Below are 55,973 nucleotides of genomic sequence, written 5' to 3' on the forward strand. Positions count from 1 at the left end.
TGGCGGTCATCAGAAACAGGATCGTGCGCCCTACAGGCGCGGTGAAGGACAGCCCCTCGACCCCGACCTCGCCGAAACTTTCCTGCCAGACCCAGCTGGTGCCCCAATAGGCAAAGACCACCGCCAGCCCGGCGACGAGGCCCCAGGCCATCTCGCTCGGGGCGCGGCGCAACGGGCCATAGGCCAGCGCCCAGATCAGCAAACCGGCGGCGATCACCAGCGCGCTGACCAGTTGCGGCACCCCGGCGATGGCCTCGATCGTGGCGGCGATGCCCTGCGGGCCCTGCGCGGTGCGTTGCTCGAACAGCGCCACCCGCAGCGGCGCCAGCGGCCCCGACAGGGTGATGAAGCCGACCACGCCCATGACCACCACCACCACCAGCGACCGCAAGTCACCGCCGCCAAAACGCACCAGCGCGCCAAAGCCGCAATTGCCCGCCAGCGCCATGCCATAGCCAAACAGCAGGCCGCCAACGACCGAGGCCCAGGGATTCCAGGCGATCTGGTGGTAAAAGGTCTGCGCGATCTCGACATGTCCCGTCGCGGCGCCCAGATACACCCCGCTGATCGACACCGCCAGAACGATGCCCCACAGCCTGAGTCGGCGCTGATCGCCGCCGTAGACCGCGGTTTCCAGCGCGCCCAGCGTGCAGAAATTGCCCAGCCTCGCCGACAACCCCAGAACAACGCCCGCGACCAGCCCGATCAGGGCGGCCATGACGCCAAAGGAAATGCTGTCCATGCGGGGCCCCCTGCCGTGGCGCGCCGGTTCCGGCGGATACAGGGCCGCAGATTCCCGGTTCACCGGGGAAAAAGCAAGCCCCGGTCTTTGGATATCCCGCCATAGCCGGCACGGTCCTTGCCGTGCGATGACATGCAAAATCTTGCATGAAGTCTTGCCTTCGCCCCGGGGGACGTTATGTTGGGGATGGTTCGCGGGCGTGTTCTCCCACCGCTTGGCGGACCGGGTTTGCAACGCCCCGGCCCCGATGGGGCGCGGGCCTGTTCTGGGGGATTCCATGCAGATTTCACGCCGCACCTTGATGATGGGCGGGGCCGCCCTGCTGGCCGCGCCGGCCCTGCCGCGCCGCGTGCTGGCGCAGGCCACCGCGCAACTGGGCACGATGACGATCGAGATGCTGTCGGACGGCAATCTGGTGCTGCCGCGCGACTTCATCCTGGGCCCGATGCCCGAGCCCGAGGCCGAGGCCATTCTCAGCGCCCGTCACGTGCCCGCCGGCCCGCTGATGCCGCCGTGCAACCTGACGTTGCTGCGTCACCAGGACCGGGTGGTGCTGTTCGACATCGGCTCAGGGCCCGATTTCCAGCCGACCGCGGGCTTGTTGCCGCAGACGCTGGACGCGATCGGCCTGGCGCCCGAGGACATCACCCATCTGGTGGTGACCCACGGCCACCCCGATCACATCTGGGGGATGCTCGACGATTTCGGCGACCCGTTCCTGCCGAACGCCGAGATCCTCATGGGCCGGGCCGAGTTCGACTACTGGATGGACCCCAACACCGTGTCGAGCATCGGTCAGGCGCGCACGGCCTTTGCGGTCGGCGCGCAGCGCCGGCTCGAGGCCATCGCGGACATCGTGACCTTTTTCGAGGATGGCGCCGAGATCCTGCCCGGCGTCGCCGCGCGCCTGACACCGGGCCACACGCCCGGCCACATGGCCTTCGAACTGCGTGACGGGTCCGAAAGCCTGATGGTCACGGGGGATTCGCTGGGCAACGACCACGTAGCCTTTGCGCGACCGGACTGGCACAGCGGCTCGGATCAGGATCAGCCGCTCGCCGCAACGACCCGTATCTCGCTGCTGGACCAACTGGTCGCCGACCAGATGCGCATCGCCGGATTCCACCTGCCCGGCGGGTTGGGCCGGGTCGAACGCGACGGCGCGGGCTATCGCTTCGTGACCGAGGGCTGACCCCGTCCCCGGGGGGCCAGAGCGCATCCAGAACGCATTCGGGGGACCCGAAGGTCCCCCGAACCACCGCACCGCGGACAGCCGGATCAGGTTGGGATGGGACGATCCGTCCGCTCCTGGCGGCGCGGAATCCGCTCAGCGCGCCATCATGTTGCGCACGAGGCCGACGATCGCCAGCACGACACCGCCGCCGACGCCGCCCGAGGCGATCTGCGCGACGATCGCGCCGATATCCATCCCGCCCGAGGCCGCCGCACCGGCCACGCCGCCCGCGCCGACCATCGACAGGATCTGCCCGCCCAGGCCGCCGCCGACGATGCCGGCAATCGAGTTGATGAGCGTGCCCTGGTTCAGGTTGCGCAAGAGCCCGCCGGCGGCGTTCCCGCCCACGGCCCCGGCAATCAGGCTGATGATCCATTCCATGTGAATTCCCCCAATTAGGTCTGCATCGGTGTGTTGACGTGCACCCGTCTCCGGGATGGGGGTAGCTTAGGCCGATGGGGGCAGACCGCCAGGGGAAAACGCCGGATATTTTCCCCGGCGCCCCTCTCGGCTGCGCGGAACCCCGGTTTGGGCCCGTCAGGCCGCTTGCAGTCGGGCGCCCCGCTGGTCGATCACCAGATCCGTCAGCATCGCGCCGATCCACATGCAGAACAGCGCCAGCCAGGCCGTGGCGGCAAAGATCGACCCGCCGGTCACGCCCGCGCCGATGGCGCAGCCGCCGGCCAGCATCCCGCCAAAACCCATCAGCACCGCGCCGAACATCGACCGCCGCATGGTCTTTTCGCCGTCGAACCCCTGGAACCGGAACTCGCCCGCGAACCACGCCGCCAGGAACGCCCCCAGGAACACGCCCGGCACCAGCCCCACGTCGAAATCCAGCACCGGCGTCGGCTCGAGGAAGAACATGAGCGTGTTGGCCGAGGGCCCGGTGAAGGTGGCCGAGGTCACGTTCACGGGCTCCCAGGCGTATTCGGCCAGGGTCCAGGTCAGCACCCAGCCCACCGCGACCGCAAAGCCCACGCCCGAGGCAAAGACCAGCACCCGGGCGCCGATCTTGGCCCTGAGCGCCACGGTGATCGCCACCACCGCCAGCGCCGCGCCCAGGAACAGGCCCGTCACATCCGGCAGATGCAGCATGGTCAGCAGGTTCAGGTTGCGACCGTCCGGCGTGACCCACAGGCTCGCCAGCCAGTTGCGCAGGGGGGCCAGCCAGCCGTGCAGGCTCATTTGCGCAACGACGGCAAAGATCAGCCCCGAAACGACCGAGCGCAGGTTGCCCGTCGCCGCCAGCACCAGCAGCCGACCCGAGCAGCCCCGCGCCAGCACCATGCCGACGCCAAAGATCAGCCCGCCGATGATCGCCCCCGACCACGATCCTGCGACCGACATCATGCGCGAATCGACCGCGTTGAACAGGCCCAGCCATTGCGCCGCCTGCACCCAGAACAGCGCCGTCGAGAAGGTCAGCAACCAGACCGCGACCCGGCCGCCCAGGATGCCGCGCGCGAATTCCACCGTCGCCGCGCGCAGACAGAACGAGGACCGCTGCGCGGCCACCCCGAAGATCGCCCCGGTAATCAGGCCGAACAACGCGCCCGCCCGGGCCTCGCCCGCCCATTCGACAAAGGCTATGAACTGCTCCATACCGGCCCCTCGTGCTGCATGATCCCGCCGGGAATATGCCGGAATGCGAATATGGTCCTTGATCTGGATCAGCCGCCGGGGCCGTTCATGCCCCGCGGAACAGGCGCTGGATCACGGCAATCATCTCGCGCACCTTGGGGTCGGCCAGGGAATAGATGATCTGGTTGCCATCGCGGCGGGTGGTCACCAGTTTCTCGTGGCGCAGGCGGGCCAGTTGCTGGCTGACGGCGGCCTGGCGCGACATGATGAGTTGCTCCAACTCGGTCACCGTGTGGTCGCGCTCGCACAGGTGATAGAGCATCAGAAGCCGCCCCTCGTGCCCCAGCGCCTTCAGGAAATCCGACGCCTCGCGCGCTTCGGCGGCCAGGGTTTCGGGCGCGACGGCGTAGGGCGCGCAACTGCGATCCACACTCGGTGAACCCTGCGTGCCCTCAGCGTTGTGGCCGTCTGGCGCCATCGCCCTTTACCCTGCCCTGCCGCCCGGCGCTCCGGGACCTTTCGTCGGCGAACCTAGCATGGCGCGCGCCGGGAATCGAGGACCGGCGCCCGCAACACCGCCGTTTTCGGGTCGTCCGGGCGCGGCTTCACGCGGGGCGCACCCGGAGGGGCCTGCGGGGCGGCGCGCTCAACCGGCCAGCGTGGCGCGGGCCTGGACGAACATCTCGTTCAGATAGGGCCAGAAGAAATCTTCGCCCGGAAAACCGGTCAGGCGCGCGAGTTCGTGGCCGTCGGGGCCGATCAGCACGAAGGTCGGCGTGACATAGGGCCGCGAGGCCAGCGTGACCCCCTCGGGCAGCGGGCCGCGCAGATCGACATGTTCGAGCGGCGCCACCTGCCCCTCGGCCGAGGCCTCGTAGGCGGGCGCCACATCGCGGTTGAACGCGGCGCAGACGTAGCAGCCGACCTGCTCGATCATCAGCAGGCGGAACTCTTGCGCCCGGGCGGTGCCGGTCGCTGCAACCAAGACCAACGCCGCCAGCACGGCCCATCCCAGGACCCGAACCTTCTGGATCATCGCACCCCTGCCCCCGCCGCCGGATCACATTCCGATTGACGGCGGAAATTATACATATGAACATTGTAATGTTTTTGAGAAGCCCGGGCAAGCGTCACGCAGAGAGACCGCCCGACCAGGCCACCAGGAGGGGCGCATTCATGTTCGATATTACGTTCGGCGGGGCGGCATTGGCCGGAATCCTGTCGTTCCTGTCACCCTGCATCCTGCCGATGGTGCCGTTCTATCTGTGCTACATGGCCGGATTGTCGATGTCGGAACTGCGGTCGGATCAAGGGCTTGCGCCGGGCGCGCAGCGTCGTCTGGTGCTGTCGGCGGTTGCCTTTGCGCTGGGCGTCACCACCATTTTCATGCTGTTGGGCCTGGGTGCGACGGCCCTGGGGCAGGCCTTCATCCAGTGGAAGGAAACCCTGCGCTGGATCGCCGCCGCGGTGCTGCTGGTCTTTGGCCTGCACTTCCTGGGCATCGTGAAGATCGCGCTTCTCTATCGTCAGGCGCGAATCGAGGACGCCGGCTCGCCCAAGTCGATCGTCGGCAGCTATGTCATGGGGCTGGCCTTCGGCTTTGGATGGACGCCCTGCGTCGGCCCGGCACTGGCGGCGATCCTGATGATCGCCTCGGGCATGGGCGACCTGGTGCGCGGCACGGCGCTGCTGGCGGTCTACGGGCTGGCGATGACCCTGCCGTTCGTGATCGCGGCGCTGTTCGCACGGCCGTTCCTGGCCTGGGTCGGCCGGCACCGCGACAAGCTGCAATACGTCGAAAAGGTCATGGGCGTGATGCTGATCGTCTTTGCCCTGCTGATCGCGACCAATACGCTGAACTATATTGCCCAGTGGCTGATCGAGGTCATGCCCTGGATGGCCACCATCGGTTGAGGAGAGGACCCATGCTTTCGAACCGCCGCACGTTCCTGACGGGTGCCGCGCTGGCGCTGGCCGCGCCGGCGCTGATTCGCCCCGCACGCGCCGACCAACCCGTGCCGCCGCTGGGCGAGGACGGGTTGCACAAACCCGACTGGATCGTCGAAACCTTCAAGGACATGCGCGACGACCTGACCGAGGCCAACGCCGAGGGCAAGCGCCTGTTGATCCTGGTCGAACAGCGCGGATGCATCTATTGCACCCGGATGCACGAGCACGTCTACACCGACGACCGCATCGCCCAGATGCTGCGCGACGATTTCATGGTCGTGCAGATGAACCTGTTCGGCAACGTGCCGGTGACCGATTTCGACGGCGTCGAGATGGACGAGCGCGACATGATGAACCGCTGGGGGGTCGTGTTCACGCCCACCATGATGTTCATGCCCGAGGCGATTCCCGAATCGGGCACCGCCGCGCAGAATGCCGCCATGGTCATGCCCGGCGCGTTCGAGCGGGGCACGACGCGACTGATGCTGCAATGGGTGCTCGAGCGCGGCTACGAGGGCGACGAGCACTTCCAGCACTATGTGGCGCGCAACCTGAATGCCGGGAACTGACCTCCCCCTTTTCGGGCCAAGGTCTTGAATTCCGGTCTTTCCTTTGCCCCTGCACCAGGCTTGCAGGGGCGGGAAGGCCTGTGTATACGACAATATGCAAATAATTGAATTTCCTGTTGCTCACCCGGTATGCCATGGGCTACGATGCCCCCGACGCGTTTGGGAGAGCGCAAGAAACAACGCTGAATGTCAGGGAGGACATCCATGAAGCTGAAAGCCCTGAGCGGCCTCGTCGCCGCCGGACTCGCCCTCGCCGGCGCCGCCACTGCCGAAGTCGCCCCCGGTGACGTCGTCTGGGTGGACGACGTGCAGATTCCCGCCTCGCTGACCGGCGCGCCTGGCGTGGCCGAGAACGGGGTCGCCGTGATCTCGAGCCGCGCCCAGGGCAATTGCGTGGCCTGCCACCAGTTCTCGTCGCTGCCCAACGTCCAGTTCCAGGGCGATGTCGGCCCGTCGCTGGACGGCGTCGCCAGCCGCTGGACCGAGGCCGAGCTGCGCGGCATCCTGGTCGATGCCAAGCACATGTTCCCGGATACCCGGATGCCGGCCTTCTATCGCACCACGGGCTTCATCCGCCCGGGCGATGCCTATACCGGCCGGGCCGCCAATCCCGAAACCTTCGGTCCGCTGCTGAACGCGCAGCAGATCGAGGACACCCTCGCCTATCTGATGACGCTGACCGACTGATCCGGATCGGCGCCCCGAACCCGTTTTGACAAGGAGTCCCTCAATGCTGACAAGACGCGATACCCTCGCGATCGGCCTGGGCGCTTCGGCTGTGGCCATGCTGCCGATGGCCGCGCTGGCCGATGCCGTCGAAGACGCCGTTGCCGCCTACACCGGCGGTGCCGCCATGGAAGACGGTGGCGTGACCATCACCGCCCCCGAGATCGCCGAGAACGGCAACACCGTTCCGATCTCGATCGAGGCGGCGGGCGCCACCGAGATCGTGCTGATCGCGACCGGCAACCCCACGCCCAACGTGGGCCGCTTCACCTTTGGCCCCGGTTCGGGCGCGCCGATGATCGCCACCCGCATCCGCCTGGGCCGCACCCAGGACGTGATGGCGATCGCCAAGATGGCCGACGGCACCTTCAAGACCACCCGGGTCGAGGTGAAGGTCACCATCGGCGGCTGCGGCGGCTGAAGCAGATTTCCCAGGAGAACCAGTCATGACCGATGTCAGACCCCGCATCCGCCTGCCCCGCAACGCCGCGGCCGGCGATTCGATCACCGTCAAGACGCTGATCAACCACGACATGGAATCCGGCCAGCGGCGCAACTCCGCCGGCGAGACCATTCCGCGCCAGATCATCAACCGCTTCACCTGCGAATTCAACGGCGCGATGGTGATCGACGCGGCGCTGGAACCCGCCATCTCGGCGAACCCCTACATGGAATTCGAGGCCCTGGTGCCCGCTTCCGGCGAGTTCGTCTTCACCTGGTATGACGACAACGGCGAGGTTTACACCGCGACCGAAGCGTTCGAAGTCAGCTGAGAATCCGGCGCAACAGAAGTCTGGGAGGAGACACTATGCAGCACCTGAAGACTGCGAAAGCGCTTGCGCTGGCCTCGGCCTGCGCTGCCGCGCTCTGGACCGGGGCGGCCGTGGCCGACCCCGATCTGACCGCGGAACTGGTGATCGACGGCGAACTGCACCTGGTTACCCGCGCGCCGAGCGACGATGTCGTCACGCCGAACCTGCCCGAACGCTATTCGGGTTGGCTGTTCCGCACCGCCGACACGCGGGCTCTGCAAATGGATGACTTTGCGAACCCGGCGATGCTGGCGGTCGAGCAAGGTGCCGACCTGTGGAGCACCGCGGACGGCACGGCGGGCCAATCCTGTCAGGATTGCCACGGCGATGCCGAGGAAAGCATGGCCGGCGTGCGCGCCCACATGCCCCACGTCAACGCCAATGGCGTGCTGTGGTCGATGGAAGACTACGTCAACAACTGCCGCACCGAACGCATGGGCGCCGAAGCCTGGCGCTGGAGCGGCGAGCAGATGGTGGCCATGACGTCCTATATCGCGATGCAGTCGCGCGGGATGCCGGTGGACGTGCAGATCGACGGCGCCGCCGCCCCCTACTGGGAGCAGGGCCGCGAGATGTATTACACCCGTTATGGCGAGCTCGAGCTGTCGTGCGCGAACTGCCACGAGGAAAGCTATGGCCGGATGATCCGCGCGGACCACCTGAGCCAGGGCCAGATCAACGGCTTCCCCACCTATCGCCTGAAGAACGCGGGCATGGTGTCGATCCACAACCGCTTCCGTGGTTGTATCCGCGACACCCGCGCCGAAACCTTTGCCGAGGGTTCGGACGAATTCCGCGCGCTGGAACTGTATGTCGCCTCGCGCGGGAACGGTCTCAGCGTCGAAGGCGTGACGGTGCGTCCCTGATGACCCGGACGGGGGCGTGCGGTCTTCGCGCGCCCCTGCCCCTTCTCTCCCACCGGGCTGGGCTGCCGCGTATCGCGGGATCTTCCCGTCCAGCTATATTCATTTCTTTGAAGATTGGCATGTCTCCCTCCCAAGGCGTGCCAACTTCGACCGGCCGCCTCCCTGGCCGATAGGAGACACCCCATGATTTCCCGGCGCGAGTTCCTGCAAGCTTCGGTTGCCGCTTCGGCGCTTTACGGCGTTTCCGGCTTTGGCAACTGGTCCCGGCTGGCGGCGCAACAGGCCCTGACGCAGGACGACCTGCTGCGCTTCGACACGTTCGGCAACGTCTCGCTGATCCACGTGACCGACATCCACGCGCAGTTGAAGCCGATCTGGTTCCGCGAGCCCGAATTCAATTTCGGCGTGGGCGAGGTCCGCGGCCAGCCGCCGCATGTCGTCGGCGACGACTTCATCCGCATGTTCAACCTGACGCCGGGATCGCGCGACGCCTATGCGCTGACCTACAAGGATTTCGTGGCGCTGGGGCAAAGCTATGGCCGCATGGGCGGTCTGGACCGGGTGGCCACCGTGGTCAAGGCGATCCGCGCCGACCGCCCCGAGGCGATCATCCTGGACGGGGGCGACACCTGGCACGGCTCGATGTCGTCGTATCTGTCGCGCGGCCAGGACATGGTCAATGTGATGAACGCCCTCGGAACCGAGGCGATGACCTCGCACTGGGAATGGACCTTTGGCACCGACCGGGTGATGGAGTTGGTCGATCAGCTGAATTTCCCGTTCCTGGGGCAGAACATTTTCGACGTCGAATGGGACGAACACTTCGAGGACTTCCCGTCCTACACCTGGTTCGAGCGTGGCGGCGCCAAGGTCGCGGTGATCGGCCAGGCCTTCCCCTACACGCCCATCGCCAACCCGCGCTGGATGTTCCCCGAGTTCAGCTTCGGCATCCGCGACGAGCGGATGCAGGAGATGGTGGACGAGGTGAAGGCCGCCGGCGCCGACCTGGTGGTGGTTCTGTCGCACAACGGTTTCGACGTGGACCGCAAGATGGCCGGCCGCGTGCAAGGCATCGACGTGATCCTGACCGGGCACACCCATGACGCGCTGCCCGAACCGGTGCTGGTCGGCAACACGCTGCTGATCGCCTCGGGCTCGCACGGGAAGTTCGTCACCCGGCTGGACCTGGATGTGCGCGACGGCCGGATGATGGGCTTCCGTCACAAGCTGATTCCGATCTTTGCCGACGTGATCGAACCCGACGCCGACATGGCCGCCGTGATCGAGACCGAGCGCGCGCCCTACAAGGACCAGTTGGAAGAGGTCGTCGGCCACACCGACAGCCTGCTCTATCGCCGGGGCAACTTTGCCGGCACCTGGGACAACCTGATCTGCGATGCGGTCATGGCCGAGCGCGACACCGAGATCGCCATGTCCCCGGGCGTGCGCTGGGGTGCCAGCCTGATGCCCGGCGACGCGATCACCCGCGAGGACATCCACAGCGTCACCTCGATGACCTATGGCCAGGTCTATCGCACCGCGATGACCGGCGAGACGATCCACGCCATCCTGGAAGACGTGGCCGACAACCTGTTCAACACCGACCCCTACTACCAGCAGGGCGGCGACATGGTGCGCCTGGGCGGCCTTGCCTATGCGATCGACATCGCGAAACCGATCGGCGAACGGATTACCGGCCTGACCCTGACCCGCACCGGCGAGGCGCTGGATCCCGCGCGCAGCTACACCGTGGGGGGCTGGGCCTCGGTCAACGAGGGCACCGAGGGGCCGATGATCTGGGACCTGGTCGAAGCGTATATCCGCCGCCAGGGCCGCGTCACCGCGGAACCCAACGACACCGTCACCGTCACCGGAATCTAAACGACAAACGAAGGAGCAAGCGTCATGACCGACATGTCCGATGACGACATGCGCGAGCCGGTCGGCACCAGCCGCCGTGCCTTTCTGCGCACCGCGGGCCTTGCCGCCGGGGGGGCCGTGATCGGCGCCGCTGCCGGCGCGCAGGAAGCCGACCCGCTGATCACCGAGGTCCAGGACTGGGCCACCATGACCGGCGAGGGCGTCGATGCCACCCCCTACGGGATGCCGATCCGGTTCGAAGGCGACGTCGTGCGGCGCACCGTGTCCTGGCTGACGGCGGACCCGATTTCCTCGATCAACTTCACGCCGATCCACGCGCTCGACGGCACCATCACCCCGGCCGGTTGCGCGTTCGAGCGCCACCACTCGGGCGCGATCGAGCTTTCGAAAGACGATTATCGGCTGATGATCACCGGCCTGGTGGACCGGCCGCTGGTCTTCACCTGGGAGGACCTGCAACGCTTCCCGCGCGAAAACCACGTCTATTTCTGTGAATGCGCGGCGAACTCGGGCATGGAATGGGGCGGCGCGCAGCTGAACGGCGCCCAGTTCACCCATGGCATGATCCACAACATGGAATATTCGGGCATTCCGCTGCGCCTGTTGTTGCAGGAAGCGGGCGTCAAACCCGAGGGCACCTGGGTCTATGTCGAAGGGGCCGATGCCTCGTCCAACGGACGCTCGATCCCGATGGAAAAGGCGCTCGATGATGTTCTGGTCGCCTTTACCGCCAATGGCGAGGCGCTGCGCAAGGAACACGGCTATCCCGTGCGTCTGGTCGTGCCAGGCTGGGAAGGCAACATGTGGGTCAAGTGGCTGCGCCGCATCGGTGTCACCGACACCGCCGTGGAAAGCCGCGAAGAGACCTCGAAATACACCGACCTGATGCCCGACGGACGCGCGCGCAAATGGACCTGGACGATGGACCCCAAGTCGGTCATCACCGCGCCCTCGCCGCAAAAACCGATCCTGCATGGTGCGGGTCCGCTGGTCATCACCGGGCTGGCCTGGTCGGGCCGCGGCGCGGTCGCACGGGTGGACGTGTCGCTGGACGGCGGTGTCAACTGGCAAGAGGCGCGCATCGGCACCCAGGGCGGGCGTTACGCGCTGTCGCGCTTCTATCTGGAAATCGATTGGGACGGCGCGCCCATGCTGCTGCAATCGCGCGTGACCGACGAGACCGGCTATGTCCAGCCGACCAAGGACCAGCTGCGCGAGATCCGCGGGTTGAACTCGGTCTATCACAACAACGGTATCCAGACCTGGGCGGTCTATGAGAACGGAGCGGTGGAAAATGTCGAAGTCGGTTCTTAAGCTCCTCGCTGCGACCGCGCTGGTCGGGGCCGGCCTGCCGGCCTCGGCGCAGACGCTGGGACTGGGCCGTGCCGCCCTGCCCGCGGAAATCGCCGCCTGGGACGTGTCGGTCCAGCCGAACGGGCATGGCCTGCCCGTGGGGTCGGGCGACGTGCTCACGGGCGAGGACCTGTGGGTGGAAAACTGCGCCATGTGCCACGGCGATTTCGGCGAGGGCGCGGGGGCCTATCCGGTCATCGCCGGCGGTGACGGCACCCTGACCAATCGCCGCCCGGTGAAGACGGTGGGCAGCTACTGGCCCTATCTGTCGACGGTGTTCGACTATGTCCACCGCTCGATGCCCTTCGGGAACGCGCAGATCCTGACGCCGGACGACACCTATGCGATCGTCGCCTACATTCTCTATTCGAACGGGTTGGTCGAGGACGACTTCACCCTGTCGAACGAGAATTTCACCGACGTGGTGATGCCGAACGCCGAGGGGTTCTACCCGGACGACCGCGACGAAAGCGAAGTGCCGCTCTTCACGCATGAGGTCTGCATGACCGGGTGCGGCCCGGCGGTGCACATCACCCACCGCGCCACCGATCTGCAATCGACCCCCGAAGGCGCTGTGACGGTCTTCGCGCCCGATCGCCCGACGGGCGTGGCCGACAACGCCGGCGCCCCCGAGGGTGGCGAAGGCGCCGCGCCGGCGGCCCCTGCCCCGGCCCCGGCGGAACCGGTCGAACAGGCCGTGGCCGAGCCGGAAAGCCCGGGCCTGGACCCCGCGCTGGTGGCAGCCGGTGAAGGTCTGTGGCGTCAGTGCCGCTCGTGCCACCAGGTGGGTGACGGCGCGCGCAATGGCACCGGTCCGTTGCTGACCGGCGTCGTGGGTCGCCATGCCGCGTCGGTCGAGGGCTTCCGCTATTCGGCCCCGATGCAGGAGGCCGGCGCGAACGGCCTGATCTGGACGCCCGAGGAACTGGATTCCTTCCTGGCCGATCCGCGCGCCTACATGCGTGGCACGCGGATGTCGTTCCGTGGGCTGCGGGACGCGGGCGACCGGCAGGCGATCATCGCCTATCTGCAAAGCCAGTCGCAGTAACCCGCAAGGCCGGGGGGCTGCCGCCCCCCGGTCCCCCCGCTTCAAGGGGGGCACGCCCCCCTTGAAAATCCCCGTGCGGCCCTTGCCCCGCCGCGCGATTAGACGGACCCCGCATCCGCGTGTTTCCGCGGCAGGATCAGACGGGCGACCAGCCCGCCGTAACCGGGCGTATCCCCGCGATCCAGCGTCAGGCTGCCGCCATGCGAGCGCATCGCATCCGCCACGATCGACAGGCCCAGCCCGACGCCGGCGCCCCGGCTGGCCCCGCGCGCGGGGTCGAGCCGCACGAAGGGGCGCGTGGCGCGGTCGTATTCCGCGGGATCGATACCCGGTCCGTCATCCTCGACACTGACGACGACGCGGTCGGGTTCCTGGACCACCGACACCCGCGCCCGGGTTCCATAGCGCAGCGCATTGCCGATCAGATTGTCGAGCGCGCGCGCCAGCAGTTGCGGTCGAACCGCCAGAATCGGCGGCGGCGGCCCCGCGATCAGGGTCACCGCCCGCCCGCCCCGCGCCGCGTCGGCCACGCGCTGCGCAACCAGCGCGCCCAGGTCGGTCGGCACCGAGGGTTCGGCGACTTCGGTCCGGGCGAATTCCAGGAAGCGGTCGATCAGCGCCTCCATTTCCGCGACATCGGCCAGCAGCGCCCGGGCTTCCGGCTCGTCGTCCATCATCGACAGGGCCAGGCGCATCCGCGTCAGCGGCGTGCGCAGGTCGTGGCTGACGCCCGACAGCAGCAGCGTGCGCTGTTCGATGTGCCGTTCGATCCGCTCGCGCATTTGCAGGAACGCGGCGGAGGCGGCCCGCACCTCGGTCGCGCCGGACAGCCTGAGGGGCACGCTCTGCCCCCGGCCAAAGGCCTCGGCCGCGCGCGCCAGCCGGCGAATCGGGCGCATCTGGTTCTTCAGGTAGATGAAGGCGATCACCCCCATCCCCAGCCCGATTACCAGCGTCAGCACCAGCATCTGATGCGGATTGCGCGCCGAGATCTGGCTGAGCCGGAATTTCAGCCGCAGATACCCGTGCGTGCCGTCCAGCCACAGCGTCACATCCCCGTCGCGCAACCGCACCGAGGCCATCTCGGGCAGACCCGCCTGCAGTTCGCGAATCGCCAGGCGGCCCGACAGATCGTAGATCGGCAGCGTCGCCGGGCTGTCGCTGGCGGGCGCGCGTGTGTCGATCCCGGCCTCGAGCAGGTCAAAGGCCCGGGCCAGGCGCGCCGCCTCGGCCGCGGCCGCGGCGCGATCGGGGCGCGTGTCGGTCTCGGCCAGGATATGATGCGCGACCAGCACGAAATTGCCGGTCATCTGCCGCGTCACCCCCTCGTAATGGCGCTGGATGAAGGCCAGCGACACCACCAGCAGGATCGTCAGCACCGGCACGAATACGATCAACGCGGCCCGCCAATAGAGGCCGCGCGGCAGAAACGGTTTGAGCAAGCGGCCGAGCATGGCGATACTCTAGGCCCGAGGACGCAACTTGACGAGACCCGCCGTGACCGACCGCGAACCGCCCACCGAATTCTCCCCCCGGCCCGGACAGCCCCTGACACTGGCCGAGGGGCTGCGCCTGGTGCTGGCGCCCAACCCCTCGCCCATGACCGAACGCGGCACCAACACCTACCTGTTGGGCGACGGCGCGGTGACGGTCATCGACCCGGGCCCTGCCGATCCCGCGCATCTGGCGGCGATCCTGGCGGCGCTGAAGCCTGGCGAGCGGGTGGCCCAGATCCTGGTCACCCACGCGCATCTGGATCACTCGCCCCTGGCCGCACCGCTTGCCCGCCAGACCAAAGCGCCGGTTCTGTCGTTTGGCGACGCGCGCTCCGGACGCTCGGACCGCATGGCGGCGCTGGGGGATCATGTCGGCGGCGGCGAGGGGCTGGACCTGGCCTTTGCGCCCGATCTCCAACTGGCCGACGGCGACACGGTCGATGTCGGCGGCCAGCCGCTGCGCGCCGTGCACACCCCGGGCCACCTGGGCGGGCATCTGTGCTTTCACTGGGGCGGCGCGCTGTTTTCGGGCGATCACGTCATGGGATGGGCGCCCAGTCTGGTGTCCCCGCCCGACGGGGACCTGACGGACTTCATGCGCAGCCTCGACCGGATCGAATCCCTGGGCCCATTGCGCTACTTTCCCGGCCACGGCGCGCCGGTGCCCGACGGCCTGGCGCGCACCCGCGCGCTGCGCAGCCACCGCCTGATGCGCGAGGCCGCGATTCGCGAGGCCGTCCTGGACGGGGCCCGGACCCTGGGCGCGGTGACCGAACGGGTCTATACCGACGTGCCCCCGGCCCTGCTGCCCGCCGCCGCGCGCAACGTGCTCGCGCATCTGATCGACCTCGACGCGCGCAACATCTTGAAATTCGAGGGAATTCCAGGGCCAAACACGCGTATCGCCGCGCCCTGAGAACAGATTGAAAAAAACCACCGCCCCCCTCTGGACGCCGCAATACCCCCTTGCTATACGGCCCACGTGTTCCGGCGTAGCTCAGCGGTAGAGCAGTTGACTGTTAATCAATTGGTCGTAGGTTCGATCCCTACCGCCGGAGCCAAGATAAGCCCTCTAGGTCAATGACTTAGAGGGTTTTTCTTTTCCCGGACTTTCTCGCGTAAGGCTGAAAAGTAAGGCTCGCGTAGGCCCGCGCCGCTTCAGCGCATCGTTACAGGATTTCCAAATCGTCGTGCGATAGCGGGCAGGTTCGGGCTAGCTCGTGGCAGGCTCCTAACCCATAGGAGTCACACCGTGAATCCCGGAAGCTCATGAATTCCGCAACAACGCCCAGGGGCACCGCCAAGACCGCCACAGCGTCAAGGTCAAGGTCGCCTAGCCCATTCCCTGGGGTCAGACGTCCACGTCCTCGACGAAGCGGGCGTTCTCGGAGATATACTGGAACCGCAGTTCCGGCTTCTTGCCCATGAGGCGTTCGACCAGATCGCCGGTCTCGCCCGGTATGTCCTCGTCGATGCTGACGCGGATCAGCTTGCGCGAGGCCGGGTCCATGGTGGTTTCCTTCAGGTCCTTGGCGTCCATCTCGCCCAGACCCTTGAAGCGGGACACGTCGATCTTGCCCTTGCCGCCCAGCCCCTTGTCCAGCCAGACCGCCTTTTCGGCCTCGTCGAGCGCATAGATGCGGCGCGCGCCCTGCGTCAGGCGAAAGAGCGGCGGACAGGCGAGATAGAGGTGACCGTGGTCGATCATCGGCCGCATCTGCGTGAAGAAGAAGGTCATCAGCAGCGAGGCGATATGCGCGCCGTCCACATCGGCGTCGGTCATGATGATGACCTTGTCATAGCGCAGGTCATCGACGCGGAACTTGGACCCCAGCCCCACCCCCAGCGCCTGGCAGAGATCGTTGATCTCGGCGTTCTGGCCCATCTTTCCCGAGGCCGCCCCCAGCACGTTCAGGATCTTGCCGCGCAGGGGCAGCAGCGCCTGGGTCTTGCGGTCGCGCGCCATCTTGGCCGAGCCGCCGGCCGAGTCGCCCTCGACGATGAACAATTCCGTGCCCGCGCGCGACACGGCCGAGCAATCGACCAGCTTGCCCGGAAGCCGAAGTTTCTTGGTCGCGGTCTTGCGCTGCGTTTCCTTTTCCTGTCGCCGGCGCAGGCGTTCCTCGGCCCTGAGGACCAGGAAATCCAGGATCGCCCCCGCCGCCTTGGGATCGGCCGCCAGCCAGTTGTCGAAATGGTCGCGCACGGCGCCCTCGACCAGGCGCGCGGCCTCGGTGGTGGCCAGCCGGTCCTTGGTCTGGCCGACAAACTCGGGCTCGCGGATGAAGCACGAGACCAGGGCGCAGCCGCCCGTCGTCATGTCCTCGCGGGTGATGTCCTTGGCCTTGCGGTTGTTGGCCAGTTCGCCATAGGCGCGGATCCCCTTGAGGATCGCCGCCCAGAAACCCGCCTCGTGCGTGCCGCCTTCGGGCGTGGGAACGGTGTTGCAGTAGCTCTGCACGAAGCCGTCGCGCATCGGTGTCCAGTTGATTGCCCATTCGACCGAACCCGGCACGCCGAACTTTTCCTGAAAGCCGACCTTGCCGGCAAAGGGTTTGTCGGCATAGGTCGTGTCCTTGTCGAGCTGCTCGGACAGGTAATCGGCCAGGCCGCCCGGGAAATGGAAGCTGGCCTCCATCGGGGTGTCGCCGTCCTCGATCGCGGATTTCCAGCGGATTTCCACGCCCGAGAAAAGATAGGCCTTCGAGCGCACCATGTTGAACAGCCGCGAGGGCCTGAACCGGTGATGGCCAAAGATCACCTCGTCGGCATGGAAGGTCGTGGTGGTGCCGCGTCGGTTGGGGGCGGCGCCCAGTTCCACCACGGGGCCCAGCGGCACCCCGCGCGCGAACCGTTGTTCGACCAGCTTTCGGTCGCGCGCGACCTGCACCACCATGCTGTCCGACAGGGCGTTCACCACCGATGCGCCAACCCCGTGCAACCCGCCCGAGGTCTCGTATGCCTTGCCCGAGAATTTGCCACCCGCGTGCAGCGTGCACAGGATCACCTCGAGCGCGGATTTGCCGGGAAACTTGGGATGCGGGTCGAATGGCATCCCGCGCCCGTTGTCGCGGATGGTGACGGCGTAGTCGGCGTGCAGTTCGACCTCGATCCGATTGGCGTGGCCGGCGACGGCCTCGTCCATCGAATTGTCGAGGATCTCGGCCACCAGATGGTGCAGCGCGCGTTCGTCCGTGCCGCCCACATACATGCCAGGGCGCTTGCGGACCGGTTCCAGCCCCTCGAGCACCTCGATGGACGAGGCGTCATAGGTTTCGGTCTGGCCGGAGAGGAGGTCGTCGGACATCGGGCTGCTCGTGTTTGGCTTGTATGATTTTGGCAGCACTAGACCATCCGCGGCCGCCGGACGCAAGGTTTTGCGATCCCCGGCGGCGCGCGGCGTGCGCCCGATCGGCGGGACCACAGGGGCCCGCCGATGCGGTGCGCGCCTCACTCGGCGTTGCGTGCCGTCCACATGCGCTGGAATCCCGGCCGCGCCTGGCAACGGTCGAACCAGGCCTTGAGCGCGGGAGAGGCGTCAAAGGCCCCCGGCGCGGCGGCGACATAGCGCAGCGTTTCCTCCATCATGATGTCGGCGATGGTGAAACGCCCGCCCACCAGCCATTCATGGCTTTGCAGATGGGTCTCGATCCGGCGCATCGGGCGGACCAGCTTGTCCAGCGCGGCGGCGATGCGGGCCTTGCCCTCGGCGGTGTCGGCGGTGCCGCCCATGACGGTGTAAAGCACCTCGATCGCCTGCGGCTCGATGGTCGAGGCCGCGAGGAACGCCCATTGCAGCGCCTCGGCTTCCTCGGCCGCGCCGTCGGGTGCGACCGGGCCGCCCGCCTTGCGCGCCATGTAGAAGCAGATCGCGTGGGATTCGCCAAGGCACAGGTCGCCGTCGCGCATGGCGGGCAACTGGCCCATCGGGTTCACGGCCAGAAACGCCGCCGAGGCGGTGTTCAGGGGCGCACCCGCGGCCTGCGGATCGGGCAGCGCGCTGGCGAAAACGACGGTTTCACGGCGATAGGGAAGTCCGAGTTCCTCGGCCGCCCAGACAACGCGCGTCGTGCGGGAGCGGAGGGTTCCGTAGATGGTGAGCAAGAAAGCCTCGGGGCTGGATTGAACGGCTACACTAACGCAGCCAACGCGCCGCGCAACGGGCGTTTCACGGCCCATCACCGCGTCTTGCAACGCGGTCCAGCGCAGGGCGGAAAGGGGAATGGTGGGCGATAACGGATTTGAACCGCTGACATCTTCGATGTGAACGAAGCGCTCTACCGCTGAGCTAATCGCCCGCCGTGGCGCGGTCTATAGCGAGTCACGCCGCGAGGCTCAAGGGGTCAGATGCAGCTTTCTACGTTTTCCTGCGCGCCCCCGGACCGCGGGTTGGAACCGACCGGCATTGCCCCGGCCCCCCGGCGAACGGGGGGGGGACGCGGCGGTCATGAAAACGCCCCCGCACCGGGCACGACGGCCGGGCGGGGGCGCTGGCGCCGAGGGACGGCGCGGTTCAGTGGGCGGTCGCGGTCGGGGCCGTGCTGGCCTGCGCCAGCCGGGCCGCCTGCGCGGCCTCTTCGGCGGCCTCGTCCCAGTCGATCGGCTCGGGCGCGCGCACCAGCGCGTGGCGCAGCACCTCGCTGACGTGGCTGACGGGCACGATCTCAAGCCCCTCTTTCACGTTGTCGGGGATCTCGGGCAGATCCTTGGCGTTTTCGACCGGGATCAGCACCTTGGTGATGCCGCCCCTGAGCGCCGCCAGCAGTTTCTCCTTCAATCCGCCGATGGCGGTGGCGTTGCCGCGCAGCGTGACCTCGCCTGTCATGGCGATGTCCTTGCGCACCGGGATCCCGGTCAGCACCGAAACGATCGCCGTCACCATCGCCAGACCGGCCGAAGGGCCGTCCTTGGGCGTGGCGCCATCGGGAACGTGGACGTGGATATCCATCGTCTCGAACTTGGTCGGCTTGACGCCGATCTGCGGGCTGATCGAGCGCACATAGCTCGACGCCGCATCGATCGATTCCTTCATCACCTCGCCCAGCTTGCCGGTGGTCTTCATCCGGCCCTTGCCCGGCAATTTCAACGCCTCGATCTGCAACAGATCACCACCGACGCTGGTCCAGGCCAGCCCCGTCACCACGCCGACCTGGTCCTCCTTTTCGGCCAGGCCATAGCGGTGCCGCGGCACGCCCAGATAGTCAGACAGGTTTTCGGCCGTGACATCGACGTGTTTGGCCTGCTTGCGCACGATCTGGGTGACCGCCTTGCGGGCGATCTTGCTGAGCTCGCGCTCAAAATTCCGCACCCCGGCCTCGCGGGTGTAATACCGCAACACCGCCGTCAGCGCGTCATCCGACACGCTGAGTTCGGACCTCTTCAGACCGTGGTTCTTCAGCGCCTTGGGCATCAGGTGCCGGCGGGCGATCTCGGTCTTTTCGTCCTCGGTGTAGCCGGCCAGCGGGATGATCTCCATCCGGTCCAGCAGCGGGCCCGGCATGTTGTAGCTGTTCGCCGTGGTGATGAACATCACGTCCGACAGATCGTATTCCACCTCAAGATAGTGATCCACGAAGGTCGCGTTCTGTTCGGGGTCCAGCACCTCGAGCATGGCCGAGGCCGGATCGCCCCGGAAATCCTGACCCATCTTGTCGATTTCATCGAGCAGGATCAGCGGGTTCGTCGTCTTGGCCTTTTTCAGCGCCTGGATGATCTTGCCCGGCATCGAACCGATATAGGTGCGCCGGTGGCCGCGGATCTCGCTTTCATCGCGCACGCCGCCCAGCGAGATGCGGATGAATTCGCGCCCCGTGGCCTTGGCGACCGACCGGCCCAGGCTGGTCTTGCCCACGCCCGGAGGTCCGACGAGGCACAGGATCGGCCCCTTCAGCTTGGCCGAACGCGACTGTACCGCCAGATATTCGACGATGCGTTCCTTGACCTTGTCCAGGCTGTAATGGTCCTGATCCAGGATCGACTGCGCGCGGTTCAGATCCTTCTTGACACGCGATTTCACACCCCAGGGCAGCGCCAGCAGCCAGTCCAGATAGTTGCGCACCACCGTGGCCTCGGCCGACATGGGCGACATGGACTTCAGCTTCTTCAGCTCGGCCTCGGCCTTTTCGCGCGCTTCCTTCGAGAATTTGGTGGACTTGATGCGGTCCTCAAGCTCGGTCAGCTCGTTCTGGCCGTCCTCGCCCTCGCCCAGTTCCTTCTGAATGGCCTTCATCTGCTCATTCAGATAGTATTCCCGCTGGGTGCGCTCCATCTGCGACTTGACGCGCGACTTGATCTTGCGCTCGACCTGAAGAACGCTGATCTCGCCCTCCATCAGGCCATAGACCTTTTCCAGCCGTTCGGCCACGTCCAGCGTTTCCAGAAGCTCCTGCTTGCGGGCAACATCGACCCCCAGGTGACCGGCGGCAAGATCCGCCAGGCGCGCCGGTTCGGCCGCATCGGCGATCGCGGTCAGGGCCTCTTCGGGGACGTTGCGCTTGATCTTGGCGTAGCGTTCGAAATCGTCGCCGACCGCGCGGGTCAGCGCTTCGACCGCGGCGGGCTCGCCGGGCGTTTCCTCGAGTACGACGGCCTCGGCCTCGAAATGCTGGTCGTTTTCGACAAAGCCGGTGATCCGCACGCGGGCCTTGCCCTCGACCAGGACCTTGACGGTGCCGTCCGGCAGTTTCAGCAGTTGCAGCACATTGGCCAGCACGCCGACACGATACATGCCGTCGGTGCCGGGGTCCTCGGCCGCGTGATCGATCTGGGTGACCAGGAGGATCTGCTTGTCCTCGCGCATCACCGCCTCGAGCGCACGCACGGATTTGTCGCGCCCGACAAAGAGCGGCACGATCATGTGCGGGAAGACGACCATGTCGCGCAGGGGAAGCACGGCGTAGGCGGTGGATTGGTTCGTCATACCTAACCTCAACACTTGTTCGGCGCCCGGCGGGCATGCAGCCCCGGGTCGCCCCGTTCAGCGACATATCTGGGGCCGCCCGGACGGAAATTCAACATCTGGTCTATCAGGCTTGCCTGTGCACTGTGGCACAAGTTTGCACCGATTGAGACCGTTTTGCGGACTGGTAAAAAACGCGTCACCGGGTTAACGCAACCGGCGCCAGCGGTGCAGAAGGTCCTCGCCGACGGGTTCCGCGCCCTGAAACGCCCAGGCGCGCGGTCCGATCGCGGTCATGCCCAGCCCCGCAAGCCCGGGCGTGCCGTCGGCGCCGAAGAGCCGGCCTGCACTGAACACCACAAGGTCATCCACAAGGCCCGCCGCGATCAGGCTGGCCGCCAGACCGCCGCCCCCCTCGCAGAAGACACGCGTCAGACCGCGCGCGCCCAGTTCCGCCAGCGCCTGCCGCACATCCAGCCGCCCCATCGCATCGCCGTCGCAAGGGATCAGCGACGCCCCGCGGGCGATCCAGCCCTCGCGCTGGCTGGCAGAGGCGTTGGGGCCGTGCAGCATCCAGACGGGCGACTGGCGCGCGCTGCGGCCCAGCCGGCTGTCGGGCGACACGCCCAGCCGGCTGTCCGCCACGATCCGCACCGGCTGGCGGTCGATCCCCAGGTCGCGCACCGTCAGGTCGGGGTCGTCGGCCCGCGCCGTGCCCGAGCCGACCAGAACCGCGTCATGGCGCGCGCGCATCAGATGCACGCGGCGGCGGGCCTCGGGGCCGGTGATCCACCGGCTCTCGCCCGAGGCCGTCGCGATGCGCGCATCGAGCGTCAGCGCCAGTTTCAGCGTCACCAGCGGGCGCCCCTCGGTCACGCGCAGCAGGAAGCCCAGATTGGCCCGCGTGGCGGCCTCGGCCTCGACCCCTTCGGTCACGGCGATGCCGGCGGCGCGCAGCATCGCGTGGCCCCGTCCGGCGACGCGCGGGTCGGGGTCGGTCAACGCGGTGACCACCCGCGCCACGCCGGCGGCAATCAGCGCCGCGGCGCAGGGCGGGGTCTGGCCGTGATGGGCGCAGGGTTCGAGCGTCACATAGGCCGTCGCGCCCTGCGCCGCCGCACCGGCCTGCGCCAGCGCGCGCACCTCGGCGTGGGGGCGTCCGCCCGGCTGGGTCCAGCCCCGTCCGACCACCGCGCCGTCGCGCACCAGCACGCAGCCAACCGCCGGATTGGGCCAGACATTGCCCAGCCCGCGCGCCGCAAGCCCCAGCGCCATCCGCATGTAGCCGGCATCATCCCGCGACACGGCCGCGCCCTTTCGTCCCGTCCGCCGAACGCCAAAAGGTCAGCCCAAGGGGTGCAAGGGGCAAGCGCCCCCGTCCCCGATCAGTCCTCATTCAACACCGGCGGGCGCAGTTCGCTGACAAATTTGTCGAAATCGTCCGCCGCCTGGAAATTCTTGTAGACGCTGGCAAAGCGCACATAGGCCACGGTGTCGATCCGCGCGAGGGTTTCCATCACGATCTCGCCGATCACGCGGCTGGGGATGTCGGTTTCGCCCATCGACTCCAGCCGCCGCACGATGCCCGAGATCATCTGCTCGATGCGCTCGGGTTCCACGGGGCGCTTCTGCATGGCGATGCGGATCGAGCGCTCCAACTTGTCGCGGTCGAACGGCTCGCGCTTGCCCGAGGATTTCACCACAACCAGATCGCGCAACTGCACGCGCTCGTAAGTCGTGAACCGGCCGCCGCAGGCCGGGCAAAAGCGCCGGCGCCGGATCGACACATGGTCTTCGGCCGGCCTGGAATCCTTGACCTGGGTATCGACATTTCCGCAGAACGGGCAGCGCATGACCTCTCCCTCGGGGTGGGCTATCTTTTATCCACAGGGACTATAGGGACACCGCGAAACCTTGGGTAGAGGAAATTTCCCGACCCCAGATCGAGGGGCCGGGCTGTGGCCGCCCCGGCGCGGCCCGTCAATCGGTGACGATCACGCGCATGTTCTCCATCCCCTCCTGCTCGACCATGGAAAAGAGCAGCGCGGCGTTGTCGGGATGCAAGCGCACGCAACCGTGGCTGGCCGGGCGCCCCAGCGCCCAGGTGGCCTCGGTCGCGTGGATGGCGTAGCCTTCGTAATAGAAGATCGCGAAGGGCATCGGCGCATTGTTGTATTGCCGCGAACGGTGCCAGCGCGACAGCCAGGTCGGCTCCCACTCGCCGCGCGGCGTGATATAGCCATTGCCCGCGGTCGAGACCGGCCATTCATAGCGCAACTGACCGTCCAGATAGACATGCATCGTCTGCGTTCCGACGCTGACGCGTGCAACAATGGCATGGGCATGGGCGGCGACGGGCGCCAACAGCAGAGCGGCCGCGATCGCGGCCCGAAACAGGACATTCATTCCAACCCCCCGGTGGAAATCAACAACAACAAGGCGTGGCAGCGCCCTTGGTTCCAGTTCCCGAATCCGGCGGGGCAGAGTCAAGATTTTCGGCGGAAAGATGCCGATTCCGTCTCACGATGTTGCGATTCTGCCGCCTTCGAGCCGCAGGATACGGTCCATGCGCCCCGCAAGCTCCAGATTGTGGGTGGCGATCAGCGCCGACAGGCCGGTGTTGCGCACCAGATCCATCAGCACGCCAAACACCTGGTCCGAGGTGCCCGGGTCCAGGTTCCCGGTCGGCTCGTCCGCCAGCAGCACATGCGGCGCGTTGGCCATGGCCCGGCAGAAGGCGACGCGCTGCTGTTCGCCGCCGGACAGTTGCGCCGGGCGGTGCGTGGCGCGGTCGGACAGGCCCACCCGCGCCAGAAGATCGGCCGCGCGCGCCTGGGCCGCGGCGCGGGGCGCGCCGTTGGCCAACTGCGGCAGCACGATGTTCTCGGCCGCGGTAAATTCCGGCAACAGGTGGTGGAACTGATAGACGAACCCCACGGCGCCGCGCCGCGCCGCCGTGCGCGCGCCATCGCCGAGCCGCGTCATGTCGATGCCGTCGATCTCGACCCGGCCCCGGTCGGCCGAGTCGAGCAACCCGGCGACATGCAACAGCGTCGATTTGCCCGCCCCCGAAGGCGCGACCAGCGCCACGACCTCGCCGCGTGCCAGCGACACGGACACCCCGCGCAGCACCTCGACCGGGCCGGGGTAGGTCTTGACGATCCCGTCCAGAACCAGCGCGGGACTATTCATAGCGCAGGGCCTCCACCGGGTTCATGCGTGCCGCGCGCCGGGCGGGAAACAGCGTGACCACAAAGGACAGGCCCAGCGACAGCGACACCGCCTTGACCACATCGACCAGCCGCAGTTCGGCCGGCAGCGCATAGATGCCCCGGATCGACGGATCCCAGACCCCGCCCCCCGCGACGTAGTTCACAAAGGCAAAGATCGGGTCGATGTAAAGCGCGAACAGGCAGCCCGCGATCACGCCGATCGCGGTGCCCGCGACCCCCACCAACGAACCGCACAGGAAGAACACGCGCAGGATCGACCCCTCGCTCAATCCCATGGTGCGCAGGATGCCGATGTCGCGGCCCTTGTTCTTGACCAGCATGATGAGGCCCGAAATGATGTTCATCGCCGCGATCAGCACCAGGATCGACAGGATGATGAACATCACGTTGTCCTCGATATCCAGCGCCCGCAGAAAGCTGCCCGCACTGTCGCGCCAGGTCCAGATCATCGCCCGCTCGCCACCCGCGCGCAGCAAGGGGTAGACCATCGAATCCACGTCTTCCGGCCGGTCGAGCATCACCTCGATCTCGTCGGCGACACCGTCGCGATTGAAAAAGGTCTGCGCCTCGGCAAAGGGCAGATAGACGCGCGTGCGGTCGATGTCGTAGCGCCCGGCCGAAAAGATGTAGACCACCTCGTAGCTGTTGACGCGCGGCGACGTGCCGAAGGCCGTGCGCGCGCCCTCGGGCGAGATCACGCGAATCCGGTCGCCGACCTGCGCGTTCAACTCGCGCGCGACCCCCTCGCCGATGGCAATGCCCTGATCGAAGCGCGCGATGTCGCCGCGCGACCGGTCGGAATGGGCAATGCGCGGAATGGCCATCAGGTCTTCGGCGCGGATGCCGAACACCTCGACCCCGGCACTGCGGCCCTGATTGGTCGCCATCACCTGCCCCTTGATGAGGGGGGCCGCGCGGCTCACGCCGGGCACCGCGGCCAGCCGGCGCGTCAGGTCGGCGTAATCCTCGATCGCCCGGCTCATCTGCCCGCTGGGGGTCGTGGTGCCGGTGTAATAGATCGTCGCGTGGGCGTTCGCGCCCAACACCGTGTCCACGAACTCGGCCCGAAAACCCGAGCGCACGGCCAGCGTGGCAATCAGCGCAAACACCGCCAGCGCCACCCCGACCAGCGAGATCCAGGTCATCGTGCTGACCCCGCCCTCGGCCCGGCGCGCGCGCAGATAGCGCCAGGCGATCATCCACTCGAACGCGGCGAAAGGCGGTGTCCGTGGAGTCATGGAGGGATCGCGATCCGGGCCTGTTGTCGGTGCCGCGCAAGGTCGGGCGAAAGCGGCACGCGGTCAAGGGGCAAGTTATCACATGGGTGTTGTGGCCCTTGGACCCCGCCCATGCGCGCCCAGGACCGAACACCCCCGCGCGCGCGCATCATCTTGTCCGAAATACGCACGGGGATTTTCAAGGGGGGCGTGCCCCCCTTGAAGCGGGGGTGCGGGGGCGGCAGCCCCCGCCCCTCACAGGATGCCGGGCAGGTCCAGCTGGTGCGCGCGCGCGCAGTCCAGCGCGATGTCGTAGCCCGCATCCGCGTGCCGCATCACGCCGGTCGCCGGGTCGTTCCACAACACCCGCGCCAACCGCTTGTCCGCAGCCTCGGTCCCGTCGCAGACGATGACCATTCCGGCGTGCTGGCTGAACCCCATACCGACCCCGCCGCCGTGATGCAGGCTGACCCAGGTCGCACCCGAGGCCGTGTTCAGCAGCGCGTTCAGCAAGGGCCAGTCCGACACCGCGTCCGATCCATCGCGCATCGCCTCCGTCTCGCGATTGGGCGAGGCGACCGAGCCGCTGTCCAGATGGTCGCGCCCGATCACCACCGGTGCCTTCAACTCGCCGCTGCGCACCATCGCGTTGAACGCAAGCCCCGCCTTGTGCCGCTCGCCCAGGCCGATCCAGCAGATGCGCGCCGGCAGCCCCTGAAAGGCGATCCGCTCGGCGGCCATGTCCAGCCAGCGGTGCAGATGGGCGTTGTCGGGGAACAACTCCTTCATCTTGGCGTCGGTCTTCGCGATATCCTCGGGGTCGCCCGACAGCGCGCACCAGCGAAACGGCCCGATCCCCTTGCAGAACAGCGGCCGGATATAGGCCGGAACGAAGCCGGGAAAGGCAAAGGCGTCGGTCAGCCCCTCGTCCAGCGCAACCTGGCGGATGTTGTTGCCATAGTCCAGCGTCGGCACCCCCGCCTTCCAGAACCCGACCATCGCGGCGACATGGGTTTTCATGCTGGCCCGCGCCGCGCGCTCGACGGCCTTGGGGTCGCTCTCCTGCTTCGCGCGCCATTCCGCCACACTCCAGCCCAGCGGCAGATAGCCGTGCACCGGATCGTGCGCGCTGGTCTGGTCGGTGACGATGTCGGGGCGCGGGCCGCCCGCTTGCATCCGGCGCAGGAGTTCCGGGAACACCTCGGCCGCATTGCCGATCAGCGCGACAGATTTCACCTCGCCCCGGGCGGTCCAGTCGGCGATCAGTGCCAAGGCCGCGTCCAGGCTGTGGGCCTTGGCGTCGCAATAGCGGGTGCGGATGCGGAAATCGGCGCGCGTCTCGTCGCATTCGACGGCCAGGCAGCAAGCCCCCGCCATGACCGCCGCCAGGGGTTGCGCGCCCCCCATGCCGCCCAGACCCGCCGTCAGGATCCATTTGCCGCGCAGATCGCCGCCGTAATGCTGGCGCCCGGCCTCGGCAAAGGTCTCGAACGTGCCCTGCACAATGCCCTGCGTGCCGATGTAGATCCAGGACCCGGCGGTCATCTGGCCATACATCATCAGCCCGGCCTTATCGAGCGCGTTGAAATGATCCCAGTTCGCCCAATGCGGCACCAGGTTGGAATTGGCGATCAACACGCGCGGCGCGTCGGCATGGGTGCGGAACACGCCCACCGGCTTGCCGGACTGCACCAGCAGGGTCTGGTCCTCGTCCAACCGCTTCAGGCTGTCCACGATCAGATCGAAGTCCTTCCAGGTTCGCGCCGCGCGGCCGATCCCGCCATAGACCACCAGCTCATGCGGGTTCTCGGCCACATCGGGGTGCAGATTGTTCATCAGCATCCGCATCGCAGCCTCGGTCTGCCAGCTTTTCGCGGTGATCGCGAGGCCGGTCGGGGGAAAGACATCGCGGGTGTTGTGTCGGGGGTCGGTCATGGCAAGGTCTCCTTCGTCAGGCGCGCAGCGTGGGTGCAAGGGCGCAAAGCCCGTTCAGAATGGTGCCGAGATGGCCGCGCAGCGGCGCGGCGCGGTCGGCATCATAGGCAAAGGGGGGCGCCTCGTGGCTGAGATGGGTGGCCTGCGCCAGTTCCATCTGCACCGCGTGAACGCCCTCGTCGGGCCGGCCATAATGGCGGGTGGTCCACCCGCCCTTGAACCGGCCGTCAAGGACCCAGCGGAACCCTTCGGCACGGGCACAGCACCCGGCGACCAGATCCGCGACCTGCGGGGCGCAGGCCGTGCCGCCCGCCGTGCCGATGTTGAAATCGGGCAGCCGGCCCTCGAACAGAAAGGGGATGTGCGAGCGGATCGAATGGCAGTCATAAAGGATCGCCACCCCGTGACGGGCGCGCACCCGCGCGATCTGCGCCGCAAGCGCCGCGTGATAGGGCGCGTGAAAGGTCTGGCGGCGCTCCTCGATCTCGGCCGGGGTCGGTGGCGCGGTCCAGATCGGCTGGCCGTCGAAATCGGTCTCGGGCACCAGGCCCGTGGTGTTCTGCCCGGGATAAAGGCTGGCCCCGTCGGGCGGACGATTCGCATCGATGACGTAGCGGTGAAAGGTGGCGCGCACGACGGTCGCGTCGGGCACCAACCCCGCATAGAGCCGGTCGATGTGCCAGTCGGTATCGGCCAGCACCTGGCCGCGCAGGTTGAGCCGCGCCAGGATCGCGGGCGGCAGCGCGGTGCCGGTGTGCGGCATGGCCAGGATCAGCGGGCTTGCGCCCTCCTGCACGACGACCGGCGTCATAGCGCGAACGCCAGTTCGGCGGCGTCGGCCAGCGCGTCCTGACGGACCATCTGCGCCGCGCGTTCGATCTCGGGCGCCAGATAGCGGTCCTCGGCCAGTGGCGGCACCTGCGACCGGATCGCGCCGACCACCGAGTCGAGGCGCGGCGCCGTGGTCAGCGGCGCGCGATACTCGATGCCCTGCGCGGCGCAAAGCGCCTCGACCCCCAGGATGCCGGCCAGGTTGGCCACCATCCGCTGCAACCGCCGCGCGCCGTGAGCCGCCATGCTGACGTGATCCTCCTGGTTGGCCGACGTGGGCGTGGAATCGGTGGAACAAGGCGTGGCCAGATGCTTGTTTTCGCTCATCAAGGCCGCGGTCGTCACCTCGGCGATCATGTAACCCGAATTGAGCCCGGGGGCCGGCGTCAGGAAAGGCGGCAGGTCATGGCTGAGGGTCGGATCGACCATCAGCGCGACGCGACGCTGCGCGATGGCGCCGATCTCGGCCAGGGCCAGAGCGATGATATCTGCTGCGAAAGCAACGGGTTCGGCGTGAAAGTTCCCACCGGAATAGATACCCTCGGCGGTTACCAGAGGATTGTCCGTGACCGCATTGGCCTCGGTTTCGAGGGTGGTTGCGGCGAAGCGCAGCAGATCGACGGCGGCGCCCAGAACCTGCGGCTGGCAGCGGATGCAATACGGATCCTGAACCCGCGTGTCGCCCTCGCGGTGGCTGTCACGAATGACTGACCCGTCCATCAGCGCGCGCATCGTCGCGGCGACCTCGATCTGGCCACGATGCCCGCGCAGGCTGTGTATCGCCGGTTGCAGGGGCGCCGTGGACCCCATGATCGCATCCGTGGACAGGCACCCCGTGACCAGCGCCGCGCGGGCAAGCCGCCAGGCATCGAACAGCCCGACCAGCGCCAGAGCGGTCGAGAACTGCGTGCCGTTGATCAGTGCCAGGCCTTCCTTGGGTCCCAGAACGATCGGCGCAATCCCCGCGCGTTCAAGGGCTTGCGCGCCAGAGATCCGCTGCCCCTCAAGCCAGGCCTCGCCTTCGCCGATCAACACGGCCGTCATGTGTGCCAGCGGCGCCAGATCGCCCGAGGCCCCGACCGATCCCTGCGACGGCACGACCGGCGTGACCCCCCGTGCCAACAGCGCCTCGATCGCCGCGATCACGGTCCAGCGCACGCCGGAAGCCCCGCGCCCAAGGCTGAGCAGTTTCAGCACCATCATCAACCGGGTGGTGGCCACGTCCAGCGCCTCGCCCACGCCGCAGCAATGGCTGAGGATCAGGTTGCGTTGCAGCCGCGCGGTATCGCCCGGAGCGATCTTGACCGAAGCCAGCTTGCCAAAGCCCGTGTTCACACCGTAAACCGCCACCCCGCCCGCGGCCGCGCGCGCGACGATCGCTTGCGCGGCCTCCACGGGGGCCCGGCAATCGTCTGAAAGACGAACGCCAACGCCCTGTCTGTAAACGGTTTCCAGTTGTTCCAGCGTCGTCGCGCCAGGGCTCAGTATCAGCATTCGCGCCCCTCGAAATAGCGGGTGAACAGCGGGTTGAAGCCGATCCGATAGGCCAGTTCGGCAGGGTCTTCGACACTCCAGACCGCCAGATCGGCGCGCATCCCGGCAGCAAGCCGCCCGGTATCGGCCAGACCCAGCGCCCGCGCGGCGTGATCGGTCACGCCGTGCAGGGCCTCGTCCGGGGTCAGGCGGAACAGGGTGCAGGCCATGTTCATCGCCAGCAACAGCGAGGTCAGCGGCGAACTGCCCGGGTTCGCGTCGGTGGCGATCGCCATCGGCACGCCCTGGGCCCGAAAGGCGGCGACGGGCGGTGCCTGGGTCTCGCGCAGGGCATAGAACGCGCCCGGCAGCAGCACCGCGACGGTGCCGGCGCGGGCCATGGCGCGGGCGTCCTCGTCGGTCGCGTATTCGAGATGATCGGCGCTGAGCGCCCCATGCCGCGCGGCCAGCGCGGCCCCGCCGCGATGCGACAGTTGTTCGGCGTGCAGTTTCACCGGCAATCCCAGCGCGCGGGCCTCGTCATAGACACGGGCGATCTGCGCGGTGTCAAAGGCGATCCCCTCGCAGAACCCGTCCACGGCATCGACCAGGCCCTGGGCATGGGCCGCGCGCAATGCAGGCAAACAAATGTCAGTCAAATATTTGTCTGGCATTCCTGCATACGCGGTGGGAATGGCGTGAGCCCCCAGAAAACTGGTCACCACGCGCACCGGGAACGCCTGCCCCAACCGTCTGGCCACGCGCAACATTTTCAATTCGGTGTCGCGGTCGAGCCCGTAACCCGACTTGATCTCGACGGTGCCGACGCCCTCGGCCAGAAGGGCCTCAAGACGGGGCACGGCCTGTGCATAAAGCGCGTCCTCGCTGGCGGCGCGGGTGGCCTTGACCGTCGAAACGATGCCGCCCCCCGCCCTGGCGATCTGTTCGTAGCTGGCACCTTCCAGCCGCAGCGCGAATTCGCGGGCGCGGTGCCCGCCGTGCACCAGATGCGTGTGGCAGTCAATCAGCGCGGGGGTCAGCACCCGCCCCTCGAGATCGCGACACGGCCCCGCGCAGGGCACCGCGTCGGCGGGCCCGACCCACAGGATCCGCCCATCCCGAATGGCCACGCCCCCCCTGTGGTCCCCGGGTCCGGGGGCAAGCCGGGCGTTGGTCAGAATGAGGTCAGCCGATTCCATCTTGCGATCCTTTGCTCTGGCGGTAATATGTATATACTTATTGGAACAGTCAACGGAGTTTTCGATGACGCGCATCCGGGCTGAACAGGCGCTGCTGACGACGGGCTGGGCGCGGGACGTGGCGGTGACGCTGGACGGCGCACGCATCGCCCGGATCGAACCCGACAGCGCCCCCCGCGCGGGGGACATCGCGGTCGGCGCCTTGTTGCCCGCACCGGCGAACCTGCATTCTCACGCCTTTCAGCGCGCCATGGCCGGCATGACCGAACGGCGCGGCCCATCGGACAGCGATTCCTTTTGGACCTGGCGGCAGCTCATGTTCCGCTTCCTGGACCAGCTCACCCCCGAGGACGTTCAAGCCATCGCGGCCTTCGTCCAGATGGAGATGCTCGAGGCCGGCTATGGCGCCTCGGTCGAGTTCCACTATCTTCATCACGCCCCCGGCGGGACACCCTATGCGGACCCGGCCGAAATGGCGGCGCGCGTGGTCCGTGCGGCGCAGGACAGCGGCATCGGGCTGACCTTGTTGCCGGTTCTCTACCAACAAGGGGGGTGCGACGGGCGCGCGCTGGGTCCCGGGCAGGTGCGATTCGGCAACACGCCCGACGGTTTCGCCCGTCTGGTCGAGGGCGCGGAAACGGCCCTCGGCGCCCTGCCCGACGACGCGCGGCTGGGGATCGCCCCGCACTCGTTGCGGGCCGTGACGCCCGAGGCCCTGGCCCTGTGCACCCGCCTGCGCCCCACGGCCCCGTTGCACATGCACCTGGCCGAACAGACCGCCGAAGTGGACGAAGTCCTTGCCTTTCTGGGCGCGCGGCCGGTGGAATGGTTGCTGGACCACGCCGCCGTCGATGACCGCTGGTGCCTGATCCACTGCACCCAGATGCAGCGGCCCGAGACGCTGGCGCTGGCCGCAACCCGCGCGGTGGCGGGCCTGTGCCCGATCACCGAAAGCTCGCTGGGCGACGGGATCTTCGACGGCGTCGCCTGGACCCGCGCGCAAGGCCGGTTCGGCATCGGCTCGGACAGCAACATCCGCATCACCCTGTCCGAGGAATTGCGCACCCTGGACCATTCCCAACGCCTGCGCGACCGGGTGCGCGCAGCCCTGGCGACGCCCACGCAATCGACGGGGCGGGTCCTGTTGCAGGGCGCGGCCCTGGGCGGCGCGCAGGCCGCGGGGCGGGACAGCGGCACCCTGGCCGAGGGGCGACTGGCCGACATGCTGGCGCTGGACACCGGGCGGGTTGACCTCGAGGGGCGAACGGGCGATGCCTTGCTGGACGCGTGGATCTTTGCCGGCGACGACCGCGCCGTGGCCGAGGTCTGGTCGGCCGGCCGTCATCTGGTGCGCGCCGGTCGCCATGTCGCGCGCGACAGGATCGAGACGGGCTATCGCGCGGTGGTGCGACGCTTGCAGGGGGTATGATGGCGATCACCGGCTGGCAGGCCGCGCGGGACGAGGCGTTGCGACGCATCCGCGCGCGCGACTGGCCGCCCGGCAGCCGCATCCCCGACGAGGCCGACCTGGCCGCCGAATGGGGGGTCGCTCGGGCGACCGTGAACCGCGCGCTCAGAGACCTGGCCGACGCGGGCTACCTGGACCGCAGGCGCAAAGGCGGGACACGGGTGCCGGTCACCCCGGTGCGCATGGCGACCTTCGCCATTTCCATCATCCGCCACGACATCGAGGCGCGCGGCCAGGTGCCCGGCTACCGGCTGCTGTCCGACCGGATCGCGCCGGTGCCCGAGGCGCTGCACGCGCAGCTGGGCGCCGGGGCGATGCGGCACGTGGTGGCCCTGCATACGGCCGACGGCGCGCCCTTTTGCCTCGAGGATCGCTGGCTGGCCCCCCGCATCGCCGAGGGCATCCGCTTCGACACGCTCAGCGCCAACGAATGGCTGGTCGGCAATGTCAGCTTCGCCGAGGGCACGCTGGCCTTTCACGCCATCGCCGCGGACGATGCGCTGGTCCGCGCGCTGGCCTGTGCGCCGGGCGCCGCATTGCTGGCGCTGGACCGCGAAACCCGCGATCTGGCGCCGATCACCTGGGTGCGGCTGGTCTATGCCCCGGGCTACCGCATGGAAACCGGGCTATAGCGCCGGCGCGCCCTTCAACACCAGCGGCAGGCCGGCCGCGACAAAGACCACATGATCCGCCCGCGCCGCGATCTGTTGATTGAGGCGCCCTGCCGAATCGCGAAACCGTCGCGCCAGCGCGTTGTCGGGCACGATCCCCAGCCCCGTTTCATTGGCCACCAGGACCGTGTCCCCCGCCCGGTCGAGCGCAGCCAGCAAGGCCCGGGTCGCGCTTTCGATATCCGCCTCGCCCAGCAGAAGGTTGGTCAGCCAAAGCGTCAGGCAATCCACCAGGACCGGCGCCGTTTCGGGCACGGCGGCCAGTGCCGCGGGCATCGCCAGCGGGGATTCGACGGTGTGCCAGCCCTGTCCCGCGCGATCCGCGCGGTGCTGTTCGATGCGCGCGCGCATCTCGTCGTCCCAGGCCTGCGCGGTCGCCAGATAGACGGGTGCCGGACCGGACGCCCGTGTCAGGCGCTCGGCCAGCGCGCTCTTGCCCGACCGGGCGCCGCCCAGAACCAGCGTCACGCTCATGGCCAGTCCACCGTCACCCAGGTGCCGAAGGCGGTCTCGGCCCGCCAGCCGTCGCCCTCGCCGGTTGCCACGCGCGCCGCCTTGATGATCCCGGCGTGCGTCACCACCAGCGCCGGTCGCGGCCCCGTCGCCGCCATGTCAAGCGCACGCCGCGCGCGCGCCGCCAACTGCCGGACGCTTTCCCCGCCATGAGGCCGCGCATCCAGGAAATCCTCGGACCAGGCGTCGATCTCGGCGCGCGGGATGCGGTCCCAGGGGTGGTTTTCCCAGCGGCCAAAGTCCATTTCGATCAGATCGGGCAGCACCTGCACGGGCAGATCGCGCGCCGCACCGATGGCTTGGGCCAGCCTGAGACAGCGCGACAGCGGCGATGAAACGATCCGCGCGACCGCCGGCAAGCCCGCGGCGATCGCCGCCGTTTCCTGCGCGAACCCCTCGGCCAGCGGCAGGTCGGTGCGCCCGTAGCAGACGCCGCTGGCGCCCTCGGGCCGGGTGTGGCGCAAAAGGATCAAGGCCATGCCAGCCAGCCCAGCAGAAACCCCAGATCGCCCAGCACCTGCGCCGCCCCCAGGATATCCCCGGTCAGCCCACCCAGCCGTCGGATCGCCCAGCCGCGCAGGACCAGCATCGCCAGCACCAGGCCCAGAAGCGCCGGCGCGAGGGCCCATCCGCCGCTCCACAGGGTGAGCGCCGCCGCCGCCAGCGCCGCCAGCGCCAGGGGCCAGGCGCCCGCGCCCAGCGGGCCGGTCATGCCGCTGCCCGTGCCCTGGGCCCGCAGGTAGGGACCGCGCCGCAACATCAGCGTCATGCCCGCGCGGCTCAGCCCCTGCCCCGCGATCATCGCCGCCGGCGCCAGCGGACCCAGCGCGACCAGCGCCGCGATGCGCGCGCCCAGCACCAGCGCCAGCGCCAGCGTTCCGAAACTGCCGATGCGACTGTCGCGCATGATCTCCATCGCGCGCTCTGCCGGCCGCCCCGAGCCCAGCCCGTCAAAGGCATCCGCGAGCCCGTCCTCGTGCAGCGCGCCGGTGATCATAAGCATCGCCGCGACGGCGGCCAGCGCAGCCAGCACCGGGGGCCAGATCGCGGCCGCCAGCCACCAGACGCCCGCGCCCGCGGCCCCGATGACCAGCCCGGCGGCGGCGAACCATCCCGGCGCGCGTGCGAAATCCCCGGCCTCGAGTCGCCCAACGGGCAGCCGGGTCAGGAAGGTCAGCGCGGCGCGAAAGGCGCGCATCGCTCAGTCCCGGTTCGAGACGCCCGCCGCCTCGAAGCTGGCCATGTCCGACATCATGGCTGCCGCCGCCTTGAGCAACGGCCAGGCCAGAAGCGCGCCGGTGCCCTCGCCCAGACGCATGTCCAGGTCCAGAAGCGGCGTCGCGCCGAGATGCGCCAGCAGGACCCGGTGGCCGGATTCGTGCGAGCGGTGTGCAAAGACCATCGCCGCGCGGCAGCCGGGTTCGAGCGCGCAGGCCAGCGTCGCCGCCGCGGTGGCGATGAAGCCGTCCACCATGACGATCCGGCCCGCGTGCGCGGTTTCCAGCATCGCCCCGGCCATCATGACGATTTCGAACCCGCCGTATTCGGCCATCGCCTGCGCGGGCGACAAGGCGCCGGTTCGGCCACAGGCGCGTTCCAGAACCGCCAGTTTGTGACGCACCCCTGCGTCGTCCAGGCCGGTGCCGCGCCCGACCAGATCGATCAGCGGCAGCCCCGTCAGCTTGTGCGCCAGCGCCGCGGCCGTGGCCGTGTTGGCGATCCCCATTTCGCCAAATGCCAGCGCCTCGCCGAGGGCCTTGCGTGCGATGTCCGCGCCGTGATCCAGGCAGGCCTGCGCCTGCGCCGCACTCATCGCCGGGCCGTCCAGGAAGTTCGCGGTGCCCGCCCCAACCCGCCGGTCGATCAGGTCCGGATGGGCGATCGGCGCCCCGGCAACGCCCGCATCGACCACCTGCAACCCGACGCCGTTCACCCGCGCAAAGACGTTGGCCGCCGCGCCTCCGGACAGGAAGTTCAGCACCATCTGCCCTGTCACGACCTGCGGAAAGGTCGAGACGCCGGCGTCGGCGATCCCGTGGTCGGCCGCGAAGATGGTGAGCGTGCAGACCGACATCACCGGCGCGGTCGTGCCCTGCACCAGCGCGATCTGTTCCGCCAGCTGCTCGATTCGCCCCAGCGCGCCGAGCGGCTTGGTCTTGGTGTCGATGGTATGGCGAATGCGGGCGGCAAGACTGTCGGTCACGGGTTCTGTCCTCAGGGGCGGCGGGCTCGCGACCTTCCTAACAGCCCGAGGGACGGTTGCAAGCGCCGCAGGCGACGCCCCGAGGCCGCGATACGACCGCGAGGAACCCGGAAACCCGGGGCGCTCCGGTGCGAAACCCGGCACCGGCCAGCGCGTCAGACGACCAGTTGCGCCTCGATCGTCTCGCTGAGTTCGTGCAGCGAGAATGGCTTGCCCAGAAAACGCGCGCGCGGAATGCGCACCAGCGCGGCGTTCAGCGCATCCTCGGTATAGCCCGAAACGAAGACCACCGGCGTTCCCGGGCGGGTCCGCAGCGCCTGCGTCACCCACCCCGGGCCGTCGATTCCCGGCATGATGACATCGGTCACGAACAGATCGACCCGCACCGCGGGGTTTTCCAGAAACTCCAGCGCCTGTTCGCCGTCTTGCGCCTCGAACACCTGATAGCCCTGCAGGCGTAGGGCCCGTGCGGCAAAGGCGCGCACCGGGGCCTCGTCCTCGACCAGGAGGATCGAACCGCCGCGCGAGGGCGCCGCCAATGGCGGGACCGGGACGGTTTCGGATCGCGGCGCCGGTTTCGCCGGGCTCGCGGGCAGCGCCGCCGCCCCGGGCGGCACGGACCGCCCCGGGACCGTGTCGCCCGCCGCCTCGACCGCGAAATACAGCGTAAAGGTGGTCCCCGCCCCCTCGACGCTGTCGCAAAAGATATAGCCGCCCATCTGCTTGACGATGCCATAGGCGGTGGACAGACCCAGGCCGGTCCCCTCGCCCAGTCGCTTGGTGGTGAAAAACGGCTCGAAGATCTTGTCGATGATGTCCGCGGGGATGCCGATCCCCTGATCGACCACGCGGATCAGCGCGTAGTCACCGGGCGGCACCCGGGCGCGGCCGTGTTCGAGTTCGGCGTCCAGATGCCGCGCCTCGGTCTCGAGACTGATCGTCCCGCCCATCGGCATCGCGTCGCGGGCGTTGACGACCAGGTTCATGATGACTTGCTCAAGCTGCCGCCGATCCGCCCGGATCGCGCCCAGATTGGCAGCGTTGGTCAGCGACAGGGTGATCCGCTCACCGACCAGCCGGGTCAGCAGATGCGTCAGATCCTCGAGCATGGATTCCAGCGTCATCACCTCGGGCTTGAGGGTCTGCTTGCGCGAAAAGGCCAGCAACTGCCGCACCAGGGCGGCGGCGCGGTTGGCGTTCTGGTGGATCTGCAACAGGTCGTTATAGTCGGGATCGAAGCGGTCGCGGTTCAACAACAACAGGTCGCAATGGCCTGAGATCGCGGTCAACAGGTTGTTGAAATCATGGGCGATTCCGCCCGCCAACTGGCCGATGGCCTGCATCTTCTGGCTTTGCACAAAGCGCGCTTCCAACGACTTCAGCTCGGTCGCGTCCGAGATCACGGCGACCAAAGATCCCGGCGCGCGGGTGGGTCCCGGAGCGCGGCGCAGGATGATCTGCACATAGGTCTCCTGCCCGGTCAGCGCGGCGCGCAGAACCTCGGGGCGTCCCAGCGCGCGCCCGGCGCGGGCGTCGTCCAGCCAGTCGGCGACCGGGCGCCCAAGCCCTTCGACCACCTCCCAGAAAAAGCGGGTTTCGCCCGCCACCAGCCCCAGCAGCCCGCGTGCCAGCCGGTTCGTGCCCTGGATGCGCCCCTCGGGATCGATCTGGACCAGCGCCACGGGGATGTCGCTGGCGTCCGGATCAAAGCCGTCCGCGCTGGCCGGTCGGGAGGTGCCGAGGGGCGGCAACAACAGGATGTCCTCGCTTCCGTCGCGGGCGGGCACGTGCAACGGTTGCACCTGGGTGCCGTCGGGCAAGGACAGCAGCTCGCCCGAACCGGCACGGGTCGCGGCCTCGGCCCACAGGTCGGTCAGGTCGCCCTGCGCCCCCAGGGCACGCGCCTCGGGGTTGGCGCTCGGCCCGCAGGCACCCCGGGTCAGCGCCGGCAGGCCCAGGGCGTCGAGCCCGCGCGCACCGCCGCGCGCGATCGGCGAAAAGCGCCAGACAAAAAGCGCCGCGCCCCGGTCGGCGGGGTGCAGGGACAGGCGCAAGCCGCTGTCCTTGCGCCAGAATTCCCGGCGGACATGGCCAACGCGCAGGGCTTCGGCCAAAAGTGCGGCGGCGACCGAGTCGGCATCGACACACCAGGACGCCAGTCGCGCCGAAAGACCGGTTCCCGCGGCCCCCGACGCTGAACCTGCGCCGCTGGCGGCCAGGTTGGCGGCCAGCACCAGGCCCTGCGAATCGGTCACCAGAACAGGATCGGGATCGCCGGCCAGCGCCTGCGCCAGCACGGCGCTGACCCGGCCCTGCCGACGCCGCGCGCGCCAGCCGATCGCCAGCGCCGCCGTGCCCAGCACCAGCGCCGTCGCGCCCGCAACCGCCGTCACCAGCGCCGGCACGGGTTGGCCGAACCGCGCCGCAATCGCCGTCAAAACAAGGATCGCGGCGCCGGCCAGCACCAGCAGACCGCCCCGCGGGGCAAGCCGCAGAAGCGGCGCCATCAGCGGCGGGCGCACTGCGGCGAGGGGCAACGCGAGGCTGTCACGCATCGAATCGGGTGGGGTCCTGGCGGCTTGCACGAGCATCTCTTGACTGTCGCCCCAAGGGGTTAAGGGGCGGTTAAGGCCCACGTTACCACCACAGGTTGAATTGACAAGAGCGCCGCGCGTCAGGGTCGATGAAGCAGGGCCAGAAAAAACCCGTCGCCCCCGTCGCACGGGGACCAGCGGTGTTGCGCGTTCAGGCGCCAATCGGGGTGACGCGAAAGAAAGGCCGCGACGCGGTCCTCGTTCTCGGGGCGCAGCAGCGAACAGGTTGCATAGCCCAGCACGCCCCCCGGCGCGGTGAGCGCGGCGCAGGCGTCGAGGATGCTGTCCTGCACCGCGCAAAGCGCCTGTAACCGTTCGGCGGAAAAGGCCCATTTGGCGTCGGGGGCGCGTCGCCAACTGCCCGATCCCGAGCAGGGTGCGTCCGCCAGAATCGCGGGCCAGCGCCCCGAGGCCGCACCCTCCAGCACCCGCACCCGCGCCCCGGCGCGCCCGGCGCGCGCCGGCAGATCGACCATGCGGCGCGGTGCGGCGTCATGGGCGGTGACCGCGCGCCCCGCGGCCGCCAACGCCAGCGCCTTGCCGCCACCGCCGGCGCAATAGTCCAGCACGGGCCCGGCGGGCGCGGCGTCCAGGAACCGCTCGGCCACGGCCTGGCTGGCGGCGTCCTGCATCTCGATCCGGCCCTGGGCAAAGGCGGGCGTGGTGCGCAGACGGCGGGCGTTGGCGGTGATTTCCAGCGCCCAGGCGGACAAGGGATGCAGCCGGGCGGCGATGCCCTGATCGGCCAGTTCGGCGATCACGCCGGCCACGTCGGCGGCGGCGCGGTTCACCCGCACGAACACCGGCGCGCGTTCGCGCATCAGGGACAACACCGCATCCGTCGCCGGACCAAGCGCGGCGTCGAACGCCGGCAGCAGCCACTCCGGACAATCGAGCGCCACCGCGCGCGGCAATTCCGGCGCCGGCGCGCCCAGGCGCGCGGTCTCGTCGGGCGTCAGGGGCGCGGGCGCGTGGCCGTCGCCGGTCCAGTCCTGGGGGGGCGCGCCGTCCATCCGCGCCAGGCCCAGCAGCAAGGCGCGCCCCGTCTCGGCCCCGCCGAGCGCGGCGGCCGAACGCCGCTGGCGCACCGCGCGAAACACGAGGTCGCGCACGGCCTCGCGGTCGCCGGACCCGGCATACCGGCTGGCGCGGGCCCATTGGGTCAACGCGGCTTCGACGGGTTGGCCCGACAGCCAGTGGTCGAGGATGGCAAGGGCGGCGGCCTGGCGGGCGGCTGGGGTCATGGGGCCTCTCGGGGTTTGTGCCGGTTTGGCGGAAGGGCGCAGCGATGGCAAGGGGGCGGCAGGCCGGGGACCAAGAGGCATTGCCGCGGCGCGGGCGTTGCGGCAGGGTATGGCAAAATCCGGAGCCCCACGCATGCCGTTGAACCCCGCCTTTGCCGCCACCTTTGCGCCCCCCGTGATGGAGGCGCGCCGCTGGCTGACCGAAACCCCCTTGCCCGAGGGGCTGCCCCTGCTGAACCTGTCGCAAGCGGCCCCCGTCGATCCCCCACCCGCGCCGCTGCGCGCGGCGATGGCCCGGGCGATCGAACAGGACCCGTCGATCCACCTCTATTCCCCGGTGCTGGGCAATCCGGCGCTGCGGGCACGGCTTGCGGCGCGGATCGCGGCGCTTTACGGCGGGACCGTCGGGGCCGACCAGGTGGCGCTGACCTCGGGCTGCAACCAGGCCTTTTGCGCGGCTGTCGCCGTTCTGGCGGCCGCGGGGGATCAGGTGATCCTGCCGGTGCCGTGGTATTTCAACCATGCGATGTGGCTCAGCTTGTCGGGGATCGAGGCCGTGCCCCTGCCGACCGGCGCCGACCTGCTGCCGGACCCAGACCAGGCGGCGGCGCTGATCACGCCGCGCACCCGCGCCATCGCGCTGGTCACGCCGAACAACCCCGGCGGGGTCGAGTATCCGCCCGCGCTGCTCGAGGCCTTTGCCGCCCTGGCCGCGCGCCACAAGATCGCGCTGATCGTGGACGAGACCTACCGCGACTTTCACACCCGTGACGGCGCCCCCCACACGCTGTTCACCAATCCCGACTGGGACGAAACACTGATTCATCTCTACAGCTTTTCAAAGGCTTACCGCCTGACGGGGCACCGCGTCGGCGCGATCGCCGCCGCCCCCGCACGGCTGGCCGAGATCGAGAAGTTCCTCGACACCGTGACGATCTGCGTCTCGGGGCCCGGGCAGATGGCCGCGCTATGGGGGCTGGAGAACCTTGAGGACTGGCTGGCCGGCGAACGGCTCGAAATCCTGCGGCGGCGCGCGGCGATGATCGCGGGGTTCCAGCGGCTGGACGGCTGGGAACTGCTGGGCTGCGGCGCCTATTTCGCCTATGCCCGCCACCCGTTCGACGCCCCCTCGCCGCAGGTCGCCAGGCGCCTGCTGGCCGAGGCCGGCGTGCTGATGTTGCCGGGCACGATGTTCCGCCCCCAGGGCGACCCGGCCGGCGCGCGCGAGATGCGCATCGCCTTCGCCAACGCGGACACCACCGAAATCGGCGATCTGATGACCCGCCTCGGCCGTGTCGGTCAGGCGGTCACGTCGTAATCGTAGATCCAGCGATAGCGCCCCAGCGCCGCCCCGGGCGCCAGGGCCGAGGCCAACCGCAACGCCCCGTGCGCCAGCGGCGCAAGCGGGCCGCGCAGGTGATAGTTGCGCGCGTTCGCGTTGGCCTTGGCAACGATCGCGCGAACCCGTGGCGCGCGGTCGGTGGCGTAGCGGCGCAGAGCGGCGGCGGGGGCGTCGGGACTGGCGGCCAGGTTGCGCGCCAGGCTGAACGCATCTTCCAGCGCCATGTTCGCCCCTTGCGCCATGAATGGCAGCGTCGGATGGGCGGCATCGCCCAACAGCGCCGCCCGCCCCTGCCCGTCGGTCCATTGCCCGGCGACCGGGTGGCGAAACAGGCCCCACAGATACACCGCGCGCACCTGGTCCAGCCAACCGCGCACCGGCCCGCCGAATCCGGCAAAGACCTCGCGCAGGTTGTCGGGATCGTCGGGATGGTTCCAGCCCTCGGCCGCCCAGGCCGTGCGTTCCTGCACCGCGACAATGTTGCGCAGCGCACCGCCCCTGAGCGGATAGCTGACCAGATGCCGGCCCGGCCCCATGAACACCTGCGCCACCGGCGCGCCGCCATCCCCGGGGATCAGCGCGCGCCAGGCGACCTGCCCGGTAAAAAAGGGCTCTGCCCCGCCGTCGAGCACCCTGCGCAACACCGAGTGCAACCCGTCCGCACCGATCAGAAGCGGCGTGTGATGGGTCGAACCGACGGCGGTGACGACCTCGGCCCCCTGCGGCGTCAGGGCAACCTCGCGCACGCTTTGCAACAGTTGCACATGGGCCTCGGCGCGACGCGCGGCGCGTTCGAGCGCGCCGACCAGATCGGCGCGGTGGCACAGATAGAACCCGGGGGACTGCGGCAGGTCCAGCCGCGTGACCAGCCGCCCCTCGCGGTCGCGCAATTCGACCGCCGCGCTGGGATCCCCGGCCTCGGCCGGGTCGATCCCCAGCGCGCGCAGCACGCGCACGCCGTTGGGGCTGATCTGCAACCCCGCGCCGACCTCGGCGATGGCGGGGGCCTGTTCCAGGATGTCCACGCCAGCCCCGAAGTGCCGCAACGCGCAGGCGGCGGTCAGCCCCGCCACGCCGGCGCCCAGAACCAGCGCCCGGCGCCCGGCAAGGGCATCGCGCGCGGTCATGCTCATCGCCTCAGTCGTCGCGGTGGACGCGTTCGCTGCGTTCGTGGCGCTCTTGCGCCTCGAGCGTCATGGTCGCGATCGGCCGCGCATCGAGCCGCTTCAACGAGATCGGCTCGCCGGTCATCTCGCAATAGCCGAACTCGCCATTGTCGATCCGGCGCAGCGCCGAGTCGATCTTGGCCACCAGCTTGCGTTGCCGGTCCCGGGTGCGCAGTTCCAGCGCGCGGTCGGTTTCTTCCGAGGCCCGGTCGGCCATGTCGGGCAGGTTGCGCGTCGAATTCGCCAGATCCGCCAGCGTTTCCTTGCTGTCCTCAAGCAGCTCTTCCTTCCAGGAGAGCAGCTTTCGGCGGAAATACTCGAGCTGACGATCGTTCATGAACGGCTCGTCTTCGGCGGGCTTGTAGTCATCGGGCAGAAAGGTTTCGGGTTTCATCGACGTGTCCCCTGTTTGTCTGGGGGTTGCGGCTGCCGATTCGACAGTGGCATGCTTGATCGTCATCCTGGCCCCCTTTGGGTGGCCCATTACCCCATAGCTGGGGGAATGTCACGGGGCAAACGGCAGGTTTCGTGGCGCCGCGCCCTTCACTTTTTCCCCCGCCTTCCCCCGCCTTCCCTCCGGGGCACGGCGCCTTGCGGGCCGACCGGCGCGCGGATAGGCTCGCGGCCGACAGAATTCCGGGATGACCTTCATGCGCTTTGCCTCGACCGAGACCTATATCGCCACCGACGACCTGACGATGGCGGTGAACGCCGCCGTGACGCTGGAACGCCCGCTGCTGGTCAAGGGCGAGCCCGGCACCGGCAAGACCGAGCTGGCGCGCCAGGTGGCCGCCGCGCTGGGGCTCGACATCATCGAGTGGAACGTGAAATCCACCACCCGCGCGCAGCAGGGCCTCTACGAATACGACGCCGTCAGCCGGCTGCGCGACAGCCAGCTGGGCGACGACCGCGTGCACGACGTGCGCAACTACATCCGCAAGGGCAAGCTCTGGCAGGCCTTCGAGGCCGACCGCAAGCTTGTCCTGCTGATCGACGAGGTGGACAAGGCCGACATCGAATTCCCCAACGACCTGTTGCAGGAACTCGACCGGATGGAGTTCTTCGTCTACGAGACCGGCGAGACGATCCGCGCCCGCCACCGGCCGATCGTCATCATCACCTCGAACAACGAAAAGGAACTGCCCGACGCGTTCCTTCGGCGCTGCTTTTTCCACTTCATCCGCTTCCCCGACGCCGAGACCCTCTCGCGGATCGTCAAGGTCCACCACCCGGGCATCAAGGAATCGCTGCTCTCCACCGCGCTGACCCAGTTCTTCGAACTGCGCGAAACCCCGGGGCTGAAAAAGAAACCCTCGACCTCCGAGATGCTCGACTGGCTGAAACTGCTGCTGGCCGAAGACCTCACCCCTGAGGACCTGAAGCGCGACGGCGTCAATGCCTTGCCGAAACTGCACGGCGCGCTGCTCAAGAACGAGCAGGACGTGCATCTGTTCGAGCGGCTGGCCTTCATGGCGCGGCGCCAGCAGGGCCATCGGTGACACAATCGCCGCACCCGCCCGGCGCGCATCTCCTCCTCGACCTCTACGGGGGCCGCGACCTCGATCACCCCGCGCGGCTGGAAACGGTGCTGCGGCAGGCCGCCCTGGCCGCCGGCGCTCGCGTGCTCGAGGCCCGCTTCCACCACTTCGGCGATACCGGCGGCGTGACCGGCGTGGTGCTGTTGGCGGAATCGCATATCACGATCCACACCTGGCCCGAAATCGGCTTCGCCGCCGTCGATGTGTTCGTGTGCGGCGACGCCTTGCCCGAACGGGCCTGCGACCACATCGAAGCCGCCCTCGCGCCGACCCGGGCGATCCGCACCCGCATCGCGCGCGGCACCCGTCAGGACTGAACCGCCCCATCATCTTGTCCCCAATACGCACGGGGATTTTCAAGGGGGGCGTGCCCCCCTTGAAGCAGGGGGTGGGGGGGCGGCAGCCCCCGCACCCCCCCGGCATCAGCGGAACCAGGCGTCCCAGCCCGCGTTGTAATAGCCAAGCAGGGCGTGCGATTGCAGGCGGTTGACCGCCGCTTCGGTGTCGCCTGCGTCGGGGGCAAAGACCTGCGCGGCCTCCCAGGTCGCCTGCGACAGATACCGCAACCCGTCGGGCAGCCCGGACAAGCGCCGGGGCGCCAGCGGCCTGGGGGCGGCCAGGGTGAATCCCCAATCGCCGAAACTGGGCACATAGACATGGTAGGGCAGCACCGACATCCGGGCCCCGGGCGCCGCCGTGCTGCGCGTCGCGGCCAGCGTGTGCACCACCGACCAATAGCCCTGCCGCGCGAACAGGGGCGAGCCGGACTGCACCACCATCAGCCCGGTCGCCGACAGGCGTTCGACCAGCCGGGCATAGAATTCCTGCGTATACAGCATCGACAGCGCGATCGACTTGGGGTCGGGCAGATCGACCACGATCACGTCGTAGCTGCGCGCATCCTCCTGCACGAAGCGCCAGGCATCCGCATTGACGATGGCCAGCCGCGGGTCGTTCAGGGCATCGCCATTGAGCGCGCGAAGGTCGGGATGGGTGCGGAACAGGTCGGTCACCGCGGCGTCCAGATCGACCAGCGTCACCGCCTGCACGCCCGGATGGCGCAACACCTCGCGCGCGGCCATGCCGTCGCCGCCGCCCAGGATCAGCACGGTCGCCACCCGCGGCGCCAGCGCCATCGCCGGCTGCACCAGCATCTCGTGATAGCGATACTCGTCCAGGCTGTCGAACTGGATCGAGGCATCCAGATAAAGCCGCGTGCGATTGCGGAACCGCGTCAGGGTGATGTGCTGATAGCGGCTGTCCTGGCTGATCAGCACCTCGTCCTCGTAGAGGCTGGCCTCGACGACCGACACCATCCGCTCGGCCGCCACCAGCCCCGTCACCGACGCGGCCAGCGCCAGCGCCCAGACCACGGCGACGCCCCGCCCCATCCGGGCGCGAAACAGCCACAGCGAAAAGCCGGCGACCAGCAGGTTCAGGATGCCCAGCGACAGCGACGCCGACATCAGCCCCAGGTGCGGCACGATCACCAGCGGGAACGCCACCGACGCCACCAGCGCGCCGACATAATCCACGCTGAGCACGTTCTCGAAGCGGAACTCGGGCGCGCCGATGTCCTTGAGGACGCGCGCGATCAGCGGGATCTCCATCCCGCACAGCGCCCCGGTCAGCACCAGCAGCAGATAGAGCGGCAATTCGACCGCTCCGGACCACGCAAAGGCAAAATAGAGCGCCGGCGCCATGAAGCCGCCGACCACCCCCAGCGCGATCTGCGCCCAGACGAATCCGCGCACCGCGTCCGCGACCAGACGCGAGACCCAGGCCCCCAGCCCCATCGCCGCCAGGAACACGCCGATCACCAGCGAGAACTGCCGCACGCTGTCGCCCAGCAGGTAACTGGACAGCGTGGCGGCGATCAGCTCGTAAACCATGCCCGCGACGGCGACCAGAAAGGTCGCGACCAGCAGCCAGATCTCGGGGCCCCGCGCGGTGGGTCCCTGCCCCGCGGCGCCGCGCGGCGGCGTGGCGTCGGTCATGAACGGATGACACCCGCGATGATGATGGCCAGCGCGATGAACACGGCGCCGATCAGGATCGCCAGGGCGACATTCTGGTCCTCCTCGATCTCGCGCACGATCGAAAAGGGCGAGAGCTTGGCGATGATCCACCAGAACAGCGCCATCATCGCCACGCCCAGCGTCGTGTAGATGATCGTCGAGACGAATTCACCGAGGTTGAAGGCCGAAAGAAGGGTCATGCTGCGCCTTTCATTTGACGTGGGAACTTGCCAGCGCGTTGCCCGCCGATCCGACGCGGATCGACCGGTCCAGATCGGTGCTGGCACCACCGATCCCCCTGTAGCCCAGATACCCGGTGCCGACGGTCACGATCAGGGCGGCGGTCAGAAAGACCATGCGGATCGGGGTCAATCGTCATCCTCCCAGTCCGAGCCCTGCCAGCGTCGCGCCTCGGCGGTGCGGCGCCACAGGACCAGCCCGCCCGCCAGCAGGGCGAAAAGGACCGCCAGCGCCAGCGGTGGGCGCGCGCTCGACGCCCCCTCGCGTGCCGAGACCCTGAGCCCGCCCAGGCGGGGCCCGTCCTGGGCCTCGCCGGCGCCGCCCTCGGGGGCATCGAGATCGAGCGTGTAGCGGCCCGACTGAGTCGGGTGAAAGCGGATCACGGTGACGCGGTCGTCCTCGGTCCAGGCACCGTCGGAATCCCGACCCGCGTAATAGCCGAGTTCGCGCCCCGCCTCGAACAGCGGCACGTCCTCGGGGTCGCTCAGCGTCACCTCGATCCAGGCCCAGGTGTTGGTGCCCAGATCCCCCTCGAATCGCAGTTCGGCCAGCCGCGAGGTGTCGGCGATGTCAAAGGCCATTTCGGTCGGCAACTGGCTGGCGCGCAACGTCGTCTGGGCCAGCACGGTGCGCCCGTTCATGGCCAGAAAGACCAGCGCCAGCAGACCGCAAAGCGCCGCGAAGACCGCGCTGGCGCCGATCAGGAAGGACAGGTCGCGCGGCAGGCGCACGGGGGCGAGCGGGTGCGCGCCCTCGGTGCGGGGCACCGCCGCGCCGGTCACGCCGAACGCGGCCCAGACGTCGGCCTGGGGCAGATACCAGGACCGCTCGATCTCGCGTTCGTGCGCCCCCTCGACATAGCTCAGCATGGTGCGATCGCCCAGCAGCGACACGGTGATGGTGCGGTCGTCCTGCCGGGGACGCCAGGTGAATTCGCCCTCGGCAAAGGTGATGCTGGCGGTCGAGGTCTCGAAATAGCGGAAATGCTCGCCGTCGCTGTCGGCACCGGGGCGGGCGTTGGCCTGTTCGACCTGCGCGGCCGAGATCCAGCCAGGGCTGACCGCCTTGCGCCACCGGCGGGTCAGGATCAGATGCCCGTCCTCGAGCGTGAGCCAGACATAGCCGTGTGTCGGGGAATAGAGCAGGTGATCCACCCAGGTCCAGACTTGCGTCTGCCAGCGTTCGCTCAGGCCCAGGATGCCGATCACCTGCCAGTCCTGCCCCATCACCCGCCCCCTGTCACCGATCGACAGAGGCGTCGCCGGGCGCGTCATCTCGGTGAAGCGGGTCAGAACGCGGTAATTGTCCAGCGCATCCAGGGCGCTGCCGCAATAGGGGCAGACATGCGTGGTGACGCGCCCGCCGCCCAGCACATCGAGACCGGCACCGCATTGGGTGCACTGGATCGCGCGTATCTGCCCCGGGTCCCTCATGGCGCGCGGACCTCGAAGGGATCGACCCAGTCGCCCAGGAACCACTCCCAGCCGTCCGGCCCTTCCTCGCCGGACAACAGCCGCCCCGAGGGCGCGGTGGCGTTGACGAACCGGTAGGTCTCGCCCAGGCGCAGGACCTCGGGGAAGACGCCGCGCAGCGCGATGCAGGTGGCGGTCTCGATCTCGGACACAGCAAAGCTTTCGCCCCGGGCCTGCAAACCCTGCCCCAGCGCCAGCGGCCCCTTGGGGCGCGGCGCGTTGCCGGCGGGCAGCGCGGCCTGCACCACCACGTCGCCCTCGTCGATCGCGATCCACACCCCCGCACCGGCATCGTCGAGGGCCCAGAATTCATCCCATTCGCCGCGCCCGTAGCTGAAGCGCGCCTGCCCGCGCGGCGTGTAGCGCAAGCCGGCGACAAGGGCGGGCCGATCCAGGGCCAGCAGTTGGGGTCCGTCGTGCATCACGCCGGACTGACCGGCGGCGCGGAACTGATCGTCCTCGAGATACGAGGTCGTGCCACAATGGGCGCAGGAAATCATTTTCACCGTGCCGATCCGCGGACCCAGCGCGGCGCCGCAGGTCGGACAATTCAAATCGCTCATCACAAATACCCGGCCTGTCAGGGGTCGGCGCGCTCATGCTGCCACGGCACCCGCCGTCAGACAAGCCTTACAGCGCCAGGTCGATCCAGACCGGCGTGTGGTCCGACGGCTTGTCCCAGCCGCGCGGGCCGGTTTCGACCCAGGCATCGGTCAGCCGGTCGGCGGCCTGCGGGCTGAGAAGCCAGTGGTCGATGCGGATACCGTCGTTCCTGAGCCAGGCGTTCGCCTGATAATCCCAGAACGAATAGATCCCCGGGCCGGGATGCCTGAGCCGCACCGCATCGTAGAATCCCAGCGCCTCGATCCGGCGCAAGGCGGCCCGGCTTTCGGGGCGGAACAGCGCATCCTCGCGCCAGGCGTCGGGGCGGGCGGCGTCGTCGGGCTGGGGAATGACGTTATAGTCGCCCCCCAGGATCAGCGGCCGTTCGCGCGCCATCAGGCTGCGCACGCGCGCTTCCATCCGCGCCATCCAGGCCAGCTTGTAGTCGAACTTGGGGCCCGGCGCGGGGTTGCCGTTCGGCAGATAGAGCCCGCACACCCTGAGCCCGGTGTCGCCCACGTCGGCCTCGATCCAGCGGGCCTGTTCGTCGCCGTCATCCCCCGGCAGGCCCCGCACGACGTCGCCAAGCGGTAGCTTCGACAGGATCGCGACCCCGTTGAACCCCTTCTGGCCGTGGGTCTCCAGATGATAGCCGCGCGACTCGATCAGGTTGCGGGGAAAGCCGTCGTCTTGCGACTTGATCTCTTGCAGCACGGCGAGATCGGGCGCGGCCTCGTCCAGCCAACGGCCGAGGACCTCGGCACGGGCCTTGACGCCGTTGATGTTGAAGCTCGCGATCTTCATGTCCGGTCCATCCCCTGCAACAGGTCCATGCTAGCCCGCGCGCGACGCGAAAGGCAATCGGCGGGGCGGGCTCAGCCGTTGCCGCGCACGAACAGGCCGGCACCCTCGGCGGCGGCGCGCAGGGCCTTGGCCTTGTTCACCGATTCCTGCCATTCGGCCTCGGGGTCGCTGTCGTAGACGACGCCGCCGCCGGCCTGGATATACATCACCCCGTCCTTGACCACCGCCGTGCGCAGGGCAATGCAGAAGTCCATCTCGCCATTGGCCGCGAAATAGCCCACGCCGCCGCCGTAGACGCCGCGCTTTTCGGGCTCGAGTTCGTCGATGATCTGCATCGCGCGGATCTTGGGCGCGCCCGAGACGGTGCCCGCGGGCAGACCCGCCAACAAGGCCGAGAGCGCGTCGTGCCCAGGGGCGAGGTCGCCCACCACGTTCGAGACGATGTGCATGACATGGCTGTAGCGTTCGATGATGAATTTCTCGGTCGGATGCACCGTGCCGATCTTGGCCACGCGGCCGACATCGTTGCGGCCCAGGTCCAGCAACATCAGATGCTCGGCCAGTTCCTTCTTGTCGGCCAGCAGGTCCTGTTCCAGCGCCTTGTCGTCTTCGGGCGTGGTGCCGCGCGGGCGGGTGCCGGCAATCGGACGGATCGTCACCTCGCCATCGCGCAGCCGCACCAGGATCTCGGGCGAGGCGCCGACGATGTGAAAGGCGCCCAGGTCGAAATAGACCATGAACGGCGACGGGTTCATCCGCCGGAGCGAGCGATAGAGCGCGAAAGGCGGCAGCGGAAACGCCTGCGCCCAGCGTTGCGAGGGCACGACCTGGAAAATGTCGCCGGCGCGGATGTAGTCCCTGGCCTTTTCCACCGCCTGCTTGTAGCCGTCCTTGGTGAAATTCGAACGCGCCTCGCCGACCTTGGCGACAGAGCCCAGCGTGCGGCCCAGGCCCACGGCCTCGCGTTCTAGATCGCGCAGCGCATCCATCACCCGTTCGCCGGCCTGCGCATAGGCGGCGCGCGCCGACAGGCCCGCGCCGGCCCAGGCGGGCGAGACGATCGTCACCTCGCCCTTGACCCCGTCCAGCACCGCGACGACCGACGGGCGCATCAGCACCGCGTCGGGCAGGTTCAAAGGGTCGGGATTGGTCTGCGGCAGATCCTCGACCAGGCGGATCATGTCATAGCCCAGATACCCGAACAGCCCGGACGCGATCGGCGGCAGGTCGGCGGGCATGGTGATGCGGCTTTCGGCCAGCAGCGCGCGCAACTCTGCCAGCGCATGGCCGGGCAGATCGACAAAGGCGGCGTCGTCGAACCGCGCCTCGCGGTTGACGCGACTGGTGCCGCCCCGGCATTGCCAGATCAGATCGGGCTTGGTGCCGACGATGGAATAGCGCCCGCGCACCTCGCCGCCGGTCACCGATTCCAGCATGAAGCTGTCCTTGCGGTTGCCGACGATCTTCAGCATCAGCGACACCGGCGTGTCGAGGTCGGCCGCCAGCCGGGCGTAGACGAGCTGGTTCTCGCCGCGGGCCCAGCCGGCCTCGAACGCGGCGAAATCGGGGGTCAGCAGGGCGGATTGGGACACGTCCGGAGGCCTTTGGTTACGCGCACGAGATCAGCGGAAGGAAGTGTGGACCGCGTCGATGGCGGGCTGGTTCAGGGTGATCCCGGCCTCGGCGGTCAGGGCGTTGGCGAAATAGGTGTAGACGTCCTGCGCCAACGCGCCGCCGATCTGCTCGTCGATGGCGCCGATCAACCGTTGGGTCTGCGCGTCCTCGGGGTCGGCGGGCTGCGTGTCGCCCACCAGGCCCAGCATCAGTTGCTGGTCGCTCACCTGCACCACGGGCGTGCCGGCGGCCGAACCCATCAGCGATTCCAGCATCGTTTGCGGAATCTGCGTCAACCGGTCCAGCCGCGTCACATCGGCGTAGGTTTCGGGCGTGACGCCGTGCGCCTGGGCAAAGGCGTCGTTGCCCTGGCTGGACAGTTCGACGCTGAGGCTTTGCCCCAGGGTCATGAGCGCGGCGTTCACCGCCTCGGCGCGGGCGCCGGCGACGACAGCATCGCGGACCTCGTCCAGCGGGTGCGGCGTCGGCGGCGTCACGCTGTCGAGACGCAGCGCGAACAACCCGCCGTCGGACAGCGCGGTCAGTTCGGGGAAGTCATTGGTGGTAACGGCGGCGGCGGCACGGGCGAATTCGGTATAGGCCGCGATCCCCTCGTTCGACTCGGTGGTCCAGTCGATGGTGCCCAGTTGCATCGGCGTTTCGCCGGCGACCTGTTCCAGCGTGGCCCCGCCCGCCAGAATGTCGTCAAAGCTTTCCTGCTGGTCGGCGATCGCGCGGCGCGCCCGGTCGGCGGCCAGTTCGGCGCGCAGGTCGGCGCGCGCCTCGTCATAGGGGGTTTCCTGCGCGTTCAGGATCGCATTCATGCGAAACAGCGCCGGGCCCAGGGGCGAATCCGCCGGCCCCGCGACCTGCCCGGGCTCGGTCAACGCGAACACCGCCGCACCAGCGGCGCCAAGCTGGGCCTCGCTGACATCGCCCAGGTCGATGTCGTCCAGCGTCAGCCCGCGTTCGGCCACGATGTCCTCGAAGCTGGCGGTGCCGGCATCGAGACGGTCCCGGGCCGCCTGCGCGGCGGCCGCGTCCTGGAACACCAGTCGTTCCACCAGCCGCCGCTCGGGTTGCACATAGTCGCTGATGCGCTGCTGGTAGAGATCGCGGATCGCCTGCTCGTCCACCTCGACGGTGTCGAGCAACATCTCGGGGGTGATCCAGGCATAGGTGATATGGCGCGTTTCCGGCGCGGTGAACTGGTCGATATGGGCGTCGTAATAGGCCTGGACGGTGGCGTCGTCGGGCGCGGCGACGGGCGCCGGCAACTGATCCTCGCCCATCAGGAAGACCGTGAAATTGTGCCGGATCGCATAGAAATCGACCAGAGCGGTGCGCAGGCTCGCGGGCGTTTCGACCCCGCCCGAGGTGGCCGCCTGCAAGATGCCGCGCGCGGCTTCGCGGCGAACCTCGTCCTCGAACTCGTTGACCGTCATGCCGGCGTTTTGCAGCTGGAAGCGATAGGTGTCCATGTCGAAGGCGCCGCCCGGCCCCTGGAAGGCCCGGATGTCGCGGATCGTCCGGGCGACCTGATCGTCACCGACCGAGATGCCGACACGCGCCGCCTCGTTTTCCAGCGCCGCCTGGGTGATGAGCTGGCTGCGCACGCGCGCATCCAGCCCCGCCGCCTGCGCCATCGCCAGCGTCACCGGCTGGCCGACCTGCTGCTCGAAGGCACGCATTTCCGCTTGCAGCGCCCGGCCGTAGACCTGCGCGGTGATCGGCCGGTCACCCACGGTGGCGACGGCGGTTGCGCGCTGGCTCAGGAAATTGTCGATGCCGAATCCGCCGAGACCGGCGATCACCATCGCCAAAAGGACCCAGGCAAGGATCAGTTGCGCGCTGTTCTTCTTGGCCATCGTCGGACTCCGGCTGGCTGGACGGTCTCAGGGCTGGCCTTGTGTAGGGCCAAGCGCCCGGAGGGGCAAGCGGGGAACGCTGACAGGCTTGCGAGGTGGTCGGCCGGTCTCAGCCTTCGCCCCGGTCGCCCAGCAGGCGGTCGATGGGGGCGTAATCGTCGGTGAAGATCACCGGATCGCGCCCCTCGACAAGGGCCTGCACCGACGGCGCCGCAATGCGGATCGCATCGCCCGAGGCGTTGGTGATGCGCGTGCGGCCGGACGGGGTTTCGCCAGCGACCAGGATAAAGACCCGCCGGGTTTCGGCGGGGTCATGGGCGGGATCGGTCCAGACCTCGACCGAGGGCCAGACCTGCCGCGCCGTCGCCACGACCGAGGCCAGCACCTGAAGCCGGTCCATGTGGTCGATCACGTTCATCAGATAGACCCCGCCCGGGTTCAACCGGTCGTGCACCAGGGCAAAGAATTCGCGCGTGATCAGGTGTTGCGGCACCGCGATGTCGCCAAAGGCATCGCCCAGGATCACGTCATAACGCGCCGGATCGCCGGCCAGCACCTGGCGCGCGTCGGCGTTCAGGATGCGGTCCTGGCCCGGTTCATACCAGAACCAGCGCCGCGCGGCCTCGGTCACCGCGGGATCGAGTTCGGCCACCGTCACGCGCACCGGCGTGCCCGCGGCATGCCAGGCGCGCGGCACCGAATAGGTGCCGCCGCCGATCAGAAAGGCGCTCCAGTCCGGCCGGCCCTGCATCCGCATGGCAGGCAGCGCCGACAGCATCATCGCGTGCGCGGTCAGCAGCCGGGCGGGATCGGGGCTGGCGATGCCGTGCACCAGATGGTCCAGCACCATCAGCCGCGCCACCTCGGGGCCGCTGTCGTCGGCGATCACGCGGATGCAGAAATAGTCGCTCTCGACCGTGCAGGGATCGGGACGGGTCAGCCCGCCCGCCGCCAGCGCCAGCACCACCATCGCCGCCAACGCGCCCTGCCCCGCCCCCTTGAACCCGCCCGCCGACGCCAGCGAGGCGATCCCCAGCGCCGCATAGACCGCCGCGACCGTGGCCAGCGTGCCCACCGATCCCAGCCACGAGATAAAGACGAACCCCGCCGCCAGCGTGCCCAGGATCGCCCCCCAGGCACCGGCCGCAAACATCGCCCCCAGCGCCCGGCCCTTGCGCGCGGGGGCGCTGGCGACCGCGATCATCGACAGGATCGGCGCGGGCACCCCGGCAAAGAACGAGGGCAGGAAGAACACCAGCGCACTCAGCACGACGATCGCCGCGACCGGATCGGGCAAGGCCGCGATCACCGGACCCGCCGTGCCACGCAACGCAAACACCGCACCCGCCGTCGCCGCCGCCGCCGCCAGCAAGGCCCAGCCATTGGCCCGCAGTGCCGCGGCGGGCGGGCGCTCGGCCAGGCGTCCGCCCACCCAATGCCCGGCCGAAAACCCGGCCAGCACCACCGCGATGACCGAGGTCCAGGTATACAGCGACATCCCGACATAAGGCGCCAGCATCCGTCCGGCCACGATCTCGACGACCAGACTGGCGGCGGAAATTGCGGCCTGGACCGCGACCAGGACCCAAAGTCGATGCATTCGCCCCTCGTTTACCGGATTGTTGACCCTGCGCGAACAACCTTAGCCACGCGGCGCGCGAAAACGCAATCGCCGAGGCCGAGACAGCGGAATTGGCGCGGTCCAGGAAACGGTCCTTGCATGGATCGGGGACGTCAACACATTGTTTACATGTTACTTTTTTGGCGGAACTGTGGCAACATTATGGCATCCGACAAGATTTTCGTGACCGTGTGGACTGTAGACTTCTGCGCGGGGCGACCAGCCAGGAGATGTGACAGATGTTCAATTTCGGTGGATTGCAAAGCTTCGGGAGCGCCTGCAGGACGGTCTTCGAAACCATGGCCGGCGGGCGCGGCGGCCACGATGCCTGGGGGCGCGACGACGACGACCGCGGCCACAAAGGCGGGCGCGACGGCGACCGCGACGACCGGCACGACGATCACAAGGGCGATCACAGCGGGCATGGGGACCAGCATGGGCATGGCGACGATGACAATCATGGCGGTCATTCTGACGGTCACGACGGCCATGATGGCGGCCATGGTGGCGGCCATGGTGACGGGCAGGACTGCGGCGACGGCACCTGCAACGGCGCGGCGAACGGCGTGGACATCTCGATCCCCGAGAACGCCCATGTCGCGATCATGGTGATCGAGAACGACCCCAGCAACGACACCTATGACGATTACCTGCGGGTTTATGCGGACGATGTGCAGGACCCGTCGAATCTGAACGACTACATCGCCGCCGCCGAAGAGGAATACGCCGCGCGCGGCAACAGCCTCGATTCGTGCAAGGAGGTGATGAAGGTGGTGGTCGAAAACGACCAGCACCAGGTCATCAAGGTGCTCTACAAGGACACGGACGGCACCTTCACCGACCACGACCCCAGCCAGGGCGATCCCTCGGGCAACGGCGGCGCGAACGACGATCAGACGACCGACCACACCGGCGACGACGATGCCGACGGCGACCGCGACCATGGCGGCCATGACCACGACGAAAAGGGCCACGGCGACAGCGGGCACGGGGACCAGTCGTGCGGCGGGCTGTTCAAGTTCGGTCGCCACGACACCGAGGACCACGCCGCGCGCGACGATCACAACGACGACGACTCGGGCGACCACGGTCACGGCCACGGGCACCACTTCGCCTTTTTCTGAGCCGACGATCCGCGAGTGTTCAGGGCCGGGGCAGATTGCCCCGGCTTTTCACATGCCTGAGCACCAGATGGGTCTGCACCTGCGCGATCCCCTCCAGCCGGAAAAGCGTGCGTTCCATGAAGGCGTTGAAGGCGTCAAGATCGCGGCACAGGACCCGCAGGTGATAGTCCATCGCGCCGGTCGTGGCATAGCAATCCAGCACCTCGTCATGGCGCATCACCTCGGCGGTGAACCGTTCGACGATCTCGCGCGAATGGCGCGTCAGGGTCAGATGCAGGATCGCGTGAAACCCCAGCCCGGCGCGCGCCGCGTCCAGGTCGGCCCGATAGGCGCGGATGACGCCGGCATCCTCGAGCGCGCGCACGCGCCGCCAGCAGGACGAAGCCGACATCCCCACCCGATCCGCCAGTTCCTGGTTGGACAGCCGGGCATCCTGTTGCAACAGACTCAGCAACTTCCAATCCTGATCTTCCAACATGAGGCGCTCTTTCGGTCAATCTTTGCCAAGTTGGCCAACATGTTGGTTCATCCTTTCAAAAACGACAAGAGAAAGCGGTGTCTTTGACACCGCTTTTCACCCCGGCGGCGCTATCGTGCGACGAACAGGAGGCCCGCCATGACCGCCCATACCCCCGCCCTCGACGATTACGGCCTGGACGACCGCTATACCCGCCGCACGGGCCGAGTCTTTCTGACCGGCACGCAGGCGCTGGTGCGGGTGGTTCTGGACCAGGCGCGGCGCGACCACGAGGCGGGGCTGGACACCGCCGGGCTGGTCAGCGGCTATCGCGGCTCGCCGCTGGGCGGGGTGGACCTGGAGCTG

General features: G+C 68.5%; 55 protein-coding genes and 2 tRNA genes (2 of these 57 only partly in view). 19 read left to right on the plus strand and 38 right to left on the minus strand.

The annotated features are described in order from the left end of the window. Positions 1 to 742 carry the 5' portion of a YeeE/YedE family protein gene (locus H6900_13275; GenBank protein ID MCC0074250.1) on the minus strand. 305 nt of this gene lie to the left of the window's left edge, so 742 of the gene's 1,047 nt are visible here — the first part of the coding sequence; it begins with the start codon at positions 740 to 742; the stop codon falls past the left edge of the window. 277 nt (positions 743 to 1,019) lie between these two features. Here H6900_13275 and H6900_13280 point away from each other — a divergent pair, with 277 nt between their 5' ends. After that, positions 1,020 to 1,934 (plus strand): MBL fold metallo-hydrolase, encoded by a 915-nt coding sequence (locus tag H6900_13280; protein MCC0074251.1) that lies wholly within the window; start codon positions 1,020 to 1,022, stop codon positions 1,932 to 1,934. 135 nt (positions 1,935 to 2,069) lie between these two features. Here H6900_13280 and H6900_13285 read toward each other — a convergent pair whose 3' ends face one another. The 4 genes from H6900_13285 to H6900_13300 form a co-directional block, all read right to left on the minus strand. Then, complete coding sequence (locus H6900_13285; GenBank protein MCC0074252.1) at positions 2,070 to 2,357, minus strand: hypothetical protein; 288 nt, start codon at positions 2,355 to 2,357, stop codon at positions 2,070 to 2,072. A 156-nt stretch (positions 2,358 to 2,513) separates the two neighbouring features. Further along, the gene (locus tag H6900_13290; GenBank protein ID MCC0074253.1) at positions 2,514 to 3,581 is read right to left on the minus strand and encodes a YeeE/YedE family protein; all 1,068 of its coding nucleotides are present in this window, start codon (positions 3,579 to 3,581) and stop codon (positions 2,514 to 2,516) included. A gap of 85 nt (positions 3,582 to 3,666) precedes the next feature. Then, the gene (locus H6900_13295; protein ID MCC0074254.1) at positions 3,667 to 4,038 is read right to left on the minus strand and encodes a winged helix-turn-helix transcriptional regulator; all 372 of its coding nucleotides are present in this window, start codon (positions 4,036 to 4,038) and stop codon (positions 3,667 to 3,669) included. Positions 4,039 to 4,206: 168 nt separating this feature from the next. Beyond that, on the minus strand, positions 4,207 to 4,596 hold the full coding sequence (locus H6900_13300; protein ID MCC0074255.1) for a hypothetical protein: 390 nt from the start codon (positions 4,594 to 4,596) through the stop codon (positions 4,207 to 4,209). Between the two features lie 140 nt (positions 4,597 to 4,736). Between H6900_13300 and H6900_13305 the strand changes: the two genes are divergently transcribed. The 9 genes from H6900_13305 to H6900_13345 all read left to right on the plus strand — a co-directional run bounded on the left by H6900_13305 (position 4,737) and on the right by H6900_13345 (position 12,765). Then, entirely contained in the window at positions 4,737 to 5,474 is a 738-nt protein-coding gene (locus H6900_13305; GenBank protein ID MCC0074256.1) for a cytochrome c biogenesis protein CcdA, read from the plus strand. An 11-nt stretch (positions 5,475 to 5,485) separates the two neighbouring features. After that, positions 5,486 to 6,079: a thioredoxin fold domain-containing protein gene (locus tag H6900_13310; GenBank protein MCC0074257.1), complete on the plus strand. Its 594-nt coding sequence runs from the start codon at positions 5,486 to 5,488 to the stop codon at positions 6,077 to 6,079. Between the two features lie 204 nt (positions 6,080 to 6,283). After that, positions 6,284 to 6,766: a sulfur oxidation c-type cytochrome SoxX gene (gene soxX / locus H6900_13315; GenBank protein MCC0074258.1), complete on the plus strand. Its 483-nt coding sequence runs from the start codon at positions 6,284 to 6,286 to the stop codon at positions 6,764 to 6,766. Between the two features lie 43 nt (positions 6,767 to 6,809). Beyond that, positions 6,810 to 7,226: a thiosulfate oxidation carrier protein SoxY gene (gene soxY / locus H6900_13320; GenBank protein MCC0074259.1), complete on the plus strand. Its 417-nt coding sequence runs from the start codon at positions 6,810 to 6,812 to the stop codon at positions 7,224 to 7,226. Positions 7,227 to 7,251: 25 nt separating this feature from the next. Beyond that, the gene (gene soxZ / locus H6900_13325; protein MCC0074260.1) at positions 7,252 to 7,578 is read left to right on the plus strand and encodes a thiosulfate oxidation carrier complex protein SoxZ; all 327 of its coding nucleotides are present in this window, start codon (positions 7,252 to 7,254) and stop codon (positions 7,576 to 7,578) included. A gap of 35 nt (positions 7,579 to 7,613) precedes the next feature. Further along, positions 7,614 to 8,483, plus strand: a complete 870-nt coding sequence (soxA, locus tag H6900_13330) for a sulfur oxidation c-type cytochrome SoxA (protein MCC0074261.1) — start codon at positions 7,614 to 7,616, stop codon at positions 8,481 to 8,483. Positions 8,484 to 8,666: 183 nt separating this feature from the next. Next, positions 8,667 to 10,364 carry a thiosulfohydrolase SoxB gene (gene soxB / locus H6900_13335; protein MCC0074262.1) on the plus strand — a complete coding sequence of 566 codons (1,698 nt, stop codon included), beginning with the start codon at positions 8,667 to 8,669 and terminating at the stop codon, positions 10,362 to 10,364. Positions 10,365 to 10,397: 33 nt separating this feature from the next. Next, positions 10,398 to 11,678 (plus strand): sulfite dehydrogenase, encoded by a 1,281-nt coding sequence (gene soxC, locus H6900_13340; protein MCC0074263.1) that lies wholly within the window; start codon positions 10,398 to 10,400, stop codon positions 11,676 to 11,678. Further along, complete coding sequence (locus H6900_13345) at positions 11,659 to 12,765, plus strand: c-type cytochrome (GenBank protein ID MCC0074264.1); 1,107 nt, start codon at positions 11,659 to 11,661, stop codon at positions 12,763 to 12,765. Before soxC ends, H6900_13345 begins: the two co-directional genes overlap by 20 nt. 98 nt (positions 12,766 to 12,863) lie before the next feature. Here H6900_13345 and H6900_13350 read toward each other — a convergent pair whose 3' ends face one another. After that, the gene (locus H6900_13350) at positions 12,864 to 14,219 is read right to left on the minus strand and encodes a HAMP domain-containing protein (GenBank protein ID MCC0074265.1); all 1,356 of its coding nucleotides are present in this window, start codon (positions 14,217 to 14,219) and stop codon (positions 12,864 to 12,866) included. Between the two features lie 145 nt (positions 14,220 to 14,364). Between H6900_13350 and H6900_13355 the strand changes: the two genes are divergently transcribed. Both H6900_13355 and H6900_13360 read left to right on the plus strand, forming a co-directional pair. Then, positions 14,365 to 15,177, plus strand: coding sequence for an MBL fold metallo-hydrolase (locus H6900_13355; protein MCC0074266.1), 813 nt, complete (start codon positions 14,365 to 14,367; stop codon positions 15,175 to 15,177). Positions 15,178 to 15,247: 70 nt separating this feature from the next. Beyond that, positions 15,248 to 15,322 (plus strand) — tRNA-Asn (locus tag H6900_13360). 290 nt (positions 15,323 to 15,612) lie between these two features. On the opposite strand, the gene parE is transcribed toward H6900_13360, so the two are convergent. From parE to H6900_13425, 13 genes are all read right to left on the minus strand, one after another. Further along, complete coding sequence (gene parE / locus H6900_13365; GenBank protein ID MCC0074267.1) at positions 15,613 to 17,568, minus strand: DNA topoisomerase IV subunit B; 1,956 nt, start codon at positions 17,566 to 17,568, stop codon at positions 15,613 to 15,615. A gap of 143 nt (positions 17,569 to 17,711) precedes the next feature. Beyond that, positions 17,712 to 18,365 (minus strand): glutathione S-transferase family protein, encoded by a 654-nt coding sequence (locus tag H6900_13370; protein MCC0074268.1) that lies wholly within the window; start codon positions 18,363 to 18,365, stop codon positions 17,712 to 17,714. Positions 18,366 to 18,484: 119 nt separating this feature from the next. After that, positions 18,485 to 18,559 (minus strand) — tRNA-Val (locus H6900_13375). Between the two features lie 215 nt (positions 18,560 to 18,774). Then, positions 18,775 to 21,180, minus strand: coding sequence for an endopeptidase La (gene lon / locus H6900_13380; GenBank protein MCC0074269.1), 2,406 nt, complete (start codon positions 21,178 to 21,180; stop codon positions 18,775 to 18,777). A 186-nt stretch (positions 21,181 to 21,366) separates the two neighbouring features. Beyond that, positions 21,367 to 22,440 carry a bifunctional diaminohydroxyphosphoribosylaminopyrimidine deaminase/5-amino-6-(5-phosphoribosylamino)uracil reductase RibD gene (gene ribD, locus H6900_13385; GenBank protein ID MCC0074270.1) on the minus strand — a complete coding sequence of 358 codons (1,074 nt, stop codon included), beginning with the start codon at positions 22,438 to 22,440 and terminating at the stop codon, positions 21,367 to 21,369. A gap of 104 nt (positions 22,441 to 22,544) precedes the next feature. Beyond that, the gene (nrdR, locus tag H6900_13390; protein ID MCC0074271.1) at positions 22,545 to 23,012 is read right to left on the minus strand and encodes a transcriptional repressor NrdR; all 468 of its coding nucleotides are present in this window, start codon (positions 23,010 to 23,012) and stop codon (positions 22,545 to 22,547) included. Between the two features lie 127 nt (positions 23,013 to 23,139). Beyond that, positions 23,140 to 23,565, minus strand: coding sequence for a L,D-transpeptidase (locus H6900_13395; GenBank protein ID MCC0074272.1), 426 nt, complete (start codon positions 23,563 to 23,565; stop codon positions 23,140 to 23,142). A 114-nt stretch (positions 23,566 to 23,679) separates the two neighbouring features. Next, positions 23,680 to 24,351 carry an ABC transporter ATP-binding protein gene (locus tag H6900_13400; GenBank protein ID MCC0074273.1) on the minus strand — a complete coding sequence of 224 codons (672 nt, stop codon included), beginning with the start codon at positions 24,349 to 24,351 and terminating at the stop codon, positions 23,680 to 23,682. Continuing rightward, complete coding sequence (locus H6900_13405; GenBank protein ID MCC0074274.1) at positions 24,344 to 25,630, minus strand: lipoprotein-releasing ABC transporter permease subunit; 1,287 nt, start codon at positions 25,628 to 25,630, stop codon at positions 24,344 to 24,346. Before H6900_13405 ends, H6900_13400 begins: the two co-directional genes overlap by 8 nt. A gap of 234 nt (positions 25,631 to 25,864) precedes the next feature. Next, entirely contained in the window at positions 25,865 to 27,544 is a 1,680-nt protein-coding gene (locus H6900_13410; protein MCC0074275.1) for a urocanate hydratase, read from the minus strand. Between the two features lie 16 nt (positions 27,545 to 27,560). Next, a complete protein-coding gene (gene hutG / locus H6900_13415; protein ID MCC0074276.1) occupies positions 27,561 to 28,355 on the minus strand; it encodes an N-formylglutamate deformylase in 795 nt (264 codons plus the stop codon). Continuing rightward, positions 28,352 to 29,869: a histidine ammonia-lyase gene (gene hutH, locus H6900_13420; GenBank protein ID MCC0074277.1), complete on the minus strand. Its 1,518-nt coding sequence runs from the start codon at positions 29,867 to 29,869 to the stop codon at positions 28,352 to 28,354. Before hutH ends, hutG begins: the two co-directional genes overlap by 4 nt. Next, the gene (locus H6900_13425; GenBank protein MCC0074278.1) at positions 29,863 to 31,047 is read right to left on the minus strand and encodes an imidazolonepropionase; all 1,185 of its coding nucleotides are present in this window, start codon (positions 31,045 to 31,047) and stop codon (positions 29,863 to 29,865) included. Before H6900_13425 ends, hutH begins: the two co-directional genes overlap by 7 nt. Positions 31,048 to 31,111: 64 nt before the next feature. On the opposite strand from H6900_13425, the gene H6900_13430 reads away from it, so the two are divergent. Next, a complete protein-coding gene (locus H6900_13430; GenBank protein MCC0074279.1) occupies positions 31,112 to 32,476 on the plus strand; it encodes a formimidoylglutamate deiminase in 1,365 nt (454 codons plus the stop codon). Then, entirely contained in the window at positions 32,473 to 33,147 is a 675-nt protein-coding gene (locus tag H6900_13435; protein MCC0074280.1) for a UTRA domain-containing protein, read from the plus strand. The genes H6900_13430 and H6900_13435 overlap by 4 nt, the downstream gene beginning before the upstream one ends. Here H6900_13435 and cobU read toward each other — a convergent pair. The 6 genes from cobU to H6900_13465 form a co-directional block, all read right to left on the minus strand. After that, positions 33,142 to 33,660, minus strand: a complete 519-nt coding sequence (gene cobU / locus H6900_13440) for a bifunctional adenosylcobinamide kinase/adenosylcobinamide-phosphate guanylyltransferase (protein ID MCC0074281.1) — start codon at positions 33,658 to 33,660, stop codon at positions 33,142 to 33,144. The genes H6900_13435 and cobU overlap by 6 nt on opposite strands. After that, entirely contained in the window at positions 33,657 to 34,178 is a 522-nt protein-coding gene (locus H6900_13445; protein MCC0074282.1) for a histidine phosphatase family protein, read from the minus strand. The genes cobU and H6900_13445 overlap by 4 nt, the downstream gene beginning before the upstream one ends. Beyond that, positions 34,169 to 34,897, minus strand: coding sequence for an adenosylcobinamide-GDP ribazoletransferase (gene cobS / locus H6900_13450; GenBank protein ID MCC0074283.1), 729 nt, complete (start codon positions 34,895 to 34,897; stop codon positions 34,169 to 34,171). Before cobS ends, H6900_13445 begins: the two co-directional genes overlap by 10 nt. 3 nt (positions 34,898 to 34,900) lie before the next feature. Next, positions 34,901 to 35,917 carry a nicotinate-nucleotide--dimethylbenzimidazole phosphoribosyltransferase gene (cobT, locus tag H6900_13455; GenBank protein ID MCC0074284.1) on the minus strand — a complete coding sequence of 339 codons (1,017 nt, stop codon included), beginning with the start codon at positions 35,915 to 35,917 and terminating at the stop codon, positions 34,901 to 34,903. A gap of 140 nt (positions 35,918 to 36,057) precedes the next feature. Next, the gene (locus H6900_13460; protein MCC0074285.1) at positions 36,058 to 38,409 is read right to left on the minus strand and encodes a response regulator; all 2,352 of its coding nucleotides are present in this window, start codon (positions 38,407 to 38,409) and stop codon (positions 36,058 to 36,060) included. 167 nt (positions 38,410 to 38,576) lie between these two features. Further along, a complete protein-coding gene (locus tag H6900_13465) occupies positions 38,577 to 39,740 on the minus strand; it encodes an RsmB/NOP family class I SAM-dependent RNA methyltransferase (protein ID MCC0074286.1) in 1,164 nt (387 codons plus the stop codon). Between the two features lie 133 nt (positions 39,741 to 39,873). On the opposite strand from H6900_13465, the gene H6900_13470 reads away from it, so the two are divergent. Beyond that, entirely contained in the window at positions 39,874 to 41,058 is a 1,185-nt protein-coding gene (locus tag H6900_13470) for an aminotransferase (protein MCC0074287.1), read from the plus strand. On the opposite strand, the gene H6900_13475 is transcribed toward H6900_13470, so the two are convergent. Both H6900_13475 and dksA read right to left on the minus strand, forming a co-directional pair. Beyond that, a complete protein-coding gene (locus H6900_13475) occupies positions 41,040 to 42,209 on the minus strand; it encodes an FAD-dependent monooxygenase (protein ID MCC0074288.1) in 1,170 nt (389 codons plus the stop codon). The two genes, H6900_13470 and H6900_13475, sit on opposite strands and share 19 nt — an antisense overlap. Before the next feature lie 10 nt (positions 42,210 to 42,219). Next, on the minus strand, positions 42,220 to 42,642 hold the full coding sequence (gene dksA / locus H6900_13480; protein MCC0074289.1) for an RNA polymerase-binding protein DksA: 423 nt from the start codon (positions 42,640 to 42,642) through the stop codon (positions 42,220 to 42,222). Between the two features lie 256 nt (positions 42,643 to 42,898). On the opposite strand from dksA, the gene H6900_13485 reads away from it, so the two are divergent. Together H6900_13485 and speD are read left to right on the plus strand one after the other, a co-directional pair. Further along, a complete protein-coding gene (locus H6900_13485; protein MCC0074290.1) occupies positions 42,899 to 43,747 on the plus strand; it encodes a MoxR family ATPase in 849 nt (282 codons plus the stop codon). Beyond that, entirely contained in the window at positions 43,744 to 44,103 is a 360-nt protein-coding gene (gene speD, locus H6900_13490) for an adenosylmethionine decarboxylase (protein ID MCC0074291.1), read from the plus strand. The genes H6900_13485 and speD overlap by 4 nt, the downstream gene beginning before the upstream one ends. Before the next feature lie 105 nt (positions 44,104 to 44,208). On the opposite strand, the gene H6900_13495 is transcribed toward speD, so the two are convergent. The 10 genes from H6900_13495 to H6900_13540 all read right to left on the minus strand — a co-directional run bounded on the left by H6900_13495 (position 44,209) and on the right by H6900_13540 (position 54,541). Next, complete coding sequence (locus H6900_13495) at positions 44,209 to 45,783, minus strand: polyamine aminopropyltransferase (GenBank protein ID MCC0074292.1); 1,575 nt, start codon at positions 45,781 to 45,783, stop codon at positions 44,209 to 44,211. After that, entirely contained in the window at positions 45,780 to 46,004 is a 225-nt protein-coding gene (locus tag H6900_13500) for a DUF350 domain-containing protein (protein MCC0074293.1), read from the minus strand. Before H6900_13500 ends, H6900_13495 begins: the two co-directional genes overlap by 4 nt. A gap of 10 nt (positions 46,005 to 46,014) precedes the next feature. Continuing rightward, positions 46,015 to 46,176, minus strand: a complete 162-nt coding sequence (locus H6900_13505; protein MCC0074294.1) for a hypothetical protein — start codon at positions 46,174 to 46,176, stop codon at positions 46,015 to 46,017. Continuing rightward, positions 46,173 to 47,477, minus strand: coding sequence for a DUF4178 domain-containing protein (locus H6900_13510; protein ID MCC0074295.1), 1,305 nt, complete (start codon positions 47,475 to 47,477; stop codon positions 46,173 to 46,175). Before H6900_13510 ends, H6900_13505 begins: the two co-directional genes overlap by 4 nt. After that, positions 47,474 to 48,079, minus strand: a complete 606-nt coding sequence (locus H6900_13515) for a DUF4178 domain-containing protein (protein ID MCC0074296.1) — start codon at positions 48,077 to 48,079, stop codon at positions 47,474 to 47,476. The genes H6900_13510 and H6900_13515 overlap by 4 nt, the downstream gene beginning before the upstream one ends. Before the next feature lie 67 nt (positions 48,080 to 48,146). After that, positions 48,147 to 48,923, minus strand: a complete 777-nt coding sequence (xth, locus tag H6900_13520) for an exodeoxyribonuclease III (protein MCC0074297.1) — start codon at positions 48,921 to 48,923, stop codon at positions 48,147 to 48,149. A 71-nt stretch (positions 48,924 to 48,994) separates the two neighbouring features. Continuing rightward, positions 48,995 to 50,500 carry an anthranilate synthase component I gene (locus H6900_13525; GenBank protein MCC0074298.1) on the minus strand — a complete coding sequence of 502 codons (1,506 nt, stop codon included), beginning with the start codon at positions 50,498 to 50,500 and terminating at the stop codon, positions 48,995 to 48,997. Between the two features lie 45 nt (positions 50,501 to 50,545). Further along, the gene (locus H6900_13530) at positions 50,546 to 52,405 is read right to left on the minus strand and encodes a SurA N-terminal domain-containing protein (GenBank protein ID MCC0074299.1); all 1,860 of its coding nucleotides are present in this window, start codon (positions 52,403 to 52,405) and stop codon (positions 50,546 to 50,548) included. 109 nt (positions 52,406 to 52,514) lie between these two features. Next, positions 52,515 to 54,005 carry a fused MFS/spermidine synthase gene (locus H6900_13535; protein MCC0074300.1) on the minus strand — a complete coding sequence of 497 codons (1,491 nt, stop codon included), beginning with the start codon at positions 54,003 to 54,005 and terminating at the stop codon, positions 52,515 to 52,517. A gap of 146 nt (positions 54,006 to 54,151) precedes the next feature. Further along, positions 54,152 to 54,541, minus strand: coding sequence for a hypothetical protein (locus tag H6900_13540; GenBank protein ID MCC0074301.1), 390 nt, complete (start codon positions 54,539 to 54,541; stop codon positions 54,152 to 54,154). 51 nt (positions 54,542 to 54,592) lie between these two features. Here H6900_13540 and H6900_13545 point away from each other — a divergent pair, with 51 nt between their 5' ends. Next, positions 54,593 to 55,150 carry a hypothetical protein gene (locus H6900_13545; GenBank protein ID MCC0074302.1) on the plus strand — a complete coding sequence of 186 codons (558 nt, stop codon included), beginning with the start codon at positions 54,593 to 54,595 and terminating at the stop codon, positions 55,148 to 55,150. A gap of 19 nt (positions 55,151 to 55,169) precedes the next feature. Here the strand turns inward: H6900_13545 and H6900_13550 are convergent, their stop codons facing one another. Further along, positions 55,170 to 55,628, minus strand: a complete 459-nt coding sequence (locus tag H6900_13550; GenBank protein MCC0074303.1) for an Lrp/AsnC family transcriptional regulator — start codon at positions 55,626 to 55,628, stop codon at positions 55,170 to 55,172. 138 nt (positions 55,629 to 55,766) lie between these two features. Here H6900_13550 and H6900_13555 point away from each other — a divergent pair, with 138 nt between their 5' ends. Continuing rightward, positions 55,767 to 55,973, plus strand: the beginning of a protein-coding gene (locus tag H6900_13555) for an indolepyruvate ferredoxin oxidoreductase family protein (GenBank protein ID MCC0074304.1). Its footprint extends 3,189 nt past the window's final position; only the first 207 of its 3,396 coding nucleotides appear in the window; it begins with the start codon at positions 55,767 to 55,769; its stop codon lies beyond the right edge, outside the window.

The sequence above is a fragment of the Rhodobacter sp. genome, from assembly GCA_020637515.1.
Taxonomy (GTDB): Bacteria; Pseudomonadota; Alphaproteobacteria; order Rhodobacterales; family Rhodobacteraceae; genus Pararhodobacter.

What these genes read in the sequence shown, in the direction of transcription:
- H6900_13435 (MCC0074280.1), top strand. Translation starts at nt 32,473, where the DNA reads ATGATGGCGATCACCGGCTGGCAGGCCGCGCGGGACGAGGCGTTGCGA.
- H6900_13355 (MCC0074266.1), top strand. Translation starts at nt 14,365, where the DNA reads ATGACCGAACGCGGCACCAACACCTACCTGTTGGGCGACGGCGCGGTG.
- H6900_13495 (MCC0074292.1), bottom strand. Translation starts at nt 45,783, where the DNA reads ATGACCGACGCCACGCCGCCGCGCGGCGCCGCGGGGCAGGGACCCACC.
- H6900_13430 (MCC0074279.1), top strand. Translation starts at nt 31,112, where the DNA reads ATGACGCGCATCCGGGCTGAACAGGCGCTGCTGACGACGGGCTGGGCG.
- lon (MCC0074269.1), bottom strand. Translation starts at nt 21,180, where the DNA reads ATGACGAACCAATCCACCGCCTACGCCGTGCTTCCCCTGCGCGACATG.
- soxA (MCC0074261.1), top strand. Translation starts at nt 7,614, where the DNA reads ATGCAGCACCTGAAGACTGCGAAAGCGCTTGCGCTGGCCTCGGCCTGC.
- ribD (MCC0074270.1), bottom strand. Translation starts at nt 22,440, where the DNA reads ATGCGGATGGCGCTGGGGCTTGCGGCGCGCGGGCTGGGCAATGTCTGG.
- hutH (MCC0074277.1), bottom strand. Translation starts at nt 29,869, where the DNA reads ATGCTGATACTGAGCCCTGGCGCGACGACGCTGGAACAACTGGAAACC.
- parE (MCC0074267.1), bottom strand. Translation starts at nt 17,568, where the DNA reads ATGTCCGACGACCTCCTCTCCGGCCAGACCGAAACCTATGACGCCTCG.
- H6900_13475 (MCC0074288.1), bottom strand. Translation starts at nt 42,209, where the DNA reads ATGACCGCGCGCGATGCCCTTGCCGGGCGCCGGGCGCTGGTTCTGGGC.
- cobU (MCC0074281.1), bottom strand. Translation starts at nt 33,660, where the DNA reads ATGAGCGTGACGCTGGTTCTGGGCGGCGCCCGGTCGGGCAAGAGCGCG.
- H6900_13510 (MCC0074295.1), bottom strand. Translation starts at nt 47,477, where the DNA reads ATGAGGGACCCGGGGCAGATACGCGCGATCCAGTGCACCCAATGCGGT.
- nrdR (MCC0074271.1), bottom strand. Translation starts at nt 23,012, where the DNA reads ATGCGCTGCCCGTTCTGCGGAAATGTCGATACCCAGGTCAAGGATTCC.
- H6900_13445 (MCC0074282.1), bottom strand. Translation starts at nt 34,178, where the DNA reads ATGGCCTTGATCCTTTTGCGCCACACCCGGCCCGAGGGCGCCAGCGGC.
- H6900_13350 (MCC0074265.1), bottom strand. Translation starts at nt 14,219, where the DNA reads ATGCTCGGCCGCTTGCTCAAACCGTTTCTGCCGCGCGGCCTCTATTGG.
- H6900_13395 (MCC0074272.1), bottom strand. Translation starts at nt 23,565, where the DNA reads ATGAATGTCCTGTTTCGGGCCGCGATCGCGGCCGCTCTGCTGTTGGCG.
- H6900_13410 (MCC0074275.1), bottom strand. Translation starts at nt 27,544, where the DNA reads ATGACCGACCCCCGACACAACACCCGCGATGTCTTTCCCCCGACCGGC.
- H6900_13535 (MCC0074300.1), bottom strand. Translation starts at nt 54,005, where the DNA reads ATGCATCGACTTTGGGTCCTGGTCGCGGTCCAGGCCGCAATTTCCGCC.
- H6900_13465 (MCC0074286.1), bottom strand. Translation starts at nt 39,740, where the DNA reads ATGACCCCAGCCGCCCGCCAGGCCGCCGCCCTTGCCATCCTCGACCAC.
- H6900_13425 (MCC0074278.1), bottom strand. Translation starts at nt 31,047, where the DNA reads ATGGAATCGGCTGACCTCATTCTGACCAACGCCCGGCTTGCCCCCGGA.
- H6900_13550 (MCC0074303.1), bottom strand. Translation starts at nt 55,628, where the DNA reads ATGTTGGAAGATCAGGATTGGAAGTTGCTGAGTCTGTTGCAACAGGAT.
- soxC (MCC0074263.1), top strand. Translation starts at nt 10,398, where the DNA reads ATGTCCGATGACGACATGCGCGAGCCGGTCGGCACCAGCCGCCGTGCC.
- dksA (MCC0074289.1), bottom strand. Translation starts at nt 42,642, where the DNA reads ATGAAACCCGAAACCTTTCTGCCCGATGACTACAAGCCCGCCGAAGAC.
- cobS (MCC0074283.1), bottom strand. Translation starts at nt 34,897, where the DNA reads ATGCGCGCCTTTCGCGCCGCGCTGACCTTCCTGACCCGGCTGCCCGTT.
- soxX (MCC0074258.1), top strand. Translation starts at nt 6,284, where the DNA reads ATGAAGCTGAAAGCCCTGAGCGGCCTCGTCGCCGCCGGACTCGCCCTC.
- H6900_13280 (MCC0074251.1), top strand. Translation starts at nt 1,020, where the DNA reads ATGCAGATTTCACGCCGCACCTTGATGATGGGCGGGGCCGCCCTGCTG.
- H6900_13400 (MCC0074273.1), bottom strand. Translation starts at nt 24,351, where the DNA reads ATGAATAGTCCCGCGCTGGTTCTGGACGGGATCGTCAAGACCTACCCC.
- H6900_13540 (MCC0074301.1), bottom strand. Translation starts at nt 54,541, where the DNA reads ATGGCCGCCACCATGGCCGCCATCATGGCCGTCGTGACCGTCAGAATG.
- xth (MCC0074297.1), bottom strand. Translation starts at nt 48,923, where the DNA reads ATGAAGATCGCGAGCTTCAACATCAACGGCGTCAAGGCCCGTGCCGAG.
- H6900_13310 (MCC0074257.1), top strand. Translation starts at nt 5,486, where the DNA reads ATGCTTTCGAACCGCCGCACGTTCCTGACGGGTGCCGCGCTGGCGCTG.
- H6900_13305 (MCC0074256.1), top strand. Translation starts at nt 4,737, where the DNA reads ATGTTCGATATTACGTTCGGCGGGGCGGCATTGGCCGGAATCCTGTCG.
- H6900_13405 (MCC0074274.1), bottom strand. Translation starts at nt 25,630, where the DNA reads ATGACTCCACGGACACCGCCTTTCGCCGCGTTCGAGTGGATGATCGCC.
- H6900_13485 (MCC0074290.1), top strand. Translation starts at nt 42,899, where the DNA reads ATGCGCTTTGCCTCGACCGAGACCTATATCGCCACCGACGACCTGACG.
- soxB (MCC0074262.1), top strand. Translation starts at nt 8,667, where the DNA reads ATGATTTCCCGGCGCGAGTTCCTGCAAGCTTCGGTTGCCGCTTCGGCG.
- H6900_13295 (MCC0074254.1), bottom strand. Translation starts at nt 4,038, where the DNA reads ATGGCGCCAGACGGCCACAACGCTGAGGGCACGCAGGGTTCACCGAGT.
- H6900_13500 (MCC0074293.1), bottom strand. Translation starts at nt 46,004, where the DNA reads ATGACCCTTCTTTCGGCCTTCAACCTCGGTGAATTCGTCTCGACGATC.
- hutG (MCC0074276.1), bottom strand. Translation starts at nt 28,355, where the DNA reads ATGACGCCGGTCGTCGTGCAGGAGGGCGCAAGCCCGCTGATCCTGGCC.
- H6900_13345 (MCC0074264.1), top strand. Translation starts at nt 11,659, where the DNA reads ATGTCGAAGTCGGTTCTTAAGCTCCTCGCTGCGACCGCGCTGGTCGGG.
- H6900_13470 (MCC0074287.1), top strand. Translation starts at nt 39,874, where the DNA reads ATGCCGTTGAACCCCGCCTTTGCCGCCACCTTTGCGCCCCCCGTGATG.
- soxZ (MCC0074260.1), top strand. Translation starts at nt 7,252, where the DNA reads ATGACCGATGTCAGACCCCGCATCCGCCTGCCCCGCAACGCCGCGGCC.
- H6900_13530 (MCC0074299.1), bottom strand. Translation starts at nt 52,405, where the DNA reads ATGGCCAAGAAGAACAGCGCGCAACTGATCCTTGCCTGGGTCCTTTTG.
- H6900_13290 (MCC0074253.1), bottom strand. Translation starts at nt 3,581, where the DNA reads ATGGAGCAGTTCATAGCCTTTGTCGAATGGGCGGGCGAGGCCCGGGCG.
- H6900_13300 (MCC0074255.1), bottom strand. Translation starts at nt 4,596, where the DNA reads ATGATCCAGAAGGTTCGGGTCCTGGGATGGGCCGTGCTGGCGGCGTTG.
- soxY (MCC0074259.1), top strand. Translation starts at nt 6,810, where the DNA reads ATGCTGACAAGACGCGATACCCTCGCGATCGGCCTGGGCGCTTCGGCT.
- H6900_13515 (MCC0074296.1), bottom strand. Translation starts at nt 48,079, where the DNA reads ATGAGCGATTTGAATTGTCCGACCTGCGGCGCCGCGCTGGGTCCGCGG.
- H6900_13285 (MCC0074252.1), bottom strand. Translation starts at nt 2,357, where the DNA reads ATGGAATGGATCATCAGCCTGATTGCCGGGGCCGTGGGCGGGAACGCC.
- H6900_13460 (MCC0074285.1), bottom strand. Translation starts at nt 38,409, where the DNA reads ATGGCGCCGCTTCTGCGGCTTGCCCCGCGGGGCGGTCTGCTGGTGCTG.